Raw genomic sequence first — 57,671 nt, forward strand, 5'->3', positions numbered from 1 at the left:
ATCGATCCGGTCTCGGGGAAGTCGTATCTCTGCCGCGACGGGCCGTCCGTGCGGTCGCCGCGGCTCCAGCTCTGCGGCTGGTCGCCGGTGGGCCATTTCGGCAGGCCGCTGTCGCTGGACCAACTGCTCGGGCTGCTCGGACTGCTCGGGCTTCTCGTCGGCGCCCATACGTCGGCGGAGTCGTAGGTGTTGTAGTCCGCGCGCGGCTCGGGATGCCGACCGGTGTCGGCAGGCCGCGGGGGCGTCGAGGGCCAGCCACCGCCCGAGGCCGGCGGGATGGAGGAATATGACGGGTGTCCCGGGCTCATCTGGTAGCCGCCACTCTGCCACTGCGGCGCGGGGTAGGGCTCCTCGCGGGCGCCGCTGGGCACGCCGGCGTAGGCGGGCGCCGGTGCTTGCGCGCCCACCAGCGTCTCCGGCATCAGCACCATGGCGGTCAGACCGCCGGAGCCGTGCGGGCGCAGTTGCACCCGGATGCCGTGCCGGTGCGCCAGCCTGGCGACCACGAACAGGCCCATGCGGCGCGACACCGAGACGTCCACGATGGGCGCGTCGACAAGGCGGTCGTTGGCCTGGCCCAGCTCCTCAAGGGTCATGCCGATGCCGGAGTCGGTGATCGACAGCATGACGCCGCCGCCGTCGATCCGGCTGCCGGAGACCGTCACGCGGGTCTCGCGCGGCGAGAACGACAGCGCGTTCTCCACCAGCTCGGCGATCAGGTGGATGACGTCGTTGACGGCCTGACCGGCGACGGACACGCCGTCGGGGACCTGCAGGACGACCCGCTCGTAGTTCTCGACCTCCGACAGGGAGGCGCGGGCCACGTCGATCAGCTTGACCGGCTGGCTCCAGCGACGCGGCGGGTCCTGACCGGCCAGGACCAGGAGGTTCTCGCTGTTGCGGCGCATGCGGGTGGCCAGGTGGTCCAGCTTGAACAGGTTCGCCAGCCGGTTCTCGTCCTGCTCGCCCTGCTCCAGCCCGTCGATGAGGGTGATCTGCCGCTCGACCAGGGTCTGGCTTCTGCGGGAGAGGTTGACGAACATCGCGTTGACGTTGCTCCGGAGCTTGGACTCCTCGCCCGCCAGCCGTACGGCTTCGCGGTGTACCTCGTCGAAGGCCCGCGCCACCTCCCCGATCTCGTCTTTCGACGAGACGCCGATAGGCGGCACCTGTATCTCCTCCGCGCTGACCTCGCTGGCGCGGAGCTGCCGCACGAGCTCGGGCAACGTCTGGCCGGCGACCTTGAGCGCGTCTCCGCGCAACCGCCTGAGCGGCCGGACGAGCGAGCGGGCCATGACGGCGGTGATGGCGAGGACCAGGATGATCAGGGTGATGACCAGGGCGATGTTGAGCACGGCCACGTACTGGTCATTGCTCTGGACGTCGGTGGTGATGGTGGTGACCTGCTCCGACAGCGCCTTCTGCACGGTGTGCGCGCTGTCGACGGTGTCGCTGATGGACTCGAACCAGCGGGCGACGTCGTTGGTGGTCGAGGTGTCGAGCCGCCGCAGGGACAGGCCCGAGTTGGTCAGGAACACGGCCCTGCTCATGTAGAACTCGCCCCGCCCGACCTTCACGCTGGCGACCGTGTTGTCGAAGAACTGCCGCTGGGCGAGGGTGGCCACGGTGCGGAACGAAGTGCGTTCGCTCTCGCGCCTTGAGCGGGCATCGAGGAACGCCTTGTACTCGGGTTCTTCGAACGACCCCCTGACCAGCGCGATCATCAGCAGGCCCCGCAGTTTGGAGGTCTCCTCCTCATAGCGGGCCATGGCTCGCAGGGCCGCGGTCGTGGAGATGAGCTGCTCGTCTGTCGAGCCCTGCGTGACCTCGTCGTAGAGCTGCAGCATCTCGGCGATGGCCTCGGAATACTTCGCCATCGTCGGGAGCGGCGGCAGTTGCGTGCCGGCCACGGTGGCTCGCAGCGAGGTGAGCTGGGTCAACCTGGTGCGCAAGGTGGTCAGCTTCTTGCGGCCGAGATCGGACAGTGAGTCCTCGGCCGCCGCGGCCGCCGCGCCCGTGCGCGTCACGCTGGCGTTCACGATGTCCTGCTGGTTCGCCAGCTGTTCCTTCTCGGCCGATGCCCTGCCGGAGGCGACGAACTGCGCCGAGAGGTCACGTTCGAGCGCCATCTCGCGGGACAGCTCGCCGAGCTGCGCGACGAGGGAGCTCACGTTGCTGATGTGCTGATACTGCTGTGCGCTACTGACCGAGGTGGTGACGCGTAGCCCGCCCAGCACCACGGCCACCAGGGTGGGAATGGCGATGAGAGAAATGAGGCGGGTTCGCACCCGCCAGTTGCGGAGGGCCATCGCGCTACCGGGGGTGGGCACCGGCTCGGCGGGCTTCTCGTCAGCCACGGACTGACCCGGCAGAGCGGGGGCCCCGACACGACCATGTTTGGTCGTCGTTGTCCTCACTAGTGGCAACCTCTCGCGTGGCCTGCTTCAGGGGACTTGGTCACACCGATTGAATGACCGCAGGCAAGTTTGGGCCCAATTTGAGCATGAACCTCACGAGTTAGCCAACGCCTCACAGATTTCAATCGGTCCATTTTGTCGTTGATTCTTCAAGCAGATTAATTTTCGGCGCTTGGAACGCTAGAACCAGGACAATTCGGACACAAGATCATCAACGGCGCTCTAAGGGCATTCGCCATGCATTCGCCCCATATATTGCTTTTCATTGAAAAACTCGGATATGCATGGCATTGCGCTTCAGCTTTGATCTACCCTCCGCTACGCTTCACGCTCGGCGTCGTTGATGCCGCATCTCCAGACGCTTCCCCTGTAGGAGAACCCCCCGATGACCCGCACACTGCGCTGTCGCGCCCTCACTCTCGGCGCAGCAGTCGCTCTCACCCTTACCGCCTGTGGTGGGAACAGCGACTCTCCTGAATCGGCCAATAGCAAGGGCTTAGAGAAGACCGTCATCACGGTCGGCGCGCTGCCGATTCCCGACTCTGCATCGATCTATATCGCCAACGCCAAGGGCTTCTTCAAGGAAGAGGGCCTAACGGTCAAGCCCCAGATCATCGCCGGCGGCGCGTCGTCCCTCCCGCAGGTCAAGAACGGCCAGCTGGACATCATGCAGAACAACTACGTCTCGATCTTCGGGGCCGTCAGCCAGGGTGAGAAGCTTAAGGTTGTCGCGGACATGTACCAGGCCGGTCCGAACGCCTTCGCCATCATGGTTCCGAAGGATTCGGCGATCAAAAAGGTCGCTGACCTCAAGGGAAAGACCATCCTGATCAACAACCTCCGGAACGTCGGCACGCTGGCCGTGACGACGCAGCTGAAGGTGGCGGGCCTCACCGAGAAGGACGTCCACTTCGCCGAGAAGCCGTTCCCCGACATGGGCGCCGCGCTCGCGAGCCACCAGGCTGACGCCTGCTGGACCCCCGAGCCGTTCATCACCGCCAACGAGAGCAAGCTGGGCTTCCGCACGCTGGCCGACACCATGACGGGCGAGGCCGAGGACCTGCCGATGGCGGGCTGGATGACCACGGACGAGTGGGTGAAGAAGAACCCGAAGACGATGGCCGCCTTCCAACGGGCGGTCGCCAAGGCGCAGGCCCTCGCATCGAGTAACCGCAAGGAGATCGAAGCGATCCTGCCCACGTACACGAAGATCGACGCGAAGACCGCTTCGGTCATCACGCTGGGCACCTACCCGAGCGCGCTGAGCGCCAACCGGCTGCAAAAAGTGGTCGACCTCATGGTCGAGTACCAATACCTCAAGAGCCCGATCGACGTGAATTCGATCATCGTGGCACCGCCGGCCGGATGACCCGTGCACGACTGCTCCGCGGCGTCATCGGCGCCGCGGGCTTTCTTGTCGTCGGAGAGCTGGTCATCCGGTTCGGGCCGAGCGGCGACCTGATCTTCCCGGCGCCCTCGACCATCCTGTACGAGGCGGTGCGCCTCTTGGCCGACGGAGAGTTCCTGCTGGGAGCGCTCACCACGCTCACGAACTGGGCGCTCGGCCTGCTCATCGCGGTGCTGGTGGGCGTCCCGGCGGGAGTCCTGCTCGGCGCGGTGACCCCGGTGGAGCGCGCCGTCCGGCCCCTGCTCGAGTTCCTGCGGCCCATCCCCTCGGTCGCGATCATCCCGCTGGCGATCCTGCTGATCCCGGTGGATGAGCTGATGAAGGTCTCCGTCATCGTGTACGCGTCCGTCTGGCCGATCTTGATCAACACGTTGTACGGCATGCACGACGTCGATCCGCTGGCCAAGGACTCCCTGCGCAGCTTCGGATTCGGGCGGCTGGCCGTACTCGGCAGGGTGAGCCTGCCGAGTGCCGCGCCCTTCGTCGCGACCGGCATCCGGGTCGCCGCCGGGATCGCGCTGATCATCGCCGTCAGCGCCGAGCTGCTCGCCGGAGGCGTCGCGGGCTTGGGGGTCTTCGTGATCCAGGCGGGAAGCGGGAACAGGACCGACCTCATCATGGCGGCCACCTTCTGGGCCGGCGCATTCGGCCTGCTGGCCAACCTGGCGTTGCAGGCGGCGGAGCGCCGGCTGTTCCACTGGCGCCGAGTGCGGACGGGGGCGGTGTCGTGAAGTCGCTCGCCAGGTCCTGGGTGATCCTTACCGTAATCGTCTTCTGGGAGCTCGTCTCGCGGCGGCTCGCGGACAAGGACTTCCCGCCGCCCACAACGATCGTCGCCCGGATGTACGAGCTGTGGTTCTCCGGCCCGGTAAGACGACTGTTCCTCACGGACGACGCGATGGCCAACATCCTGCCCAGCCTGGGGCGCATGTTCTCCGGCTGGATCCTGGCCTCGCTCATCGGTGTGCTCCTGGGAGTGTTCCTGGGGCGCTCGCGGGTGGCGGCCGACTACGTGAACGCGTTGATCGAGTTCGGCCGCGCCATCCCGCCACCGCTGCTGCTGCCGTTGTTCATCGTGTTGTTCCAGGCGGGCCTGCAGACGCAGCTCGCCGCGATCGTGTCCGGCGTGATCTGGCCGGTGCTGCTCAACTCGATGGACGGGGCCAGGGCGGTGGACCGGACCTACACCGAGACCGCCACCGTCTTCGGGCTGTCGAGGGCGCAGCGCCTGCGCCGGATCGTCATCCCCGCCGCCTCACCCAAGATCTTCGCGGGCCTGCGGCTGAGCCTGTCGCTCGCGCTCATTCTCATGGTGATCTCCGAGCTGTTCGGCGGTACGGACGGCATCGGCTACCAGCTGCTGATCGCGCAGCGCAGCTTCGACGCACCCGGAGTGTGGGCGACGATCGCCCTGCTGGGGACGCTCGGCTTCATCGTGAACTCGCTTTTCGTGCTCGCAGAGCGCCGGTTGCTGGTCTGGCACAGGCAGGCCACCCGGACGCCATGACCTCATCTTGGAAGGGACAACACATGCCACACTCCGACGGCCTCGCCTGGGGAGCGCTTGCCGACATTTCGCGTTTCGCGGCTCTATTGACCATGGCTGAGCTGGGCGTCGCCGACCAGCTGGCGGACGGGCCGCTCGACACCGATGAACTGGCCAGGAGGTGCGGGGCGCACGCCCCCTCGCTCCGCCGGGTTCTGCGTGAGCTGGCGGGCATCGGGGTCGTCCGCAGAGCCGGCGCCGACGGCTACGACCTGACCGACGCGGGCGCCGTGCTCCGCTCCGACGTCCCCGGCTCGATCCGTACCTCGATCCGCATGCTCGGCGAAGAGAGCTTCTGGTACGCGATGGGCAACCTGCCGGACACGGTGCGGAACGGCAGCTCGGCATACGTTGCGAAATACGGCACCTTGTACGAGTATCTGGCGGCAAATCCTGATAAGGGCCGCATGTTTCACACCTACATGACCATCAGGGCCATCCCGTTCACGGAAGGCCTGGTCAAGCGGTACGACTTCGCGGGTGTCGATTCCATGGTGGACGTCGCCGGGGGCAGGGGCCACGTCCTGGCCGCGGTCCTGCACGCCAATCTGGGCATGCGCGGCATCCTCTTCGATCTCGACGAGGTGGCGGACCGGGCCAGGGAACTGCTGGCCGCGGAGGGCCTGGCCGATCGGTGCGAGGTCGTGGTCGGCGACTTCTTCGCCTCGGTGCCGGCGGGCGCGGACGCCTACCTGCTGTCCAGCATCCTGCACAACTGGGACGACGACGACGCCGTACGGATTCTGCGCAGTGTCCGCCGCGCGATGAACCCCGGCAGTCGCGTGCTGGTGCTGGAGGTGGCAGTGCCCGACGACGATGCTCCGCATCTTGGCAAGGACCTCGATCTGCGCATGCTGGCCATCTTCAACGGCGGCCTCGAACGTACCCGGGAGGAGTACGCGAGGCTGTTCCAGGAGGCCGACCTGGAGTTGGCGGAGGTCATCGAGCTGGGCACGGGAGCGAGCCTCATTGAGGCCAGGCCCGCCTGACGCGTAATGCGGCACGGATGGCGGCGGCCTCATCGGCGGCGAAGTGCGGCGTGGCCTTCAGCCAGACCGGGCCCTGATCCGGCCTGGACGGTGCGGCCCCATCGATGGGGTGTCGCATCAGCGGCCCGGCCGCGGGCCGCTGGAGGGCCTCGAACATGGCGCTGACCGTCCGACTCATCTCGCCAATGTGACCAGTCCGCGCGCCATCAGCGACCCAATATCCGCCGGGCCCCTGTCGGCGTGAGCATCGCGCCGACAGGAGAAGAGTGGTCGGTTAGAGGGGGCGCTTGCAGCTCAGGCCGCCGCCGGCGTGGTTGATCAGGTTCTGGTAGACGACGCTCTTGACGATGGGCGTGTTGCTGGTGACGGTCTGCACGGTCTTGCCGTCCCGCTTCAGCTCGAAGACGGGGGTGGTGCCGGGGATCATCGGGACCTTGAACGACACCATGCCGGGCGCGGTGACCTCTTTGGTCTTGACGTCGGTGCCCTGCTTGATGGACAGGGTGCCCGCGGACTTGACGAAGGCGAGCAGTTCGACGTTGTTGGTGGCCGCGTCGCCATAGGGGATGGAGATCGGGCCGATGGTCTGCTTGGTCGCGTCGAACGGTGCGTCGGTGCGGTGGCTGCGGTGGAAGTAGTACAGCGCGTCGCGCTTCACGGTCGGCCACTTGCCGGTCTTGAACCAGGTCGTGTAGTAGGCGATCACGTCAGCGGGGGCGTACCCGCGCTCGACTGACGGCGCCAGCCAGGACTCGGCGTAGTCGTTCCAGGTGAGCAGGGAGACGATGTCCGCACCGCCCTCCTGGGCCTTGACGAACGACTGCCGCAGCGTTTCGCTGTTGGACGGCTCCCAGTACCTCTTGTCACGGGGGCGCACGTCCTCCAGAGCGGCGGGGGCCATATAGAACCTGCCGCGCTTCTTGGCCTCGATGCCCGCCTTGCGGTAGCCGTCGGTGGAACTCTCCCAGCGCACGCCCCAGGAGGAGTAACCGGCCACCGAGTTGTTCCAGTCGGTCTTACCGGAGCCGCTCCAGTCCAGGAAGATCGGCACGAGAGAGGTCTTCATGCCCTCCTTGGCCAGCTTGTCGCGCAGCTCGTCCCACCAGGACGCGGCCTGGCGTTCGGGATAGAACGGAGCCAGCGGGATGGTGCCGTCGGCCAGGTGGTAGAGCGAGGGGTGACCCTTGGCCATGAGGATGTCCGAGATCACCTTGTCCTGCGCGGCGCCCTTGGTGGTCGGGAAGTCCGGGCTCAGCATGATCTGGAAGCCGGGATCGACGGCCTTGGCCGCCGCCAGCATCTTGGGGAACTGGTTGAAGCGCTGGTCGGAGGCCGAGGTGTGGTGCTCGTAGATGAAACCGTCGAGCCCCATCGCGATGGCCTGACGTACCTCTACCTCGAAGTCGGCCTGCCGCCACTCGCTGCCCGAACGCGCCGGCCTGGTCAGCGGTCGGTCACGAGTCTGCCCGCCCTGCGCGGCGTACATGCCGTTGGAGCCGGCCGGGTCCAGCCAGGAGGCCCACTGGTCCTTGGCCGGGTCCTTGTTGTCGACCGACAACGGGTAGGGCGGGAAGTAGAAGGCGAAGACCTTCTTGTCATAGGTACGCAGCGTGGACGCCGACGGCTTGTCGAAGGGCAGGCACTCCGTCCCGGCCGCCGTGGGGGTCGCGGTCGGGCTCGCGCTGCTGGTGGGCGTGGCGCTGGCGCTGGCGCTGGCGGTCGGGGTGGCCGAAGGTGATGGGGTTGCAGTGCCCAGCGTGTACGTGACCTTCAGGCTCGGGCCCTTGCCCGAGGTGCGCGAGGAGTACAGCACTGCCACCGGCCCCTTGGCTGACATCAGGCCGAAGGAGTACTTCCCGTTGCCGGTCCAGGCGGCGGAGACGTCCAGCTCGGCCACCTTGTTCGCGGTGAAGCCGGTGTGGGTGGTCAGCGCGCTGCCGAACGTGGGGCGGGAGTTCCACGACGTGGTGCTCTGGGACCAGGTGCCGGTGACCTTGTGCGCCGACACCGTGGTGTCGGTCGTTCTGCTGGCGCGTACCTGCAGGGTCAGGCGGACGTTCTGCGCATTGTTCGGGATGCCGGAAACGGTGAAACCGGTCAGTGCCTTGCGCTCGGCGTTCGTGGCGTCATTGCACGTCTTCACGCATACCGAGAGCCATTCGGCCGTGCTGTAGACCGTGCCGGGAGCCGCCTGACTGACGAAGACGTCGTCGGTCGCCTTGACCACGACGTCCACCGGGACGGCTTGAACGGACGCCTGCGCCGCGTTCACGGGTGCGGCGCAGGCCAGCGCGGCCAGGATGGCTAACGCCATGCGTTTTGGATGAGTGAACAAGACTCTCCGTTCAGATTTTGACAAGCTTGATCACCATAGCCATGACATAAGGGGCAAAAGGGGCGTTCGCCAGCACTCCCCTTAACCGATCTATGGTGAGCCCCAGACCTGGCGCGCGGATCCCGCTCAGAGCGGCGGGTGGAGCCTGCCAGCCGCCGGGCGAGCTCTTCCAGCGCCGACCGGGTGGCAGCCTGACCAGTTACCCGCCGAGGAGGCTCCGGCGTCGAGGGCGATCTGGATCCCGGTCCCGGTGTTGTACCGGCTGCCCCGTACCTTCACGAGGCGGACGGCGAGGCCGCCCCAGAAGGTGAACCTGCCGTCCACCTGGAACGGGACGTCGACCTCGGCCGGCTCTTCGTCGAGGGCGAGGGGTGACGCCGCGGGCGGTGTCGAACCGCCCGCGGCTCTATCGGGTCACTGGACGGTGATCTTGTCCACTTCGACGGTGATCCCCTTGACCTGCGGGGTCGAGGTGGCCGTCGTCACGTTGCCGACGCCGGGGCTGACCCCCTTGATCTTCATCGAGTAGGTCAGGGTGCCTCCGGGGGCGCCGGGCGTGCTCGTGACGACCAGGTCCTCGGTGGGCGGACCGCTGATCTGGGCGCCCGCCGTACCCTCGTCGTTCTCCGCGCCCACGGTCAGGCCGGCGCCGGCGGGGGCGTCACCCGGCAGGTTGGCCGGGTCGTAGGCGTAGCTGATGTCCTCCACGCCGTTGAGCCCGATCCACTGCTGGAACACCTTGGTGCTGGTCGTGCCGAAGATGTTCACCCGCCACTCCAGCACCAGCCAGGTGCTGACGCCGTCGGTCAGTGTCGCGGCGAAGACACCGGGGGCGCCGGTGCCGTCGAGGTCGGTCCAGTAGGAGGCGAGCACGGCGTTCGGTCGTGCCGGGTCGGGCAGCGTCTGCGGGAGGAACGCGATGTCGTCGGCTCCGTTGGTGCCGCCGGCCACGCTGTAGCCGTTGGAGACCACGCCGATCCTGTTGTAGGTCTTCCCGGCGAAGGTGAAGGCGGGCACCGTGAAGTTCAGCGCCTGCTCGTCCCCGATCGGGATCGGTGTGATGCCGAAGGCGTCCAGCGGAATGTATCCGGCCGGACCCTGACCCGGTGCGATGGTCGGTTTGTCGGGTTGCTTGGCGGCCAGGGTCGCCTTGGTCGTCGCGATCTGGGTGCCGACCTTGGTGGCCCCTGTCACGCTGTTCAGCCGAAGGCGCGCGTCAAGTGTGCTGAGCGCGGTCACCTCGGCGGCGGCCAGGCTGTTGTTCTGCACGGTGACCGTACAGGTGGACTCGCCGGTGTTCCTCGGGATGGTGGACGGCGCGCAGGTCTGGTCGACCGGTACGATGCCTTCCTGGCGGAAGAAGGCCACCGGCAGGTGCAGCGCACGCGAGCCGCCGACCTGCCTGAGGTCCACCTGGCCGAAGTACTGCCCGTCGGGCAGATCCGGCGCGGTGATGATCACGTTCAGCTTGGCGCTCTTGCCCGGCGCGACGGTGAAGCGCGCCGGCAGCACCGTGATGTTGGCGCCGCTGACGCTCGTGCCCGAGGCGGTGAACGTGAGCGTCTTGTTGGTGGTGTTCGTGACCGTGCGCTTGGCGTTGATGATGCCGGGCATGGTCGGCGCGTTGACCGAGGGCAGGTTGAGATCGATCCGGTTGAGCGGGTCGGCGGCCGAGGCGACGAAGTTGGCCGCGCTCTCGTCCAGGGTCAGTCCGGGGTCACCGGCCTTGGTCAGGTCGATGCGCCCGCCGCCCATGTCGAACGGGTCCGCGGCGGTGGTGCGGTCCGGCTTGGTGACCCCGGTCTTGGCCGTGGTCTCCAGGGCCGACTTCACCTGTCCCGGGGTCCAGGTCGGGTGCAGCGCGAACACGAGCGCGGCCGAGCCGGTCACGTGCGGCGCCGACATGGAGGTGCCTTGGATGACCTGGTAGAGGTTGCCGGGCGGCCCTTCGAGCGGTGACTCGGGGGTCGGGGTCATGCCCGCCAGGATGTGCAGTCCGGGCGCGGTGACGTCCGGCTTGAGGAAGTCGCCGCCGGGACCGCGCGAGGAGAAGTACGTCATCACGTCGCCCTGCCAGCTCGCCTTGACTCCCTGGGTGAACGACGCGGTCGCGCCCGGATGCGCGGTCAGGAAGCTCAGCAGGATGTCGGTGTCGGGCTTGTCGACGTGCACCGACGGGATCCAGTGGGCGTCGGTGAAGACGTCGAACGGGAAGGCGTTGTAGAGGATCATCCCGGCGGCGCCGCCCTGCCGGACGTTGAAGCTCTTCAGCACCCGGTTCGGGCCGCGTTCGCAGGCGACGATCTTCCCGGTGAAGATCCCGGCCGGGGCCGGGGTGTCACACAGCGCGTTGGAGTACGGGGGAGCGGACGCCAGCACCACGGGCAGCGGCGAGGCGATCCCCGAGGTGATGGACGCGCCCTTGATCGTCGCCGTCGCGCCGCCACCGGACAGTGTGACCGTGGACTGGAACGTTCTGGTCTGCGTGGACGCGGCCACCGTGGTCACCCACGGGCTGCGGTGGTCGGTGGTGTTGGCGCCGGGCCCCGAGTTGCCCGCCGACGCCGAGACCAGCACGCCCGCCGCGTACGCGTCGAGGAAGGCCAGCTCGACCGGGTCGCTGTACGGGTCGCTGCCACCGGAGATCGAGAAGTTGATGACGCGGACACCGTCCAGGATGGCACGTGCCACTGCCTGTGCCGCGTCGGACGGGAAGCAGCCCTCCGCGCCGCACACCTTGTAGACCGAGACCTCGGCGGCGGGCGCGATGCCGTGGATCGGGCCGCGGCTGATCCCCAGCGGGTTCGCGTCGGCCACCGGGCCGCCGGCCGACGTGGTGGCGGTGTGGGTGCCGTGGCCGTTGGAGTCACGGGCGCTGTCGGGATAGACCTCGCCGCCGAAGACCGCGTTGTAGGTCTCCAGGAACGGCTGCCCGCCGATCAGCTTGTTGTTGCAGGTGAAGGGATCGCTGGCCGGGGTCAGCGGGTTGTCGCCGAAGTTACAGACCCGGGCCGTGCCGTCCTTGGTCGGACCGGGGGCCGGCAGGCCGCTGGGGGCGGCGAACTGGGGGTGCTCGGGCCAGGCGCCGGAGTCCAGCACGCCCACGATCACGCCCTTGCCCGAGGAGTTGCTGCCGCCGAGCTGGCTGTAGATGGTGTCGGCGCCGATGAACTGCGGGCTGGAGTCGGTGAGGAGCTGCTGGGGCTTGTCCTCCTGTACGGCGACCGCGCCAGGCAGCTTCAGCACCTCGGCCACCTTGTTGCCCGGAATCCTGAGCGCGATGCCGCCGTAGACCGTCCTGACCCGCTGGCCCACGACGGCCCCGGGGACCTTGCTCGCCAGCCCGCCCAGGAACTCCTTCTCAACGCTCTCGATGTGCTGGCCGTACTTCTTGGCCTCGGCGCTTCTGGTGTCAAGAGCCTTTCCGGTGACGGCGGGACTGGTGCCCGGCAGGCCGGGCAGTCCGCCCCGGTAGGCGGCGAGCGAGTCGTAGTCCAGTTTGACCATGATGTTGATCGGCGCCGGCGAGGTGACCCGGAGCAGCGCCTGGTCGCTCTTGGCCAGCTTGCCCGTCGGGGACTTGGCGCCCTCGACAAGCTGGGCGCCGGTGATGGGAGTGGCCTGCCACTTCGCGTTCGAGGGAGACGGCGTGGGCGTGGCCCGCGCCGCGGCGGGGCTCATGACCACCACCATGCTCAACCCAATGGCCACCGAGGCGAACCGCCGCGCGCGCGATAAGCGGGAACTGGATAACACAAGATCCTCCTCGTCGAGGGGCTGCACGGACTCACCACGCCGCCCAGGAGGCATCAGGTCACCCTGCGTCGAGGCACACCGGAGAGATCACTGAACCCTCCCCGGTGGGTGACGAGCTGAAGGGCCGCCCTTGTGGGGCGGCTCGGTTTCCGACCGGAGTGTAACCAGCGATCACGCGGCCGAGAACCCTATCGAGTTGCCAGAATCCTGCCGACAATCCAGCACATTTCACGATTTGCTACTCGTACGGCTCCACAGGCTGGTCGATCTTCGTGACGTCGGTCGCGGACATGTCGGGGATCACGTAGCCGTTGGGGATCTTGCCCTTCCACGGGATCCACTCGCCGGTGACCTGGACCCAGGAGTTCTCCCGTGGCGCGGGGACGCCCTGGACCGCGACCTTCAGGGCGAGGGCGTCGGCGGCGCAGCAGCTGATCTGCATTCGGGTGACGTACCAGCGGTTCTTCTTCTTCGACGGCACTACGAAGCCGGTCAGCCTGACCTGCCGGCCCGCGAGCGACGTACCGGCCGGATCGTAGGCGCGCCCGATGAACTCACCGAGCGCCAGCTCGGGCACGCCGCCGGAGAGCTGCCGGTAGGCCACCGGGGTGGGCGGGCGCGGCGCGGGCGCGTCGTCCTCGCTCCCCGCCGCGAACGAGCCCAACGCGGGGGGCGCGACCAGCACGATGGCGAACACGGGCACGGCCAGCAGCCAAGCCACCCGCGGCCCGTGACTGTGCCCGTGTTCGTGCCCGTGCTCGCTGGGGTCACGCCACTGCCGGACAAGAGCCACCAGAGCGAGGCCCACCAGCACCACCCCGGCCCCGATGATCAATGGCCGGAAGCCCGGTTTGACGTAGTTGACGTACGTTCCGGAGAAGGCGGAGATGTTCAGCAGCGCGCCGCCGAGGATCAGCAGCATCAGGCTCTGCGTCTGGCGTTTCACAGCAGCACCCACCCCGTGACGAAGCTGACGCCGATCGCCAGCGTCAGTGTGAGCGGCACGAACCGCCAGGCGAAGGCCCGCCCGAACGTCCCCGCCTGCAACGCGATCAGTTTCAGGTCGACCATCGGCCCCACCACCAGGAAGGCGAGCTTGGCCGTGGGCGAGAAAGCGGTCAGCGAGGCGGCCACGAACGCGTCGGCCTCCGAGCAGATCGACAGCAGCACCGCCAGCAGCGCCAGCACCAGCACCGACACCACCGGAACGCCGGCCACGGAGGTGAGCCATGAGCGGGGGACCACCACGTTCAGAGTCGCCGCGGTCAGCCCGCCGATGACCAGGAACCCGCCGGTATGCAGCAGGTCATGGCACATCGCGTCCAGAAAGGCGCCCCCCTTGCCCTGCCCGGGCGCCGCCGTACGACGAGGTACCGGCAGCCACTCGCTACGCCCGAACCGCGCCCAGATCCAACCGGCCAGCACCGCCACCGTCAGCGATGCGCCGAACCGCGCGACCACCATCGCGGGATCACCGGGGAAGGCCACCGCGGTGGCCACCAGCACGACCGGATTGATCGCCGGCGAGGCGAGCAGAAACGCCAGCGCCGCCGCCGGCTCCACACCCCGCGCCATCAACCCGGAGGCTACCGGCACCGAGGCGCACTCACACCCGGGCAGCACCGCGCCCGCCACCCCGGCCACCGGCACCGCCGCGTAGGTCTTGCGCGGCAGAGCCCTGGTCCAGAACGAGGCGGGCACGAACGCGGTGATCGCCGCCGACAACGCCACCCCGAACACCAGGAACGGCAGCGCTTGCACGCACACCGCGACGAAGATGGTGGCCCACGTCTGCAGCGCCGGCGCCGTCAGATACGGAGCCAGCAGAACTCGGCCGGCCACGAGGAGCGCGACCAGGAAAACGAACGACCACGGCAGCCACGACTCACGGGCAGGCCCGCGCCCCCACGTGTCCGGCGGCAGCTGGTCCTCTGCCCCGGGCCAATCCAGCGGGGTTCCCTGCGTCATGGCCCTCCCTGCCCAGCACTTGGTCCAGATGACACGCGGCAGCAGAGTAGCGGGTTTTGTCACGACTCTTGCGAGAAGCCGGAATTGACCACTGGCCAGTTTGCGTCGTGGAGCGTCCAGTCATTCGACGGTCAACGGCCTTTTGTAGTCACTCCGCACCGGGAATCCGGTGAGCTCGGCCAGCCGTGCGGCATCCATGAACTTCGTCCCCGAGGGCGTCGCGACCACGCACACCGTCCACCCATCCGCCTGAGCGTGGCCGACCAAGGCCGGCAACTGCGCGGCGGGACGCCCCCACAGGCGATCAGATACAGAACTGGCTCACCGCGCGTCATACGACACCATCTCCCGGCTACAACAATCACTCTTAGTCATCAACGAATAACCTTGTGCAAGGTTACTGTGGTCCGAGTCGAACCCTACGTTCCAAGCCCGAGGTCGTGCCATGGTGACCGAGCATGGAGATCAAGGTGAGGCGGACCTGCGCATCGGCCTTGCGGGTCAGCCGCCGGCGCGGATGAGCCCGTGTTCGTAAGCGTAAACGACGGCCTGGACGCGGTCGCGGAGGGCGAGTTTGGTGAGCATCCGGGCGACATGCGTCTTGATGGTGGCTTCGCTGACGTACAGCCGGGCCGCGATCTCGGCGTTGGACAGGCCGCGCGCGACCAGGTGCAGGACTTCCAGCTCGCGTGCGGTCAAGGTGGCTACCTGCGCCGGCGCGGGCAGTGGTGCGGGAGTGCGGGCGAACTCCTCGATCACCCGCCGGGTGACGGCCGGGTCGAGCAGCCCCTCGCCGGAGGCGACGACACGGATGGCGTGGACGAGCTCTTCCGGGGGCGCGTTCTTGAGCAGGAAGCCGCTCGCCCCGGCGCGCAGCGCCTCGTACACGTAGGAGTCGATGTCGAAGGTGGTCAGGACGATGACGCGGGTCGGCGGCGGGGTGTCGGTGAAGAGGCGGTGGGTGGCCCGGATGCCGTCCAGCTTGGGCATGCGGATGTCCATGAGCGTCACATCCGGGCGGAGCCGGCGTGCCTCGGTCACCGCGCTGGGCCCGTCACCGGCCTCGCCGACCACCTGGATGTCGGGCTCCGCCGAGATGATCAGGCGCAGCCCGGCACGTATCATCTGCTGGTCGTCGGCCAGGAGCACGCGGATGGTCACCAGGACACCATCCTTCTGGTGGGCATCGTCACGGTGCTCGATGTCACGGGGCCTCCCCGGTCAGCCGGAGGACGGCCGTGACGCGGTAACCGCCGCCCGGCTGCGGTCCGGCCTCCAGCGTCCCGTCGTAAAGCGCGACCCGTTCCCGCATCCCGACAAGCCCGTGCCCGCCCCCGGGTGCCGCCCCGTCGGGCCGCGGCGACCTGCCGTCGTCGAGGATGTCGAGGCGGGGCTCGGCCTGCTGGTCACCGCGGCCGACCCGGTGCCCGAGACCGGCAATCCGTTCGCGCGCATCCCGGCGTACGTGCTCGGCGCCTATCTCAACACCTACGGCTGGGGCCTCATGCTCACCGCGGCGGCCATCGCCTTTGCCTCGGTGGCCACCATCAGCGTGTGGCTGCGAGGGAGGGAGAACGCTTCGGGCCGGTGACTTCCGTCAGATGTTCCCCCCGCGACTGCGCTGACGGCCATTATCCGATATCGCCTTTAACGACGAACAGTTGGCTACCCCTCGATGCTGACCTGCTTGGTTGCGGTCAGCGTGCCCCGGGCGGAGCCGACGTAGGTGCCTGAGGTCGGGGCCACGTCGGTGTAGTCACGTCCGGTGGCCACGGTCAGGTAGTCGAGCCCGGCGCGGCGCCCGTTGCACGGGTCGAACGCCACCGCACGGGCACCGGCGGGGTCGGCGACGATGACCTCCACCCAGGCGTGCGTGCCGCCCTCGCCGAGCAGGTGCCCGGAGACGTAGCGGGCGGGCAGCCCGGCCGAACGGCAGAGCGCGATCATGACATGGGCGGAGTCCTGGCACACCCCGTGGCCGATGGCGAGCGCCTCGGCGGCGGTGGTGGCGACGGTGGTCATGCCGTGCGCGTAGCTGATCGCCTCGTGTACGTACCCGCAGAACCGTTCGGCCGTGGGCAGCTTGTCCCGGCCGGCCAGCGACGAGGCCAGCTCCCGGATCGCCGGGTCGGCGGCGGTCAGGCGGGTCGGGCGGAGGAAGCGCGGGTCGGTGACTGCGGCGGCGGGCAGGAGCGCGTCGGAGCCCGGTCCGACCCGCTCGACGACGGCCTCCAGCACGAACTCGACCTGGTCGTGTACCAGCGGCAGGCGAGACCGGGTGACCATGTTGCCGTCGGCGTCCCTGCGGTGGGTGGTCCGGGCCTCGGCGGCGGAGACCGTGATCGTGTGCCGTTGGCGGCGCTGGTCGCCGTGCCGGCGCGGCGGCACCACAACAAGACGGTGGTTCAGATCGCGTACCGGTGCGTCATAGGTGTAGCAAAAGCGCTGATGCAGGACGTAGATCTGGCGGGACTCGCCCCCCACCCGTGTCGCGACCGTCATTCTCCAATTCTGAACGGTATTTGTTTCCCAGCAGTTAAGACTCGTGGCGGCAACATATCGGTGGTACGAATCCTCGTATGAGAGGGCTTCTCGACGAATATCCGCGCGGCCCGGCTTACGATGAGATGTTCGGGGCGGACGGGCTGCCGCATCCGCACATGCGGGCACTATATGACGCCCTCCAGACCCTTACCGGCGACGATCTGGCGCGGCGGGGAGCGGCCCGTGATCGCAGCTTTCGCGACCAGGGTGTCACCTTCTCTCATGCGGGCGAGGAATGGGTCTTCCCCCTCGACTTGATTCCACGGCTGATCCCCGCAGCCGAGTGGGAGGTCATCGAAGCGGGGGTCGCGCAGCGGGTACGCGCGCTGGAGGCGTTCCTCGCCGATGTCTACGGGGCGGCCGAGGCGGTCAGGGACGGGGTGGTGCCGCGCTCGCTGATCACCACCTCGGCCGGCTTCTGCCGGCCGGCGCACGGCATCCGCCCGCCGAACGGCGTGCGGATCCACCTCGCCGGGATCGATCTGGTCCGCGATCAGGCGGGTGTCCTGCGGGTGCTTGAGGACAACCTGCAGATACCGTCCGGCATGTCCTACGTGGTGGAGAACCGGCGCACGATGGCGCGCGTCTTCCCGGGCCTGTTCCTGGAGCAGCAGGTACGGCCGGTCGCCTCCTACCCGGGACGGTTGCTCGACGCGTTACGCCGGTCGGCGCCGGCCGGTGTCGAGCAGCCCACCGTGGTGCTGCTCACCCCCGGTGTCCACAATGCCGCCTATTTCGAGCACGCCTTCCTGGCCCGCAAGATGGGCATCGAGCTGGTCGAGGGCCGGGACCTGTTCTGCCGCGAGCAGGTCCTGTACATGCGCAGCATCGGCGGGCAGCAGCGGGTGGACGTCGTCTACCGGCGCGTCAACGACGACTTCTTCGACCCGGTGCACTTCAGGCCCGAGTCCGTCGTGGGATGTCCGGGCATCCTGAACGCGGCCCGCGCCGGCAACGTCACGATTGCCAACGCGATCGGCAACGGCGTCGCCGACGACAAGCTGACGTACACCTACGTCCCGGAGCTCATCGAGTACTACCTGGGCGAGCGGCCGCTGCTGCCCAACGTCACGACCTTCCGGCTCGACGATCCGGACGTCCGGACGGACTGCCTGGCCCGGCTCGACCAGCTGGTGATCAAGCCGGTGGAGGGCTCCGGCGGCAGCGGCATCGTCATCGGGCCGCACGCCTCCGACGCCGAGCTGGCCGCGGTGCGTGAGCGGGTGCTGGGCGAGCCGCGAGCGTGGATCGCGCAGGAACTGGTGCTGTTGTCGACCTCGCCGGCTCAGCTCGGCGATCAGCTGTTGCCGCGGCACATCGACCTGCGGCCGTTCGCGGTCAACGACGGCGAGGAGGTCCGGGTGCTGCCCGGCGGACTCACTCGGGTGGCACTGCGGGAGGGAAGCCTGATCGTCAACTCCAGCCAGGGCGGCGGCTCCAAGGACACCTGGGTGCTCACCTCAAGGCCGGAGCAGGGGCCAGAGGCGGACGGGCCGCCGGCGTTCCCCGCGCAGGCGGTGCGGGGCTCCGTACCCGACCAAGGCCCCCACAACGATCAGCCGCAACAGCAACAGTGAGGGAGCGAGATGCTGAGCAGGGTCGCTGAGGCGCTGTTCTGGGTCGGCCGATACGTCGAACGGGCCGAGGACACCTCCCGGCTGCTCGACGTGCATTTCCACGAGGTGCTCGAAGACCCGGGCGTGGACGAGGCGGGCGCCTGCGCGGTCCTGTTGACCGTGATGGGGGTTCCGGAGACCACCGCGCAGCAGTACCGGGACAGCCGGGCCCTGCTGGAGTTGTTCGGCTACGACGAGGCCAGGCCCAACTCGATCGTCGGCGCTCTGGTCGCCGCTCAGCGGAACGCCCGCAGCGCGCGGGAGGCGCTCTCGGCGGAGATCTGGGAATGCCTCAACTCCACGCACAACTCCCTTCCGACCCGGGTGGCGGCCGCGCGCGATTTCGGTCCCGCACCGTTCTTCTCCTACGTCCGTGAACGCGCGGCCACCTTCGCGGGTTACGCCGAGGCGAGTATGAGCCGGGACGCGAGTCACGACGTGCTCGTCCTCGGCCGCAGCCTGGAGCGGGTGGACATGACCGCGCGCCTGCTCGCCGCCCGGATCGGCACCAAGCGGGGGAGTGAGGGCTGGACCTCGACCCTGCACGCCTGCTCCGCGCACGACGCCTACCTGCGTACCTACCAGCAGGGCGTCGAGGCTCCCCGGGTGCTGGAGTTCCTGCTGGTCGACCGGCTTTTCCCGCGGTCGGTCTTCCACGCCCTCAGCACCGGGGAGGAAGCGCTGGCCCGGCTCGATCCGGCGTCCGGGAGGTCCGCGCTGGACGAGCCCGCTCGCCGGGCGATCGGCCGGGCCCGGACCGACCTGGAGTTCCTGTCCGCCGCCAACCTCCTCGACGACCTGCCGGAACGGCTGCACGCGCTCCAGCGGACCGTGTCGACGGTCAGCGAAGAGGTCACCCGGCGGTTGTTCGCCGGGTCACCGCCGCTGCAGTGGAACCTTGAGGAGTTCGCGTGATGAGCTGGCGGATCGCGGTCCGGCACCGCACCGGCTACCGGTACACCGAACCGGTGCGCGCCTCGTACAACGAAGCGCGGTTGACCCCGCCGAGCATCGACGGGCAGCGCACCCTGCAGGCCGCCCTCGCCATCACACCGGCGGTCCGGCCCCTGCGCTACGTCGACTACTGGGGCACGACGGTGGACGCGTTCGACGTCCACGTCCCGCACACCGAGCTCGTCGTGCTGGCGACGTCGCTGGTCGAGACTGCCCAGGCGCGGCCGAAGCCGGTCGGCGCCAGCTGGTCCGACCTGGCCGGCCCGGCGGTCCAGGACCGCTTCGCCGAGCTGCTCGCCGCCTCATCGTACGTTCCGGCCGAGCCGGAGCTCACCGAGATCGGGCGGTCCCTGCGCGCCGGGTCGACGCCGGTGCAGGCCGGGTTACGCGCCGCCGAGTGGATCCACAAGACGCTGCGTTACGAGCGGGGCGCGACGCACGTACGCACCTCGTCGGCCGAAGCCCGCGCGGCCGGGAAGGGCGTGTGCCAGGACTTCGCGCACGTCACACTCGCGCTGCTGCGCGCGGTCGGGCTGCCCGCCCGCTACGTCTCCGGCTACCTGCACCCGGTGGCGGACGCCGAGGTCGGGGAGGTGACCGCGGGTGAGAGCCACGCCTGGGTGGAGTTCTGGGCCGGTGACTGGGTCGCGGTCGACCCGACCAGCCTCGCCGACGTGGGCAGCCGGCACGTGCTGCTGGCCCGTGGCCGTGACTACGCTGATGTGCGACCGCTGTCCGGCGTCTACTCCGGCTCGGCGCCGGAGCACTTCGGCGTCACCGTCGAGGTCACCCGGCTCGGCTGACCGAGCCGCCGGAGTCTTCCTCCTCCGCGCGTACGATCATCGACTCCAGGACCGGTGCCCCGAACGTGGTGATCATGGCTACGTCAGACGCGTCCCGTCCACGTCCGATCAGGATCCGGCCCTTGCGCCGCTGGTTGTTGCGCGGATCGAAGGTCCACCACCGATCGCCCAGCCAGACCTCCATCCACGCGGCGAAGTCCATGGGCGCCGGGTCCGGCGGCACGTCCATGTCGGGCAGGTAGCCGAAGACATATCGCGCCGGGATGTTGAGTGCCCGGCAGAACGAGATCGCCAGGTGCGTGAAGTCGCGGCAGACGCCGAACCCGGAGGTGTTGACGTCCACCGCAGTCGACAGCGGACCGCTGCTGCCGTACTGGAACGTCAGGTGACTGTTGACGTGATCGCAGATCGCCTGTACGCGGGTGTAGCCGGTGGGCAGCGTGCCGAAGCGCGACCAGGCTTCGTCGCCGAGCATGTCAGGCAGGCAATAGCGGCTGGGCAGGGTGTAGATGAGAACGTCGTCGGGCAGCTCTTCCGGTGGCAGCTCCGGCGCCCGCTCGTCGGCGTCCTCGAACGCGTCGGGCACGAGCACCAACGCGTCGTAGCGCAGCGTGGACCGTCCGGCGGGGAGCACCACCCGCACACACGGATTGTCGTAGAGGTCGGTGTAGTGGCGGATGCGCAACTGCGGCTCCACCGACCACTCCTGCCCCACGAGACTGATCGGCGCCGCGTTCCGGAGCTCGACCTGTAAGACGGCCGGGGTGTCGGCGGCGGCGACGTGCACGAACTCGCATCCCACCCGCACCCGTCGCATGTCCACGACCTCATCGTGCTGCCGCGTTGTTTCGCTCACATTACTCATCCGTAGCCGATCTCATGCATTCGAGGAAGCCCTTGAGCGCCCGGTGGTCCGGCACGATGGTGGTGATCTCAACCTACTTGTCCGGGCCGTGCGGTCCTTCGCCGCCGGCACCGACCACACTGCCATCCTGCTCTCGGGTCCTCAGCGACGCACCATCGGCGATGGTCACATAAGCGACAAACTGGAACAATCACTGTTTTGTGTTATCTCAGTGGTGATGTTCCCGTCTCCTGGTCGGAGCATCGGAGGCTCCGGATCGGGGTGATGGATGTACGCGCGGTCGACGTACGAGGTCGAAACGGTGCTGGCGGCCGGGGCGGGCGATCACGGAGCGGTCGACGAGCTGATCAGGGGCCATCTGCAGCTCGTGTACAACATCGCCGGGCGCGCCATGAACGGCCACCCGGACGTGGACGACGTCGTGCAGGAGACGATGGCCAGGGTCGTGACCGGGGTGTCCGGGCTGCGCGATCCCAGGAGCTTCCGATCCTGGCTGGTCGCCATCACCATGAACCAGGTGCGGGAGTGGCGGCGGGCCACCGCCACCACCGCCGCCGCCCTCGACGAGGTGCTGGGCATGGCCGACGCCAGCGCCGACTTCGCCGGTCTCACCGTGACCCGGCTCGGCCTGTCCGGGCAGCGCAAGGAGACCGCCGATGCCAGTCGCTGGCTCGACGACGACGACCGCGAGGTGCTCGCGCTGTGGTGGCTGGAGGTCGCGGACGAGCTCACCCGGGCGGAACTGGCCGCCGGACTGGACCTGAACGAGAAACACGCCGCCGTCCGCGTGCAGCGGGTCAAGCGGCGGCTGGAGTCGGCCCGCGCGGTGGTGCGCGCGCTCTCGGCCCAGCCCCGCTGCGCCGGGCTGGCGTACGTGGCCGACGGCTGGAACGGTACGCCGTCGCCCCTCTGGCGCAAGCGGCTGTCGCGGCACGTACGCGAGTGTCAGAGCTGCACGGATCAGCTGTCGGACCTGATCCCGGCCGAACGGCTCCTGGCGGGACTGGGCCTGGTGGTCATTCCGGCGGGCGTCGCGGCGGGGCTGCTGGAGCTGGCGCGGACGGCCGCCGTACCGGCGCTGAAGGGCGGCCTGATCGCCAAGGGCAAGGTTGCGGCCGGTGCGGCGGGTTCCTCGCTGGCCGTCAAGCCCATCGCGATCGCAGCCGTCAGCACCGCGCTGATCGCCGGTGGCGCCGTGGTCGTCCAGAACCTCCAGCCCGAACCGCCGCCCAGCCGGGCCGCGCCGTTGATCGCCACCTCCCCGCCCCCGACCCGCCCCTCGCCGAAGTCGACGCCGAAGCCGACACCAACGCCGACGCCGACGAAGCGCCGTCCGGTCAGCCTGTACGGGCGCACCATCGACACGACGGACCAGGCGCCGCCCAGGAACCGCCGCCCCGCTCCGCTGCCCCGGCGCGCCGCAGGCACGCTGGCCATCGGCGGGAAGCACGGCTACTCCAGGTACGGCGGCGCCCCGCAGATGACGCACCGGGGCGACTACATCACCATCACCGGCAAGGGCTATCTCGAAGTCCGCTGGGGCATCCTCTATCGCAGCCGGATCGGCGACTTCCGGCCAGCCACCTGGACCGGGCTGAAGGGCAAGCTGTTCCACGTCGCCTCCGGCGGCGGGCGGCGGATGGACGACGAGCAGGCGCCGGGCGTCACCTGGATGGGCGCCCCGGAGGTCGGCTTCGTCCGGCTGCCCCGCGGTCAGCAGCAGATGTGGCAGAACGAGTTCTACTACCTGGACGGCCGGGTCACCATCCACAACAACGAGAGCGGCACGGACCTCGACCTCAGCGTGGCGCCCAGGACCTGGAACGACGTCTGGCGGGACATCTCCACCGGCCTCGACCCCGCCAAGGGGATCGTCCGCTACGGCCTGACCCGCGACACCGGCGACGACCGCGCCCCCGTCCCGCAGTACCTCACCAGAGCGCGGCCCGCCGACCCCGCGAAGGTCCCTCAGCGCAGTCGGGTGTCGGCCTAAAGGCGAAATTTCTGTTATCGACGACGGCCGCCTCAGTCTCCTGTGGCAAGAGTGACCCCTGTGAAAGGACTTCCATGACCACGCAGCCCTCCCGCCGGAGCCTGCTGAAGGCGGCCGTGACCGTGGGCGCGGGCGCCGCCGTACTGCCCGCGCTGCCCGCCGCCGCCTCCTCGGCCGCGGCGCTCAAGCACCCCGGTCTGCTGCACACACAGGCGGATTTCAACCGGATGCGGGCCCAGGTGAACGCCGGAGCCCAGCCGTGGAAGGCGGGCTGGGACAAGCTGGTGGCCAACGGCCGCTCCAAGAGCACCTGGAAGCCCCGCCCGGTCGAGACGGTCGTCAGAGGCGGTACGGGCGCGAACCATGTGCAGCTCGCCATCGACGTGGCCGCCGCCTACCAGAACGCGCTGCGCTGGAAGGTCAGCGGCGAGCAGGCCCACGGCGACGCCGCCCGCGACACCCTCAACGCCTGGTCGGCCGCGCTGAAGGCGGTGACGGGCAACGCCGACCGCTTCCTCGCGGCCGGAATCCAGGGCTGGCAACTGGCCAACGTCGGCGAGATCATGCGTGGCTACCCCGGATTCGACCTCGACCGCTTCAAGAAGATGATGCTCACGGTCTTCTACCCGCTGAACGACCAGTTCCTGAAGGGGCACAACGACGCCTGCATCACCAACTACTGGGCCAACTGGGACCTGTGCGCCATGGCCTCCATCCTGGCCATCGGCGTCCTCTGCGACGACCAGGCCAAGGTCGACCAGGCCGTGGAGTACTTCAAGCACGGCAAGGGCAACGGCGCCATCATGAACGCCGTGCCGTTCCTGCACCCCGGCGGTCTCGGCCAGTGGCAGGAGAGCGGCCGCGACCAGGGCCACGCCAGTCTTGGCATCGGGTTGATGGGCGTGCTGTGCGAGATGGCCTGGAACCAGGGCATCGACCTGTACGGCTACGCCGACAACCGGTTCATGAAGGGCGCCCAGTACGTCGCCAAGTACAACCTTGGCGAGACCGTGCCGTTCACCACGTACAAGTGGGGGACCGGACAGAACTGCGCACCTCGCGAGCAGACCGAGGTCTCCGCGGCGGGGCGCGGCGCGAACGACCCGATCTGGGCGGTGCTCTACAACCACTACGGGGTCCGCCGCGGGCTGGCGGTGCCCTACCTCGAGGCGTACAGCAAGCGGCTCGCCCCCGAAGGGGGAGGCGGCGACTACGGCGGCGCCAAGTACGACCACCTCGGCTTCGGCACGCTGACCTTCACCCGGGCCACGGCCGCGGGCGCGGGCGGAGGCGGGCTGCTGCCGACGGGCGTGTCGCGGACCTTCGAGTCGGTCAACTACCCGAAGGCATACATCCAAGCCGCGGGCGCCGCGGGCCGCATCGGGGCGACCGCGCTCACGCTGCGGATCGTGCCCGGCCTGTCCGACGCCAAGGGATACTCCTTCGTCGACTCCGAGGGCCGCTACCTGCGGCACAAGGACTTCCTGGTCCGGTTCGACACCAACGACGGCACCGCGCTGTTCAAGCGGGACGCGACCTTCCACGCCCGCCAGGGCACGGCGGACGGGTCGGTGCGGCTGGAGTCGGCCAACTACCCGGGACGGTTCATCCGTCATCGTGACAACCTCCTCCGCCTGGACAAGGCAGAGGACACGACCCTGTTCCGCACCGACAGCTCTTTCCGCCCGGCCACCTGACCTGGGCCGGCGGCGGACGGACGGCTACGCGCTGAAGCCGTCGAGCAGCAGGTCGGCGACCTGGGGGCCGATGGTGGCGGGGTCGGTCCGCAGGCTGCGGGCGAACCTGGTGACGACGTGCAGGGTGCCGGTGATCGCTTGCGGGAGCAGTTCGGGTGGCAGGTCCCGTCGCAGAACCCCCTCCTGCTGCCCGCGTTTGACCAGGGCGAAGACGGTCTGGTGCATGCGCCTGGAGGCGGGTGGCGGGCAGGGGCGGTGGGAGTCGGCGGGCAGGACGTGCCCCGGGTCGTCGTGCCCGGCCTGGACGCCGCGCCGGCCGCACTGATCTGCTGTCCGGCGAGTACACCGGAATGGTGGTGGTCGCCATCGAGTGAAGCGGCCGTCAGCAGGCGGTGTCCGCTTCGAGCATGAGGCCGGCGCTCGCCTCCAGTTCGGCGATGCTGGCGCGTACCTGTGCCGCCTGGCTGTCGGCCAGGTGGTCGAAGATGGTCAGGGCCTGCTGCCAGGTCTCGATCGCCGACACCGGGCAGCCGGTCGCCGCCAGCGCCTGGCCGAGGATGTGCAGGGTGCGGGCCTCGGTGTTGCGGTCGCCGATCTCGCGGCAGCGGTCGAGCGAGCGGTAGCACCAGCGGATCGTCTCCTCGTGGTCGCCCAGCGCGGCGTACGTGATGCACATGTCGGTCAGCGCGATGCCCTCGCCCCAGAGGTTGCCGATCGCTCGGAAGGCGGCGAGCGCGGAAAGATGGTGCTGGAGAGCCGTACGCGGCTGGTGGAGGGCGAGCAGGGCCCGGCCGATGCCGGCCGAGGCGATGCCCTGCCCCCAGGGGTAGCCGAGGTCGGTGAAGATGGCCAGCGCCTGCCGGTGGCACGCGACGGCCTGCTCCGGAGCGTCCAGGTCGCGATGCACCAGGCCGAGGGTGTTCAGCGCGTTGCCCTCGCCCCAGCGGTCGCCGAGCTCGCGCTGGAGCGCCAGCGCGCTCTCGGCGTGCGGGAGCGCGTCCTTGAACTGCCGCCGGTCCCAATAGGCCAGCGCCAGGCTGGTGCGGACCGGGGCCTCGGCGTGCCCGTCGCCCAGCAGCAGCGCGGCCTCCAGCCCTATCTCGTGGCTGGCGACCCAGGAATCCCAGTGCTTGCGCAGGTTGAAGAAGCTCCACAGCGCGCACGGCAGTCGCCAGGCCAGGGTGTACTGGCCGAGCGCGAACGCCTGCCGTACGGCGGCCATGAGATTGGCGTGCTCGGTCTCGAGCCAGAGCAGCGCGTCCTCGTGGCCGGAGAAGGTGTACGGCTCGCACGACGGTGCGAGCGGGGGGAGCGGGAGCTGCTGATGCTGGGGGTTGAGCACCTGATCGGCCCGGTCGACGGTGTGCAGGTACCAGGACAGCAGACGCTGGACCGCGGCCAGCCGGTCGGCGTCGGACTCCTCGGCCTCCACCCGTTCGTTGGCGTAGACCCGCATCAGGTCGTGCATGCGATACCGGTCACGGCCGCCCGTCTCCAGCAGGCACCGGTCGGTCAGGATCTCGAGCAGCCGCTGAGCCTCGGCAGCGGGCACCCCGATCAGCGCGGCGGCGGCGCCCACCCCGAACGCGAGCCCGCGGTGCAGGCCGAGCAGCCGGAACGCCCGCGCCGCCCGCGGATCGAGCGCCTGGTACGACCACGAGAACACGGCCCGCAGGCTCATCTGCGGATCCTCGTCCACCCCGAGCAGATCGAGCCGGGACCGCTCGTCCCGCAACTGGGCGACCAGGTCCGCCAGTTGCGCGCCGGGCCGCCGGGTGACGTGCTCGGCGCTGATCGCCAGCGCCAGCGGGAGGTGGGCGCAGAGCCGGGCCAGCTCGGCCGCGGCCTCGGCCTCGGCCGTCACACGTCCGGCACCGAGGATCTTGCCCAGGAGCGTGTGCGACTCCGCCTCGCGCAGCCTGCGCAGGAACACATGCCGCGCGTCCTCGTGTACGGCCAGCCCGGCCAGGCGGGTACGGCTGGTCACCAGCACCAGACAGTCCGAGCCGGGGAGCAGCGGCCGTACTTGGGCGGTGTTCCGGGCGTTGTCCAGCAGCACCAGCACGCGCCGCCCGGCCAGCGTGCTGCGCAGCAGCGCCGAGCGGGCCTCGACCTCCGCGGGGATCTGGTCGGCGGGTACGTGCAGGGACCGCAGCATCATCTCCAGGGCGGTGGCGGGCGCCATCGGCTCGCCGGGCCCGAACCCGCGCAGGTCTATGTGGAGCTGCCCGTCGGGAAACCGGTCCCGCACCCGGTGAGCCCAGTGCACGGCCAGCGCGGTCTTGCCCACGCCGCCGGTGCCGCCGATCGCCGCGATGACGATGGGCCGGTTCTGCCCCTCTTCCGGAAGCAGGTCGTACAACTTCGCCAGGTCCGCGTGACGGCCGGTGAACCGGGCGATGTCGGACGGCAACTGGCGCGGCACCGGCGGCGGGGGAGGGACCTCAGGCGCGGGGGGCGCCGTCGTCCCCGGTGTGGGTTCGCCGTTCAGCACGGCCTGGTGGAGCCGGCGCAGCTCGTGGCCGGGGTCGATGCCGAGCTCGTCGCGCAGCAGGTCGGCGACGTGGCGGTAGACCTCGAGCGCTTCGGCCCGGCGTTCGGCGAGATGCAGGGCCAGCATGAGCTGTTCCCACAGCCGCTCGCGCAGCGGGTGCTCGGTCGTGGCGGTCTTGAGGTCGGCGATGATCTCCTCGTGGCGGCCCGTACGCAGCCCGAGATCGAACCAGCGCTCCAGCAGCCGCATCCGCTCCTCGCCCAGCCTGGACACCTCGTCGCGGTGCAGCGCTTCCGACAGCACGTCGACCAGCGCCGGGCCCCGCCACAACCCGAGCGCCTCGCGCAGCAGGCCGGACTCTCCCGACCGGTCGTCCGCGCGGGCCGCCCGCGCCGCCTGTACGGCGAGCTCGCGGAACCGCTCCATGTCGAGAATGTCGGCGCCGGCCCGCAGCACGTAGCCCGCCCCCACGGTCTCGATCAGCGGCCGGCCGTCGGCGCCGTCGTCCAGCACCCGGCGCAGCCTGGTCATGTGGGTGTGCAGCGCCCCGCGCGCCTGTTTGGGCGCCTTGTCGCCCCACATGTACTCGATGAGCTTGTCCAGCGATACGTGATGGTTGGCGTTGACCAGCAACGTCGCCAGCGCGATGCGCTGCTTGGCCGCGGAGAGCCGCACCGGCCGGCCGCCCCGTGTCATCTCCAATGGTCCCAGCACACTGAACCGGATCCCCGTACCCGTTTCCATCCGTGGACCTCTCCGCGATCTCCCGGCGGCATGACGCGCCATCCCCAATGACACGATCACTCCGTTCGCACTCTCCACCCTGCAACAAAGGAGGACTGTTTCCGCGGGGATGGAAATACATCCCGTCCGGAGATCAGCTTCGTGCCCATCCTTAATTCGGCCATCTTCGTGCGGGCGACAGGTAGGCGAAAGGACGACGACAGCGCCCTTGTTTAGCGTGATGACCGCAGGGGTCAGCAATTTTCCGCAGACAAGGGGGAGAAAATGCGCAAAAGAAATCTCGGGGTGGCTGTGGCGTCGGCATTCGTCCTCGCCGGCGCGCTTATGTCCGCCCCGAGCGCGTCCGCTCATACAGCGGTGGCCGCGGCCGATCCCATCAACTGCGGCGGCTGGTGGCACTTCACCGGCAACGACCCATCCTCCGCCCGCATGGTCCGCTGGGGCGGCCCCAACGGGCGGCCGCAGTTCAACCTCATGTACGGCAAGATCCAGGGCATCCAGCACGGCTGGGCGCAGCTCTCCGGCGCCAAGCAGGGCGACTGGGTCACCCTCGACGTGACCAGCGACGGGGGCCGCACCTGGGGCTACTGCGGTCCGTTCGAGGCGCGATGGGACGGGGATATCGTGTCCACGCCCGCCGCACGCACCTCAAGCGATCCGAATCTGCAGTTCCGCGCCTGCGGGGCACCGAGGGGCGTGCCCGGCAGCCGCGCCATCTGCACCGCGCCCTGGTGACGGAGTCCGCGTCCTGGCCGGTCCTACGTCACCGGCCAGGACGCGGTCGCCTATTGACGAGGCCGGTCAGATTTGGGTCTTGCTCGCGGGAAGACATCCTATCTATGCTCGAACATACTCGTTAGTTAACTTTCCTAATAAACGAGTAGGAGCACCCCCCGATGCACCGATCCCTACGGCTCGTCGCACTGGCCGCGATCGTCGTCGCCTTCTTACCCGCCGCTCCGGCCCAGGCAGCCCCCACCAGGTATGAGGCCGAGAGCGCCACGATCTCCCAGGGTGTGGTCGAGTCCAACCATGCCGGATACAGCGGCACCGGATTCGTCAACTACGACAATCTGACCGGCAGCTACGTCGAGACCACGATCAACGCCGCGAGCGCGGGCACCGCCTCGATCACGCTGCGCTTCGCCAACGGCACCACCGTCAACCGCCCGATGGCCATCGCGGTCAACGGCACCACGGTCAACCGGGACTTCCCGGGCACCGGCGCCTGGACGACCTGGCAGGACGTCACGATCACCGCGCCGGTCAACGTGGGCGCCAACACGGTCCGGGCCACGGCGACGACCGCCAACGGCGGGCCCAATCTCGACTACATCGAGGCCGACGTCGCCGCGCCGTCGAACGACTACCAGGCGGAGGACGCCACGATCTCGCAGGGCGTGGTCGAGTCGAACCACGCCGGATTCACCGGTACGGGCTTCGTCAACCTCGACAACGTCGTCGGCTCGTACGTCGAGTTCACCGTGAACGCCGCCACAGCGGGCAACGCCACGCTGGCCTTCCGCTTCGCCAACGGCACCACCGTGAACCGCCCGATGGCCATCGCGGTCAACGGCACGACCGTGAACCGTGACTTCCCGGGCACCGGAGCCTGGACGACCTGGCAGGAGGTCACGGTCCCGGCGGCGCTGACCGCGGGCGCCAACACCGTCCGCGCCACCTCCACCACGGCGAACGGCGGGCCCAACCTCGACAGGCTGAGCGCCTCAGTCATCGGACCACCTGACACCGAGAAGCCGTCCGTGCCAGGCAACCCGCGCGCCACGGGCACGACGTCCGGCTCCATCACCCTGGCCTGGGACGCCGCCACGGACAACAGCGGCACCATCAAGGACTACCGGGTACGCGAGGGCGACACCGTCGTGGCCACCGTGACGGGCGCCACCGCCCAGATCACCGGCCTGGCGGCCAGTAGCACGCACACCTACACGGTCACCGCCCGCGACCCGTCGGACAACGAGTCGGACCGCAGCGCCACCGTCACGGCCACCACCCAGCCGGCCGGCACCGGCACCCCCGTCGCGGCCAACGGCCAACTGCACGTCTGCGGCGTCCGGCTCTGCAACGAGCACAACAAGGAGATCCAGCTCCGCGGCATGAGCACGCACGGCCTGCAGTGGTACTACCAGTGCCTCAACACCGCGTCACTGAACGCGCTGGCCGACGACTGGAAGGCCGACGTGCTCCGCATCTCCATGTACATCCAGGAGGACGGCTACGAGACGAACCCCCGGCTGTTCACCGACCGGGTGCACAACCTGATCGAGCAGGCCACCGCCAGAGGAATGTACGCGATCGTCGACTGGCACATGCTCACCCCCGGCGACCCCACCTACAACCTGGCCAGGGCCAAGACGTTTTTCACCGAGATCGCCCAGCGGCACAACGGCAAGAACAACCTGCTGTACGAGATCGCCAACGAGCCCAGCGGCGTCTCCTGGTCCACGATCAGGAACTACGCCCACCAGCTCATCCCCGTCATCAGGCAGTACGACCCCGAGACCCCGATCCTGGTCGGCACCCGCGCGTGGTCCTCCCTCGGCGTCTCCGACGGCGCGAGCGAGACCGAGGTCGTCAACAACCCGGTCAACGCGACCAACATCATGTACACGTTCCACTTCTACGCGGCCTCCCACGGCACCGAGTACCTCAACACGCTGTCGAGGGCCGCCGACAAGATCCCGATGTTCGTCACCGAGTTCGGCACCCAGACCTCCTCCGGTGACGGGTCGAACAACTTCACCAGGTCGCAGCAGTACCTCGACCTGATGGCCCAGAAGAAGATCAGCTGGACCAACTGGAACTACTCCGACGACGAGCGCTCCGGCGCCGTCTTCACCGAAGGCACGTGCCCGAACGGCCCCTTCACCGGCACGTCCCGCCTCAAGGCGGCCGGCGTCTGGGTCCGCGACAGAGTCCGCACCCCCGACGACTTCTGACCGCTTGTGAAAGGCCTGGTACGGCGAGCCGTACCAGGCCTCATGCGCGACAGGCTCAGGTTCCGGTGACGATGTCCAGCCGCCACGCGCTGAGGATGCCGGCCGTGGCGTGCGAGGGGGCGAGATCGCTGACCCGCAGGGTCCAGCCGCCTCCCGCGGGCTGGCCCACGAGTGGCGTGACCACGGACGGTGGCTCGGTCTTGTACTCCAGCAGCTTCGAGGTGTCCAGTTCCGCCCGATGCGACAGGACGACCCGCCGCCCGGTCGGGGAGTGCAGGACGAGCCGCAGGTCCTCGGGGTGGGTGTGGTCGAGGTCGATGAGGACCTTCAGAGTGCGTACGGTGCCCTCGGCCTCGACCGTGATCGTGTCGGCGACGCCGTGCGGGTCGCTGTCGGGGATGCGCAGGCTCGGCTTGGAGATCCCGCTGACGGTCGCGCCGTTGATCCCCACCGGCCCGGCCTTGAAGCGGATGGCCGGGCCGGGGTCGCCGATCCCCGAGAGGGTCAGCCCCGACTCAGCCCCGCTCCACAGCAGGCTCGCGGGGACCGTGGAGTGCGACAGGGCCGTGCCGTCGACCCCGCTGTACAGGTCGCGGCTGTCGCCCGCGTTGAGGTTGTTCTCCAGGTCGAGGTGGCCGTCGGCCTGGAGCAGCCCGATCTGGAAGTGACGCAGCGGGGTCCCGTCCTGCAGCTCGTTGGAGCCCCGGGTGTCGCAGTGGTACACGGCCAGCCCGCTCGCCGGCAGGTGCAGGTCCAGGCCGAGCTTGGACCGGTTCTCCACCAGGAAGTACTCCTCCGGCTGCGACGTGGAGTAGCGGAGCACCTTGCCGTAGTCCGCGTGCCTGGCCTCGAAGGCGCCGCCCGCGTTGAGGTCGATCTTGTCCGGACACCAACCGGCCAGCTCACGCAGGTAGGCGTTGACCGCGGCGGGGGTCTTGCCGCCGTTCAGATGGTTGCCGGAGCTCATCAGGCAGTAGCGGCCCAGGCCCGCGCTGGTGAAGTCGTCGCCGTCGCGGCGGCCGTAGTCGTACAGGTCGGGGAAGCGGCACAGCATGTGCCCGGATTCGTGGCAGAACGTGCCGATGGTGAGCTGTTCCGGCCCTTCCCCCATGCTCGTCACCATGTAGAAGTGGGTGCGCATCTCGCCGAAGACCTGCTCGTGGACGCTGTTGTGCGGCCACAGGATGCTGTCGCGGATGTACTGGGTCTTCCCGGCGTACATGATGATCACCGCGTCGACGATGCTCTGGCCGAGCGAGTCGTAGCGGCTGAGGTCGATGCCCGAGTCCACGGCCGCCTGGAGCGCTTCGGGGACGAGCAGGTCGTGATTGCGCGGGTCGGCGTACACCGTGATGTCGCGGCTCATCCGGAACGGGCCGACGACGTCGTTGGTGAACTGCAGGAGCCCGTTCGACATGGTCGCGAAGTACTCGTTGACCGAGCACGCGTTGCCGTTCTCCCGGTAGCCGGGCGCGTTCAGCAGCGCGTCCACCTGCGCTTTGGTGACCGTGGTCGCCTGGTCGGGGAAGTCCACGAGGATGGTGAGCCCGCGTACCGTCCCCACGCTGAGCCGGCGGCCTTCGAGCAGCCCGCCCGCCGGTCCCTGCGTCATCGCGATGTCCCGCGCCGCCGCCATGACCGTGCCCCGCTCGCGCAGGTGCCGGGGCACCCCGTCGGGCGCGTCGTAGGAGTCGACCCGGACCCCGGTGGACCGGAACCGCCCGTCCTCGACGTTCGCGTAGCAATAGACACCGGCCGAGGTGTCGTAGACGGCGGTGTAGCCGTCGACGGTCTCGTAGCGGGCGTAGTGCTCGTCCCCGAAGACGACGAGCCGCACCTCGTCGCCGTCCGCCTGCGCGAAACTCAGGGTCTCTCCGAAAATGGCACTCATCGAGGCCTCCCGTTCTGAGTTAGATGACCTCGATGGTCGCCGCGAGAAGGGCCCCTGGCCTGAGTATCCCTGTACTCAAACAAGCACCTCCTCACGAGCAGAGGTCGCGGATCTTGGCGATGACCTCGACAATGACGGTCACCTCGGCCGCCCTGATCGAGAGCCGTTTCAGGGCGTCGAGGATGCGCGACTTGTCCGGCTCGGGCTCCGCCAGCTCCCGCCGGACGTCGGCCGCGTCCCTGCGTGCCTTCGCCGGCTCGTCCACGGTCGTCTCGTACGCGCCGAGCAGCCTGTCCAACTGGTCCAGGAGCTGCTCCGTCGCCGGGGAGCCGAGGTTGTTCACCGTGGCGCGGGCGTGCGTGCCCATCGCGATGGGGCCGTTGACCTGGCCGCCGGTGATGTGCACGCCGTATTCGGTGCCCATGGGGAATCTCCCTTCTCGTCAGGTGCCGGGCCGGAAGCCATTGACCGTCGCCGACGCGTGCTCCCCGAAGGCGACCGGGCCGTGCACCGTGCCGCCGGCGCCCACCGACAGCGTGTTCATGGTCACGCCGGCCGCCTGCAGCCGGTAGGCGCCGGTCTCCACCTTCCGTTCCTCCAGGAAGTCGAGGACCGCCTCGGTGAGCCGCTGCTCGATCATCTTGATGTACTTCGCGACGTCGAGCACCTGGATGTGGGTCTGGAGGCTCTCGCTCGCGCCCAGCTCTCGGACGCTGACGCGGGCGCCGTACGGATAGACGATGTGGTCGCGCGGGTTCGGCGTCATCGCGCTCTGGCGTACGGACTCCACGGCCGTACGGACGACCCGTACGGGAGCGGCCAGCACGTCACGCAGCAACTGGAGCTTCAGCACCTTCAGCGCTTCCCAGGTGATCCGCCCGCTGGTCATGGTGGGGAGGCTGTCGACCACGTGGTAGTGGTCGTGGGCCGGAGGGAGCACGGTGACCACGAACTGCGTGTAGAGCATCCGGCCTTCGACGGCCAGGTAGATGAACGCGGAGGTCAGCGCCTCCTGGTCCTCGGCGGGCGCGACCAGGTTGCCGTCGAGGTCGCGGATCTCCTGGCCGGCATTGTTGATCGTCACGCGCTGGTAGTAGCGGACGCCGCCCTGCGGATGGCGGGCGATCGCCGCGATCTCCTCGGGGGTGGCCTGGAACCGGGGCAGGCCGTTCCGGTCGATCATCGGATGCGCCCCGGACGCCCGGTCGCGCTGCCCGTCGGCCACCGTGAAGATCCCGCGCGTCACCACGTGATCTCCGATGTCGAGCCGCTGGATGCCCTCGTTGGGCCGGAGTACGCGGTCGCGCATCTCGATGAGGCGGCCGCGGACGAAGCCGTGCAGCTCTACCGGGTCGATGTCGACGGGGTCCGCCCGCCGCGACGGCTTGTGGTTCTCGCGTACGCGGTCGAGCTCGACGGCGATGGACCAGCTCCGCTGGATCCTCCCGGCGCCCATGAACGCGTCCTCGTTCGCGTACATGGTGACGTTGCCCCACTGGGCTCTGCGGATGTAGTCGAGGCGGCGGGCGATCCTGGGGTGCGTGGTCCCGATGATCGGCTCGGGCGCGCCCGGCTTGAGGCCGCCGACGAGCGTCAGGTAGATCGCGATCCGGTACACCAGCGCGATGCCCAGCGTGACGACCGGAACGAGGAACTGTTGCAGCAAGGAGCCGGTGCTCCCGCTTCCGTACAGGCCGGAAAACGGCAGTCCTGATGCGAACAGGTACGCCGCCGCCGGAATGAGCGCGGTGACGAGCGCGAGAAGGATCAGCGAGAAGACCGAATAGCAGGCCCAGAACCAGATCAGCGCCCGCACGATCAGCGGCCCGCGCCGGATCCCGTCCACGGTGAGAAGGGCGAAGGGGACGAGGGTCAACAACCATCCGAAAGTGCTCAAAGGCGCCATCAAACAACCGATGACGAAAAATCCGGTAATCAGGGCGTCGCGGACCACGAGCATCGTACGAGAGCGCCGGCAGTGGTAGATCACCGGCATGAGGTCGAACCCCCCGTACGAGGGAGGGACCGCCCGGAACTGGTCAAACAGCAGCTCGGCCAGCACTTTATCGCGGAAACCGCTATCCAGATAGGCGGCGGCACAGAGATAACGCGTCACATTACTCATGCGAGAAGAATTCATATTCCGGGTTCGCGCATGCAGGGAATCCGTTCCGGGGCTGTCGAGCATCGTGGCCGCCTCCCGTTATTCGTGCGTGGGGGCGAGCCTATAGTGGGCGAATGTCTGTGGGACGCCTCGTTATCAAATAGTCTCTTTCGGGATTCCAGCGGGCGGAGAATAGCGCGAATTAAGCATTTTTCCTATTTTTTCGGGATTATTCCGGGAGGGGTGCATTGGTGGATGGATCGGGGTCCAGTCAGCTATGTGGGCGATGTGGGGCCGACGCCGGTAATCTCGACCGATGCCCGAGATGTGGAGCGGCTCTCGTGGAGCCGCCGGCAGCCCATGACGACTGGGGCTCCATCGGGCCGCGCCGCCGGACGCCGCTGATCTTCGTCGGCCTGGCCCTGTCGGGTCTCGCTCTGGCCTGGTGGATCCTCGCCGGTCGCCCATGGCCCTTCGCCGACGGAGCCGATGGAGACGCCCAGGCACGGCAGGACGAGGTCCCCACCCTGGCCGAGGTCGAAGAGCTGACGCCGGTGCCGGAGACGGACCCGTCCACCGGCGAGGCCGCCCGGCAGGCCGCGAAGCTCGATGATCTGCTGACCAACAGCCACTCGGCCCGTTCCAGCCTCTCCGAGGCGATCGCCCGCGCGAGCAAGTGCGAGTCGGACGGAAGGGACACCATCCAGAGCATCACCACGAACCGCCGCGACCAGCTCACCCTGGCCCGAGCGCTCGACGTGACAGCCCTGCCGGGAGGGCCCGCCCTCAAGGAGGCGCTCGTCGAAGCGCTCGACGCCTCACACGAGGCCGACGCCGCCTTCCTCTCCTGGGCCCGGCGCCACCTGGGCAAAGGCTGCACCGGAGCCATCGCGGAGGATCGCGACTACCAGCGCGGCCTGGACAGATCCGAGACCGCGCAGGCGGCGAAAACCCGCTTCGTCGAGGTGTGGCGCCCCCTCGCGGAGACCTACGACCTGACCCGCTGGAAGGCCGACGACATCTGAGGACGTGACCACGAAGCCGACGATGTCCATCGGCCGGCGGCCGATCCAGGAGGTGACGGCCGGCTATGGGCCGCCACCTCCATCAGCGTCAGCGCACGCGCGTCTGAGACGCCAGTGTCCCGCCGCCGGTCGCCTGCCACCCGGCCACCACCGTCGGGTGGGCGCCCGCGGCACGGGTCAGGGGGACGGTCACCGTCGTGGTGCCCCGGCCGGAGACGGTGACGACGCGGCTGCCGGCCGTGCCCTGGTCGTCGCGGACGAACAGGTGCGCCTTCCCGGCGGCGTTGGCGCGCAACGTCACCTTCACCGCGTTCTGGCCACTCGCGGCGGAGGTCACCCAGCCGCTCTCGGACTCCTTCGCCGCGGGACCGCCGGCGAGCGGGAGATGGACGCGGACCGCCTGCTCCAGCGACTGCGGCGAGTCCAGGCTGGACAGGCCGGTGTCGGGGATCACCGGGTCGGGCGGGGTGGTCGGCCGTCCCGCCGGAGGCTGGTAGCCCGGCAGCGTCGCGACGCCCCACCGGTACGGGTCACCCTGTACGCCACCCCACGTAGACCAGCCGATCCGGGTCTGGCCGGTCTTGTCCTGGGTGTCGGAGTCGTACACCAGGACGTTGAGCCCGAGGTGCGCGGGATCGACCGCGCCCGGCAGGGTCTCCATCGGGATGGCCAGCTCGACGTCGTACCCGCCGGTGGAGACCTTCGACGCCACCCGCAGGCCGGTGGCGGGCCCCTGGTGGTTGTCGGCGTCACGTAGGGCGCAGGGCGGCCCCTCGGCCGTCACCGGCAGCACCGCGGCCTTGAACGTGGTGGAGGTGTTCTCTGACGTGCCGCGCGGGTCGAGGGTCACCTCCACCGAGTCGGTACGCCAGTGCCGCTTGCAGTCGGACGCGGGCAGGCGGGTGCCGATCACGTCGTCCTTCACGTGGACCACCAGGAACAGCGTGTCGTCCCGCCAGGTGACCTTGGCCGTGCCGGAGCAGTCCGCCGCCGACGAGCACGCGGTGCCCTCCCACAGGCGGGAGATGTCCAGGGCGGGGCCGGGGTACTCGCCGTCGCCCTCCACGCCGTCGATCGCGGGCGCCGCCGCGGCCTGCGGGATGGACGCCGCCGGGACCAGTTCGAGCGCGGGCTTGCTCACGCTGGAGCCGTCCGCGCTGGTGGTGGTGATGGTGTACGCGTAGTCGCCGCCCTGGTTCGAGGTCTTCAGCGAGGGGTCGGAGTTGGTGACGGTGAACGCCACCGTCGTCGAGGCCCCGGCCGCCAGGCCGCTGTAGGGCGCCTCGGCGCGGTCGGCGGTGAAGCCGGCGGGCAGGTCCAGGCGTACGGTGCCGGACTGGGTGGTGCCGCTCACGTTGGTGACCACGACGCCCACCGGCCGGGAGCCGCCGGACGGGAGGGTGAGCACCGGTGTGACCAGGCCGCGGAGCTGCGGCACGCCGAGTTCGGCGGTCCACTTCTCGTACTGGGCGACCTGGGGGAGCAACTGCTGCCCACCTCGTACGGCCGGGCTGATCTCGACCTGCCGGTCGGTGTAACCGCGTCCGTGTTCGGTGGTCAGCGTGGCCGCGAGGCGAGCGCGGTCACCCGTGCCCTGGGGCGGGGTCACCGTGAACGTCGCGGATCCCGTACGCCCCTGGGCGATCCTGCCGAGGTCGCCGGAGCCGCTGACCTGCCAGCCCTCGGGGGCCTTCAGCGCCACGGCCGAGCGGCCCAGCGATTCGCGGGACGGGGCGGTCGCGGTGACCTTGACGGTGAACGCCGTACCCGGGCGGACGTCGAACGTACTGGGGCGCAGGTCGAGCAGGGTGCCGAGCGGGACGGTGCCCGCCGGGCGGGTCAGCGCGCCGTCGAGGATCGCCGTGGGCGCGGCCGCCGCCGCGGTGCCCGGCTCGGGGAAGGGCACCCGCGAGTCCACCTGGGTGAAGAAGTCGCAGCCGAGTTGGGCGGGGTCGGACGGTACGTCGGGGAAGACGGCCCAGCCCTGGGAGGCGTACGAGCGCTGGGCCTCGCGCTCGATGGCGGCCCAGGTCCTGCCCTGGCTCTGGGAGGCGCGTCCGCTCCACACGCCGTACACGTTCTGCGCCGGGTTCGCGGGGCGGAACGTCGCGGCGCAGGTGGGGCCGACCTGGGAGGTGCCGCGGCCCCCACCGAGGAACAGGCGGGCGGGCGCGAAGGGCCGCAGCCCCTCACGGGTGATCTGCTCGGGGAACGCCTTCGGGTCGGCCGCCGCGTAGAACGCCTCGACGGCCAGCCGCGCGGCCTGCTGGTGGTTCCCGTGGTTGCCGGGGGAGGGGGCCGGATCCATCGTGAGCAGGACCTCGGGGCGGGTCTGGCGGACGATCCGCACGACCTTCTCCAGGGTGTCCTCCCCCCAGATCTGGTCGGTCAGCGGGGCGCTGACCGTGTAGTAGAAGTCGACGTCGTCGAGGTTGAACACCTCCCGCACACCGGCCTTGCCGACCGCGGTACGCTCCTCGGCCTCCCGCAGCAGGCCGAGCGCCGGGCCTTCCTCCGGCCCGACGGCGTTGCCGCCGCCCTCGCCCCGGGTGACGGTGACGACGCCGGTGCGGACGTCGTGGTCCTCGTTCCACTGGCCGAGCGTGGACAGGCTGAACGCCTCGTCGTCGGGATGGGCGCCGACGAAGAGCGCGTCGAGGTCGACGGGGGGAGCGGGCGCCTGCTCGGCCAGCGCCGGGGTGGTCGGTAAAAAGGCGAGCACAGCCGCGGCGGCCAGTGCCACTATCTTCATGGGAACCTCCGGGGGTTATTCGCGGACCGCCCCTTGGAGCAGTCCGCGGACGAAGTGACGCTGGAGGAACAGGTAGAAGATCACCACCGGGGTCGCGACGATGACCGACCCGGCGGCGAGCAGGGTGAAGCCGGAGGTGTACTGGCCCTGGAAGAAGGCCAGACCCAGCGGCGCGGTCCGCAGCGACTCGCTGGTCACCATGATCAGTGGGATGAGGAACTCGTTCCACGTCCACATGAAGACCAGGACGGTCAGGGTGACCACGGCGGGCCGGGCCGGCGGCACCAGCACCTGCCACAGGATGCGCCAGGTCGAGGCGCCGTCGATGCGGGCCGCCTCGACGATGGCCCGGCTGCTGGCGCGGAAGTAGGCCCGCATCCAGAACGTGCCGAACGCCACCGACAACGCGACCTGCGGCAGCGCGACCGACCAGAACGTGTCGATCAGGCCGAGAGAGCGCAGGTCGAAGTAGAGCGGCACCGCGATGGCCTCGCTCGGCATCATGATCCCGAGCATGAACAGGTAGAACAGCACCGACTGGCCGCGGAAGCGCATGGTGCCGAACGCGTACCCGCTCATGATCGACAGCACCACGCTGACCACCACGACGAACGCCGACACCGCCAGGCTGGTACGCAGGTAGCTCCCGAAGTGCCCGATCTCCCACGCCGCCGAGAAATTTCCCAAGTGCAGCCCCGCCACGCTGAGCCCCTGCCCGGTGGCGTCGGCGCTGTCGTCGGGGCCGAGCGCGGCGAACAGGATCGACAGGATGGGAAAGAGCGCGAACGCGGCGAACGCCGACAGGATGACGTAGTTGGCCAGCCGCTCCCCACGCGAGATCACGAGGCCCCCCTGTCCGCGAAGCGGTTGATCACGAACGAGATCGCGAAGATGATCACCGTCAGGGTTACCCCGATCGCCGCCGCCGAACCGATCTGGCTGAGCCCGAAGGCCCGGTGGTAGACCTCGTACGACGGCACCGACGTCGAGTTGCCGGGACCGCCGCGCGTGGTGATGTACACCAGGTCGAACGTCCGCAGCGCGGCGATGACGGTCAGCGTCAGCGCGACCGCGATCTCCCCGCGCACCGAGGGCAGCGTGACCGCGAAGAACTCCTTGACCGCCCCCGCCCCGTCGAGCCGCGCCGCCTCGTACAGCTCCGGCGGGATGCGGCTCATCCCGGCCAGCAGCAGCACGGTCACCAGGCCGGTCTCGAACCACGTGCCGACCACGCCGACGGCCGGCAGCGCGAACGTGTAGTCGCCCAGCCAGCCCCTGGTGAGCGAGTCGAGCCCGAGCGCGTCGAGCAGGCCGTTGAGGGTGCCGTCCGGGGCGTACACGCGCCGCCAGGCGACGGCCACCACGACCATGGCGACCACCTGCGGCAGGAACACCACCGTGCGGAAGAACCCGAGCCCGCGCACCTTGGCGTGGTTGAGTATCGCGGCCAGCATCAGCCCGATGGCCAGCGGCGCCACCGCGTAGAACCCGACGAGGACCAGGGCGTGGACGAAGGCGTCACGGAGCCCCTCGTCCGCGACGATCGCCGCGTAGTTGGACAGACCCGCCCACCGGCCGACCGACAGACCGTCCCAGTCGTACAGCGACAACTGCACGGCGCGGCCTATCGGATAGAGCAGGAACGCCGCGTAGATGACGAACGCCGGCAGTAAATAGAGGTAGGCGACCCGTCTGGGCTCCCCGGGAGGTCGGGCCACGCTCACCCGTTCGTCTCCGCGAAGGTCTTGTAGTCCTTCTCCAGCGTGGCCAGGAACTCCTGCGGGGTCGCCTTCTTGGCCAGCAGGTCCTGCAGCGCCGCGCCCAGCGTGTCGGCGAAGGTCGGGGTCGCGTAGTCGAGATAGGGCACCAGGCCGTCGTTCTTGGTCGCGGTGCCGAACGCCTTGAAGACGTCCTGCTGCGCGCCCGCCTTGACGCTCTGCTGGTCGGTGTCGGCGACCGGCAGGTTGCCGGTGGTGGTGAGCACCTTCATGGCGTCGGCGTTGGTGATGAAGTCGATGTACGCCGCCGCCGCGTCGGGGTTGGGGCTCTTGGCCGTGATGGCGAACGGCAGGCCCGTGCCACCGGTCGCGACGGGCGGCGCGTCGGCCGTGGCGCCGGGCGGCAGTATGAAGCCCAGGTTCTTGCCCAGGACCTTCTCCATGTCGGCCATCAGCCAGGTGCCGCCGATCAGGAAGACGCCCTGGCCCTTGCTGAACGCCTGCCACGCCGGGTCATAGCCCTGGCCGTTGAAGCCCTTGTTGAAGTAGCCCTTGTCGACCCAGTCGACGAGCTGCTGGGCGGCCTGGGTGTTCTCGGGCGTGTTCCACGAGGCGCCCTTGCGGCCGAAGGCCAGCGTGCTGATCTGCGCGGCGGGGACGTTCCGGCCCTGCACGGTGCCGAACACGTGGATGGCCGGCCACTTGTCGAGGTTGCCGAGCTGCATCGGCACCTCGCCGGCGTCCTTGGCCTTGGCCAGCGCGGCCTGGAACTCCGCCCAGGTCTTCGGCGGCTGCAGGCCGAGGCCGGTCAGCTTGGCGGCGTTGTAGAAGATGCCGACGACCTCGCCGACCTGGGGCAGGCCGTACAGGTTGCCCTCGCCGAACAGTTTGCCGTCGGCGCTGTAGCTGGAGTAGCGCAGGACCGAGTCCGGATAGCGCTTCTTCCAGCCGTACGCCTCGGCGTAGGCGTTCAGCGGGCGCAACTGGCCGGCCTTCACGAACGCGCCCATCGAGGACCGGCCGTTGTTGGCCTCCACCACGTCCGGCGGTTCGTTGCCGCTCAGCGCCAGGCGCAGGGTGGAGTTGAGGTCGTCGAAGGAGCGGGAGACCCGTTTGAGCTTGATGTTGGGGTACTTCGCCTCGAACGCGGCGTTGAGCTGCTTCATCTGGGCGGCCTGCCCGCCGCGTACCTCCTGGTCCCAGATGGTGAGGGTCACGTTGCCGAGGGCCGCGGCGTCGGTGCGCACCGCGCTGGGCGCCGCCGACGAGGCGGTCGTCGGCGGAGCCGAGGAGCCGGGCGCGCACGCCGTCGCGGCGAGGGCCACGACGGTGGCGGCGAGCACGGCACGCGTGCGAGGCGTCGAGGCGATCATGGTGTTACTCCTTTTGAGCAGGCACGCGAGGCGTGTTCGGGTCCTCGGGCTCGTCGAGTGGGCCGCCGGCCTCGGCTGTGGTGCCTTCGGGCGTGGCCGGTGGCTTCCCCGGCATCTGCGGAGCCATCCCCACATCGGCGTGCCGGGCGATGGTGGCGGCCGCTCGGCGTACCGCGCCCACCGGGTCGGTGGGCACCAGCTTGTCGAGGAAGGCGTACCGGCGGGCCAGCGAGTCGCCGTAGGCGCCGCTGTGGCCGGCCGCCGCCCGCACCTCGTGCCACCAGTCGGCGATGTCCCCCCAGCCGGGCGCGGCCAGCGAGCCGCCGAACTGCTGGACGGCCAGCGCCGAGCAGACCCCGGCGAACGCGAGCCGGTCGTTCAGCGGCCAGCCGCACAGGGTGCCGAGCACGAGCCCCGCGCCGAAGACGTCCCCCGCGCCGGTCGGGTCCAGTGCCGTCACCCGCGGAGCCGGGACGAACGCCTCCTCACCCGTCATGGAGTCGATGGCCATGGCGCCGTTGGCCCCGTCGGTGACCACGGCGAGGGGAACCCGGTCGGCGATCGCGTACAGCGCGTCGCGAGGGGTGTCGGTGCCGGTGTAGGCCATGGCCTCGACCGCGTTGGGCATGAACGCGTGGCAGACCGAGAGCTGCTCCAGCATGTCGGGCGACCAGGCGCCGGACGGATCCCAGCCCACGTCGGCGAAGATGAGGGCGCCGTCGCGCTGCGCCAGCTCGGCCCAGTTGCACTTGCCCGGTCCGCCGAGCGGCTCCTCGGCGGACAGCGTCACGATCACCGCCTTGGACCGGGGCGGGGCGCCGATCATGTCCGACGCCGACATGGGCGCGGAGTGGCCGTGGGTCACCATGCTGCGGTCACGGTCGACGGCCATGGAGACCGTCACCGGCGAGTGCCAGTTCTCGAAGCGCCGTGACCTGGACAGGTCAACGGATTCCTGCTCCGCGAGCGTACGCCAGCAGAAGTCGGCGTAGTCGTCGTCCCCGAACGCGGCGGCCAGCGAGGTGCGCAGGCCCAGCCGGCTGGTCGCGATGGCCAGGTTGGCGATGCCGCCCGGGCACGAGCCCATGCCGTCGGCCCAGATCTCGGTCCCGGCGGCGGGCATCGCGGCCAGCCCGGTGAACACGATGTCGAGGAAGACCGTGCCCGCTAAGAAGACGTCGAACTGTGGCCCCTCCGGGGTTCGCTGATCGGCTAGAGGGTCGTACGCCTGGGCAGACACGGAACTAAGACCTCCTCGACAGAGCGAGATGTGCGCAATCTTGCATGTTTGCTCGCGCACTTCAAGTGTTTGGCGCGAGCTTTTGGTCAATGATGCTCACTCATGCGCGGATATGACTGATACGATGCCCCCGTGCTTCAGCGCCTCAGGCATGCCGAGATCATGCGCCGGGTCCGCCTCTCAGGCGCCACCAGCGTTCGCGATCTGGCCAGCCAGCTCGGCGTGAGCCCGTCGACCATCCGCCGCGACCTCGAGGTGCTCGACCGCGACGGCACGCTGAGGCGCGTGCGCGGCGGCGCCCTCGCCGAGGTCGACGCCGACACCGACCGGCCCTTCGCCGAGGTGGCGGGCGTCGACGAGCAGGACAAGGAGGCCGTGGCCGGCCGCGCCGCGCAGATCGTCCGCGACGGCGACGTGGTCCTGCTCGACATCGGGACGACGACGATGCGCCTGGCCCGCCGGCTCCGTGGCCGCCGCATCACCGTGGTCACCTCCAGCCTCGCCGTCCTCGACGTGCTCCGCACCGACCCGGCGGTCGAGCTACTGCTGCTCGGCGGCATGGTCCGCCGGACATACCACTCGCTGGTCGGGGTGCTGACCGAGGAGGCGCTGCGCCAGGTCTGCGCCGACCGCGTGTTCCTGGGCGTGAGCGGCGTCCGGCCGGACGGCCAGCTCGTCGACACCACGCTCGCCGAGGTGCCGCTGAAGCGGGCCATGATCGCGGCGGCGGGCCAGGTGGTATTACTCGCCGACCGGCAGAAGTTCCCCGGCACCGGCGCGCTGCGGGTGTGCGGTCCCGAAGACATCGACGTGATCGTCACGAACGAGGGCGCCGACGCGACGACGCTGCGCAACTGCGCGGCCGCGGGTGCCGAGGTGCAGGTCGTGTGAAGGGGTGGCGATGAGACTGACCGTCCTCGGCGGCGGCGGCTTCCGGGTCCCGCTGGTCTACGGCGCGCTGCTGCGCGACACCGCCAAGCCGCGCGTGGAGGAGGTGATGCTGTACGACGTGTCGGCGGACCGGCTGGCCGCCATCCGGCACGTGCTCCAGCAACTCGCCGCCGGGCACGACGACCCGCCCAAGGTGCTGACCACCACCGACCTGGACACCGCGCTGCGGGATGCCACCTTCGTCTTCTCGGCGATCCGCGTCGGCGGCCTGGCGGGCCGCACCGCCGATGAGCGGGTCGCGCTGGAGCTGGGCCTGCTCGGTCAGGAGACGACCGGGCCCGGCGGCATCGCCTACGGCCTGCGTACGATCCCGGTCGCCGTCCGGGTGGCCGAGCGGGTGGCCGCCGTCGCGCCCCAGGCGTGGGTGATCAACTTCACCAACCCGGCCGGCATGATCACCGAGGCCATGCGGAGCGTGCTCGGCGATCGGGTGGTCGGCATCTGCGACTCGCCGATCGGGCTGATCCGCCGCGCCGCCGCCGCCCTCGGCCTCGACCCGGCGCGCGTGTCGCCCGACTACGTAGGGCTGAACCATCTCGGCTGGCTGCGCGGGCTCTCCTACCAGGGCCGCGACGTGCTGCCCGACCTGCTCGCCGACGACGTGGCGCTGCGGCAGGTCGAGGAGGCCCGGATCTTCGGCGGCGACTGGGTGCGGACTCTGGGAGCGCTGCCCAACGAGTATCTGTACTACTACTACTTCACCCGCGAGTCCGTCGCCGCCATCTCCGGGCAGACCCGTGGCGAGTCCCTGCTCGGGCAGCAGGACCGGTTCTACGCGGCCGTGCGCGAGCGGCCCGAGCACGCCCTGGCCGAGTGGGGCAGGGCACGCAGCGAGCGCGACGCGTCGTACATGGCCGACACCCGCGAGATCACCGACGCCGGCGAGCGTGACGCCGCCGACCTGGAGGCGGGCGGCTACGAAGGCATCGCGCTCGCCCTCATGGCCGCCATCGCCCGCGGTGAGCCCTCCACCATGATCCTCAACGTCCGCAACGGCACAGCGGTGCCCGGCCTGCCCGCGGAGGCGGTCGTCGAGATCCCCTGCGCGGTGGACGGCTCCGGGATCCGGCCGCTGGCCACCCGCCCGCTCCCCGGCCGGTTCCTCGGGCTCGTGCAGCAGGTGAAGGCGGTCGAGCAGACGGCCATCGAGGCCGCCATGTCGGGCTCGTCCCGCCTGGCCGTCGAGGCGTTCGCCCTGCACCCACTGGTCGACTCCGTCGGCACGGCACGCAAGCTGCTCGACGGCTACCGGGCCCGCATCCCGGAGCTGGCCGCCGTCCTTCACTCGTAGCCCTCCCTGACTGCGACGACGAGTGTCGGCACGCCTACGACACCCTTCTGAGCATGCGGAGCGTGGGCAGGTGCGCGGTCAGGACGCGGGGCTTTCGGCGAGGAGCACCCGCTGGACGGAGAGCGACGCCAGCGGATCGAGTCTCAGCCCCCCGATCGGCCGGCCAGCCGCGGGGTCCTGCTCGCGCACCCGTTCGGCGGAGGTGGAAAGGTCGCGATAGTGCCGCGCCGCCGCCGCGTGGTCGGTCACGGCCTGCTCGGCGGCCTCGGCCACGCTCTGAAGGAGCCGATCGATGGAGTCGTCGCTCAACGGCTGCCGGGCGGGGGAGGAGGGGGACACGGTGACCTCCTGGCAACTGGCTGTTGCGGGAAGATTACTCTCGAGCGCCGCCGCTCCGCGTGAAATCCGCGCTAGCTCGCCTTGTTGTACAGGGTGAGCGCCCAGGCCAGCAGGCCGAAGGCGGTCGTGGAGGCGAAGACCCGGACGAGGTTCCAGCGCACCCATCGGGCCTCGTCGAACCTCTCGCGGACCGCGGCGAGGTCGGCGATGCCGTCCGGGTCTCCGGCCGCCTTGAGCGCGTCGTTGAGCGGCACGTTGATCGCGATCGTGATGATGAACGTGACGAGGTAGAGAACGAGCGCGACCGCGATCCACGGCAGCCCCGGCCGGCCGATATGGGTGGCCGCGGCGAGGATGGTGAAGGTCAGGGCACCCACGAAGCCGCCGCCCATGAACCACGGGTTGATGATGGCCCGGTCGAGGGCCTGGAACGCGCCGACGAAGGTGCGGTCGTCGGTTTTGGCGAGGCCGGGCATGACGGTGTGCGCGTAAAGGCCGAAGACGCCGGCCACGAGCCCCATCGTCATCGTGGCGGCCATCAGGGAGACAACTCGCAACGCGTCCATTGTTGTGCTCCTGAAAGGCGAGGGGTGAGTGGAGCGTGGCTCGACAATAGCAAGCAGGCCCTGTCGCGGCCCTTTCGCGCCGCTGTCGTGTCCAGCGAGATCGGTCCGTGGTAGCCAAGCCGGTTCGTGCGGTCCGCGGTGCAGCCAGGTCGGTGGGTGCTGTCCGAATACGGCCAGCCAAGTCGATCGTCTGCCTCGTACGGTCGGTGCCATGACCCGACGCGAGCCCATCAACCCGCAACGACAGATCCGCCAGGCGGAGACATTCGCCGGCCTGCACCGACACGGCGACCCGCTGCTGCTGGCCAACGCCTGGGACGTCGCCTCGGCACTCACCGTCGTCCACGCCGGCGCCAAGGCCGTCGCCACCACCAGTGCCGGCGTCGCCTGGTCCCTCGGCGTGCCCGACGCCGCCGACCTGGGCGTGGACCGAGCCGCGGCGGCCATCGAACGCATCACGGCGGCGGTCGGCGTACCGGTCTCGGCCGACATCGAAGCCGGTTACGGACCTGAGCCCGAGGCCGTGGCCGCCACGATCACGGCCGTCGTCCAGGCCGGAGCCGTCGGGGTGAATCTCGAAGACCGCCGCGGACCCGGCCTGTTCGAGCCCGCCGAACAGGCCGACCGGCTGGCCGCGGCCCGCGCCGCCGCCGACCGCCTGGCCGTACCCGTGTGGATCAATGCCCGAACGGACGTGTTCCTGACCGCTGACGGTCCGGTCAAAAAGCTGGAGGCGGTACAGGAGCGAGCCGTCGCCTACGCGGCGGCCGGTGCGGACAGCCTGTTCGTCCCCGGCCTGATCGACCTGGAGGCGATCGCCGAGCTGGCGGCCGGGCCGCTGCCGATCGCGGTGATGGTGTGGGCCGGCGCCCCGACGGTGTCCGAACTGGCCGCGGTCGGCGCGGTCCGCATCAGCCTCGGCTCCGCGATCGCCCAGGCCGCGTACGCCGTCGCCGCCCGCGCCACGACGGAGCTCCTGGAGCACGGCACGTACGACTCGACCGCCGACGGGATCCCGTACGGCACCATGAACGACCTCCTCGAGACGCCTGCCGGATGAAGACCGGTTGAACGCGCCGGTGACCGTCAGCCTGCGGACCGAGAGCGGGAAGGTGGGGGACTTGTGGTGACCGTACGGATACCCTCGAGATCGTGACGTTGTTCGGCATTCGTCCAGCACAGGGTGTACGGCTCACCAACATCTTCGCCACACCCTGGCATGTGACGGACGGCCCGGAGGCGGCGGCGCCGGGCGACCGTCCACGGCTCGGGCGGCCGGAAACCTATTTCACCGGCTCGGCCACTCCTCGGGTACTGCACCGGCTGGCGCTCGACCCGCGAGAGATCGAGTTCACCGACTGGGACCGGCCGCTCGCGGGGGCCCGGTTGTGGCTGTTCGCGGTTCCGTCCACGCAGATCGTGGCCGTGCTGAGCCTGGACCTCGACTGCGAGCTGGCCGACACGGTCGACGTGCTGGAGGACTGCTTCTACGCCGACCTGAAGATCGACGGCCGCCCGCTGGAGACGGTGGCCGCGGAGCTGGCGGGCGGGACCGGCGGCTTCTTCCCCGAACGCCATCAACTGGCCTTCGCCCCCCAGCTTCCGCCCGCCGCCTCCGACGAGATCGTCCAGCGGGTGATCTACCGCGGCGATCTCCCGAACCGCGACGAGTTCAGCACGATCACCTACCCGAGCGAACTGAACAGGCGTCCGGAGACCACCGCCGCCGTGAGCCCGTACGTCAGCGTGCTCTGCGGCCAGCCGGACTACGTGGAGGACGGCATCTTCCTGTCGGCCGTGCAGGGAGTGGCGAGCGCGGCGCGGCTGCGCGAGATCCGGTCGGTGGTGTATCAGGCGGTGGAGGCGTTCCGTGGCCGTGACCGGGCGCCGCAGACCACGCGGGACCGCCGCCGGAGCCTGGCGTCTCTGACCAGCCAGCTCGGCGACCTGGAGCTGGACCTCAGCTACAGCGTCGAGGCGACGGCGGATCTCGGCATGCTGGTGCCGTCGTTGCGGGTGGCGGGCTATCACGACGCCCTGTACGAGACGGTGGGGCTGGTGGGCAAGGCGGAGAACGTGGCACGCATGCTCGAACGGCTCGAACGGGCCATCAGGGCGGAACTGACCACGATCGAGAGCCTGGAGCGGCGGGCGGACGAGGACCGGCAGTTGCGGTGGTCGGTGGCTGTCGGGTTCGTCTCGGCGGTGGCGGTGCCGCTGACCTTGGTGCTTACATTTTTCGGGGTAAATGCGCAGGAAGTGGATGTGCGGGTTTCGATGTTCGATGGGCGGTACTGGGGGATCTACTGGTTGACGGCGGCCATAGTGGTGACCGGAGTGGTGGCATCGCTCGGCCTCTATTTGCGGCAACGCCACGCGATGCGCCGGGACCGCCGCTGAACGACGGCGGCTCTGCCTCTGCCTCTGCCGAATGGCGTACCCGCAGCGTCTGAACGGCGCGGGGATCTGCCAAACGGCCGATAGTCCCTCGCACGCCCGGCCAGCACGCTGGTCGCATGCCAACAACAACCCCACGATCTCTGATCTCGCGCTGGCCTGAGTGGGCGGGCTACGCGGCGGCGCTGTGGTCACTGGGCTACGGCGTGCTCGGCGCGGCCTGGGCCCTTGGCGCGCCTGGCTTCCCCTGGGGCGCTTCCGACCCCGACCTGGACGGAGGGCTGTCCATCCTCGCCGGCGCCACCCCGCGCCCCGGCGGTTGGTGGATCGCCGCCTTCGGCCTGCTCACCGCAGTCGTCGCACTGACGCTCGCCCGAACCGGCCGAGGCGCGCCGCGGCTCACAACCTTGTTCCTAGCCTGGCCCATGGCGGTCTTACTGATCATCGTGATCCCCGACTCCCGGCTCATGATGGGCGTGGCCTACTCGCCGTTGCTGGCCGTCGCACCACTCTTCGACCTGAGCCTGGGTGGCACCACCTTGGCCGATGCCTGGCCGTGGCCGGTGGTCAACCAGCTCGTGTGCGTGTTCGGCGGGTTGCTGCTGGCCGCCGCGGCGCTCGCTTATCAGCGACGTCGCCGTGATGCCTGCGATTCATGCGGGCGCACCGGCCGGGACGGCTGGACCGCACCCGACGCGGCGGCCCGGTGGGGACGCCGGGCCGTCTACATCGCCGTCACCGTGCCGCTGGTCTACTGCGCGACGCGGTGGTGCTGGGCACTTGGTGTGCCGCTCGGAGTGAGCAAGGAGTTTCTCGACGAGGGCGCGCGCGACGCTCCCGGCATCTGGCTGGCCGGTGCCTACCTGGCCACCTTCGGAGCATGCGGCGGGCTACTCACCCTCGGGCTGATGCAGCGCTGGGGCGAGGTCTTCCCTCGGTGGATCCTCGGGCTGAGAGGCAGGCGGGTGCCGCCGCTGCTCGCCATCATCCCGGCGACGCTGGTCGCGATCATCATCACGGTGGCCGGCATGACGTACATCCGCGGGTGGATCGCGGGCCGCTTCCTCATGTCGGAGTGGGGCGCCTGGCTACCGGAGACTCTCTGGCCGGTCTGGGGAGGAGCGCTGGCCACGGCCGCCCTCGCCTACCATCTGCGCCGCCGAGGCCAGTGCCGTCACTGCGGCCAAGGCGGCGACGACCGCGCACGGGCCGAGGATTCCACGTTGATCGTGTCGTAGGTCATGGTTCAGATCGGGTGGGGAGGGACGCTTGTGCTGCCATCCCCCTCACCGCCATCGGTCGGAAAGGCCCCCAGACGTGAACGCTGCGGCGGACGCGCGTCTGGGGGCCTTCTCCTCCCCCGGGGGCCAAGGGAGGTATGCACCCCACGGCAGGCAGAGGCACCTTCGTACCGGCCGTGGGGATGTTTAGCGAGGTAGTAGCGCCCACACGACGCGTTCGCCTGCCAGGCTGCGGTGGGTGTCCCATTGGCCGTTGGTGAGGGCGTCCACGACCAGGAGTCCGCGTCCTCCTGCCTCGTTTGGTCGAGGCTGACGTACGCGTGGAGTCTCGCCGGAGTTTCCGGGGTCGGTGATGGTCAACCGCCAAAATCCCGATTCGGGGATCAGGTCCATCCGTACCCATATGGCGCTCGCGTGAATGATCGCGTTCGTGACCAGTTCTGAGGCTATTTCCTGAAGGTCGGGAAGGGTTGGATGATTCGGGCCCATCCATTTCACGAGTTCTCGGCGGGCCAGCGAGGGAATCCGGTGTGATTCCATCTCGCTCGTCGCCCATACCTTGATGCCTGCGTATGGGAGGTCTGACACTGCTGCTCGCATGGCCACCTCGGAACTACAGCTCTCTTGCGGTTGTACGGTTACAGGTCCCAAGCATGACCATGGTCAATGCGGATGTCTTCCGGAATCCCCCTACAAAATCTTCACAATCCGTGGCTATATTTGTGTGTGCGGATGTGCGGAAGGAAGAGAAAGGGAGTGATATGGCAGAAGGTGGGAATAATGCTGTAAGAAACGCCAGCGAGGAATATCAGGCACGAATGCTGAAGTACCGGACAGCAAAGGGCCTCACTCACGCCCGGCTCGCCTCTCTGCTCCCATGCAGCGAGAGCCTGATAGGTGCGGTTGAGCGGGGCACCCGGTTGCCTACGGAGCCGTTCACTCGGCAGCTCGAAAAGGCATTGGGGCTGCATGGCGAGCTGCTAGAGCTGCTGCCCCCGATCAGGGGCTTGGGCCCGAAGTGGTTCAGGAGGTGGCCGGCGGCCGAGCAGGCGGCGCGATTCATCCGGCTCTACGAGGTGGCGCTGATCCCCGGCCTGCTCCAAACCGCTGACTACGCTAGAGCGATCTTCCAAGGCGAGCCAGGTGCGCTTCCGGGCGAAGCCGACGAAGACGTTAAGATCCGGCTCCAGCGTCAGACCATCCTGTCTCGGCGCACTCCGCCCACGCTGTCCGTCATCCTTGACGAAAGCGCCCTATGGCGGGAGATCGGCGGACGCGAGGTGATGCGGGCGCAGTTGGCAAATCTCCTTGCTCTGATGGCCCGTCCATGCATTACCGTTCGGGTTGTCCCCCTGTCATCCGGGGCTACGGCTGGATTGGGTGGCGCATTCGCGATAGCCGACACTGGCGAGGGCACGCAGGTTGGTTATATAGAAAGCGCCGACACCGGAGAGATCACGCACGACACAGACATGGTCCAGAAGCTGGGAGAGCGGTGGGAACTTCTGTCCGCCCTCGCCCAGCCCACCTACGAAACCAAAGAGATCATTCGGAGGGTGATGGAGTCATGACCGACAAAGAGCTCACCTCCGCTGCCTGGCGGACGGCGACGGCCAGCAGCGGAAATGGGGGCAACTGCGTAGAGGTTGCCCCGCTCAGCGGCGGACGCGTCGGAGTTCGGCACAGTCGGCATCCGGACGGGCCCGTTCTCATCTACACGCAGGCCGAATGGGACGCCTTCCGGGATGGGATGTCCAAGGGAGAGTTCGACTTCTAGCCGGACCAGCAGGGGCCTGCCCGGCTGGGTGGGCCCCGTGCTGAGCATCGGCTGCTTGACGCGGCGCCGCGGCTGGAGCGAAGGCGCGCGTGCTGGACGTGCTGAACCAGCACCACGCGCCGGGTTCGCTCAGAAGACGATCGTGACTCGGCGGTTCTTGGCGCGGCCCGCCGGGTTGTCCTTGCCGTCCTTGACGTTGGGGGCGACCGGATCGGCCTCGCCGTGGCCGGTGGCGGTGGTCGGTGGCTTGCCGTGCAGGATGCGGTCCAGTTCCCGCTTGACGCTCTGGGCCCGGCGCTGTGACAGCGTCAGGTTGTAGCCGGTCGTGCCGACCGCGTCGGTGTAGCCGTCCACCCGTACCGTGCCGGAAGCCGTACGCAGGCGGTCGGCGATCCGGGCGAGGTGGCGGGCCGCGACCGGCGTCAGCCGGGCCTGGTCGAAGGCGAATAGCACGTCCGAGGAGATCGTGATCTTGGTACGGGTCCCCTCGTCGACCTCCGTCTCCAGCGGCACGATCGTGAACTTCAGGTCGAGGATCGCCCGCTGAATGTTGGCCTCCGGCACGTCGGCGGCAGGGCCGGTCACCGCCACGGCGGCCAGCATGGGCAGCACAGACAGTGTCCGGAGCATCATGACGTCACCGGCACGTCGCGGAACGGCGGCCAGCCGCCGATGCTCACGTCCAGCGAGGTGACGTCGCCCTCGGGCGCGGGGAAGGTGTACGTCCGGATGGCCGCTTCCTCCATCTTCAGGATCCAGTACGCCGGCTGGAGCGGCTGGTCCTGGGAGTCCCGTACGACGAGATAGCGCTTGAGGTTGACGCTGTCCACGAGCGTGATCGCGGTGGGTCCCGCCCCGGTGAACTCCTCCACCGAGATGTACGTCTCGCCCTTCTCGGAATGCGGGGTGATCGAAAGGACCAGGTCCAGCAGCTTGCCCCGGCGTTTGAGGCTGAGCACCAGCACGTCCGCGCTCGTCGGCGTACCGGCTCCGAAGGTGGCCTTGGCCAGCGCTCCCGAGCCCTGCGGGTCGGTGGCTTGCGATGCGGTGGTCTGCGGGTTGGTGGGTTGCTGTTCGGCGGGCGTGGCGGGGTTCGCCGAAGGCGCGTTGGGCGGCGGCAGGAACGACCCCGGGGAACTCGGCGTCACCGTGTGGTCGGGCCCCAGCCCGGGCACGGCGCAGCCGCCCAGCGCGAGCGGGAGCAGGAAAGCCGCTGCGAGCCATTTTCGAGTACGCATGACATCCTCCGTCTGGCGGCCGCGACCACCATACGGACGACGCCTTCGCCGTTCGAAGGGAGAAGTACGGCCGCCGAACACGTACTTTTCCCTTGGCCAGAACGAGGCGGAGTTTCTGTCGGTAGTGATCTCTATGGTCCCTGCCATGACGAGCTGGGACGAGATACGCGACCTCATCAGCGCCGGTGACGCGGACAAGCTGATCGAGCGGCTGATCACTCTGGACGACGCCGAGCGCAAGCTTGTCGCGGGTGAGCTGCGTGGCCACATCCCCGTGCTGAGCAGACACGCCGAGACCAAGCAGCAGGAGCGCTGGATGGAGGAGACCCGGCGTCGGGAGAAGGACCGGGACTACTGGATGCACTGGCGCGAGCCCGAGCACGAGCCCTGGCAGGACTGGGCCGACCTGTTACGTCTGGCAGGGGCCGGCACCCTCAGCGCGGTCACCGCGGTGGCCTCCTGGGTGACCCGCCGGGACCTCGCGATGTGGCGACCGTTCTCCGGCCGTACCGAGTTCGGCGATCCCGCGCCGGTCGTCCGGCTCCTCGACCACCGTCCTGCCGAGTGGCAGGCCGAGCTGGCCGTACGGCTCGCCGCCAAGGTCCGCGGTCCCGGCGACCCCGGAGTGGCCCTCGCGCTGGCGATGCTGCGGCACACCGGGGCACCACCGCCCGAGCACGACCCGCTGGTCGTGGCCTGGGCGGTCACCGGGGCTGCGGCCAAGTCCGACCCGCTGTTTCCCGCGCTGCTGCCCCGGCTCTTCGAGGCCGAAGGGGTCGGCCGGGCGTTGCAGTACGAGAAGGCCGATCCGATCTCGCCGTGGTTCAGCGCCATCCGCGCGGCGGGCGAGCGGGCAGTGCTGCTCGACGGCTGCGTGCGCCGGTTCCTGCGCGGTGGGACCGTACAGGACCTGCGCTTCTTCGCCCGCCTCCACGAACTCCTCGAACCCACCGCGGCCGAGATCGACGCCCGCCGCCGCGACTACCTGCGCCTGCTGCCCGCCGCACCGGGGCCGGTCGCCGAGCTGTCCCTGCGCCACCTGCGCCGGCTCGACGCGCACGATCCCGCCGACGTGGCCGAGGCGCTGGAAGGGCTGCTGTTCCGGGCCGAGGCCAAGCTCGTACGTTCCGGTCTGACCTGGTTCGACCAGACCGTACGCCAAGCGCCGGATCGAGCGGACGATCTGGTGGCCGCCCTGGTCACAGCCTTCCAGCACGAGGCGTACGACATCCAGGGCCGGGCCGTCCAGCTCGCGCTCAAGCACGCCGCCCGCTTCAGCCCGCTCGGCGCCGAGCAGATCAGGGACGCCATCCCCGTGCTGCCGCCCGCGCTGGGTGCCCGGCTGGTCGCGGTGTACGGCGGGCAGGCCGCCGTCGAGGAGCTCGGACCCGCCTTCACCCCGCCGCCGCTTCCCGAGCCGGTCCCGGTCCCGCCGTTCCCGGCCGCTCCGGAGACTCCGGCGGAGATGGAGGCGCTCGGCTGGACCTCCTGGCAATGGCACGAGGGTGAGCGCTGGCTGGCCGGATTCGTCAGGCTTGCCGCACGTGACCGGGACGGGTTGCGATCGGCGCTCGACGTGGCGTACGGCAGCATCTATCCGCAGCTGTTCGAAATGCGGCACTGGCTGTTGGAGAACTACTGGCGCGCCGCGATCGCCCGGGAGCTGGTCACGCCGGGGGCTGACCCGGGTGTCCCGGCCGAGCGGCCGGGACACCCGGCCGAGCGGCCCAGCCGGCGCGGAGGGCCGGCGTACGGGAGTGGGGGGATCTTCCGTGCCCTCCAGGTGGTCGCGCTCATGAGGTCCGTGGATGGTTCCGAGGTGCACGAGGGCGTTTCCGTGGCCCGGGTCGATGGCGAAGCGCACGAGTCATCACCGACGGCGTCCGGGCCGGTCCCCGAAACGCCGCGGGATCGGCTCCCCGACCCCCGGCAGGTCTCGGGCCTGGACATGCTCGTGCTGCGTCGTTTCGCGGAGGTGCTCGCTGCGCTCAAGGACGGCACGCTGCCGCCGGTGCTGCTGGCCACGCCCACTCACTCCACCGGGATGCTCGATCCCGAGGTCCTGGTCTCCCGGTTGGCGGAGTGTGAGGCGGCGCGGGCCGTACCCCTTCCTGCCGACCTGCGGCAGGCGCTGTTGCGGCTGCCGCGCGGTGCCCATCCGGAGGCGGCGTCCCGGGCGGCGCGGCTGACCTCCGAGGCGAGCCGGACGGTAGCGCGGCGGCTGGCCGACGGCGGTCTGCCCGACCCGGAGGTCGGGGTTCGGTGGAGCTACATGGACGACGCCAACTCCTACTACTTCGACGAGCGCCGGCCTAGCGGGCCCGGCCAGATCTGGCTGACCCCACAGCTGACGGCCGAGCCGACCGGGCTGGACCTGATCGACGAATTCATCCCCGAATCGCCGGTCGGGATTATCAACGAATACGGCCACTGCATGGGCTGGTGGCCGTCGGTCCTGCCCTCGCACCGGGAGGTCGTGGCGGTCAATCTGGTGCAACGCCTGCACTACCAGTGGGCTCGGGGCAGTACCTACCATGTCCACCCCGCCATGTTGGCCGCGGCCGACGGCCCCGCGGGTGTGGCCACCGCACTGGTGCTGGCGTACTTCCTGTCGCAGAATGACGCGGGCGCCGGGGCGTCGGTCTTGGTGACGATGGCGGCCCGCGGGGCTCTGCCGGCCGCCGAGCTGGGAGCTCAGCTCGGGATGCTCATCCGGTGGACGTGGGTGAAGCAACAGCACGTCCTGAACGCCCTCGAGGCCGCCGCCAACCGCGGTGCGCATCGCGAGGTGTGGGAGGTACTGCGGGCATTGCTCCCCGCCCTCCTGCCCGGCGCCGCCGGGACAGAGAAGCCTCGTGCGGGACTGGCCAAAGTGGTCGGCCTCGCCGTGACAGTGGCCCAGCAGGCCGCAGCCCGGGGAGCGATTCCCGAGGTCGAGGTGGTCGCCGGGCATGAGGGCGACAGCAAGTTCCGCATGGAGTGCCGCCGCCTGCACGCATACCTGATCCGTCCTTGACCGAACCGATCGGCGACGCCAAGACGTCTCAGCATTGTGAGACTTCGTCATATGGCCGCCATCGCCGCGATCGCGATCTGCGCGGCGGCCGTGCTGATCTCCCGGGCGACGAGTGGGTCGGTGACGGTGCCGACGGCGGGGCGCTCTGGGTGGGCAGCGCCGAGGAGCCCAACGGCTGCGTACGGACCACCAACGGCACGGTCGGCACCCGCTCGTACGTCGGCCTGAGCCTGACCGCGGCCTACCGCACGGGAACGTGGAGACTCCAGCGCCCCGACGACCCCTGCCGGGCCGCCGCGGACCGCCGGGGCCAGAACGAACGGATGGTCCCCGGCGAGCCCGTCTCGGTCCTGGTGTGCAGCCAGGCCACCTCGGCCAGCGAGCGTCCCCCGAGGTTGGAGTCCGACGGCCGGACGGCCAGGGCCTTGGCGGAGACGCTGAACTCCCTGGGCACCCGGCCGAGCAGGAACAGCTGCGTGCCGATCGCCGGGGCGGCCGACGAGAGGTTCTGGCTCGTCCCCGGCTAGGCGGGAAAACCAGGTGCGGCGCCCCGCGGGTCTGGAGTAGAAACGGCGTCATGGATGAGCAGCCCCTGCCGGGTGGCAGGCATGTCGGTGGAGTGCGCGTCGGTGAGACCGTTCACCGGCCCGCCAATCCGTGGACGCGCACCGTGCACACCGTGCTGGCTCATCTTGAGGCGGTCGGGTTCGAAGGGGCGCCTCGGGTGCTCGGGTTCGACGAGCAGGGGCGCGAGGTGCTGACCTTTCTGCACGGCGACACGATCGGGGAGCAGGCGCCCTGGCCCGCCTGGGCCTGGTCGGACAGTGCGCTCAAGCAGGTCGGGGCCTGGATGCGGCGGTTGCACGACGCGACGGCGACGTTCGTGCCCGAGCCCGGCGCGGTCTGGTTCATCGGGCGGCCGTGGCAGCCGGGGCTCGTCATCGGGCACCACGACGCCTCCCCTTACAACGCGGTGTGGCAGGGCGACGATCTGGTCGGGTTCGTCGACTGGGACACCGCCGGGCCGTCGTCGCGGGAGCGCGATCTGGCCTACTGCGCGTTGACCTGGGTTCCGCTGCACGCTCGGCGCGTCGTCACCGCGCAGGGGTTCACGGCGTTCGAGGATCGGTCCCGGCGGCTGCACCTGCTGCTCGACGCCTACGGCTATGAGGGTGACCGTACGGCGTTCGGCCCCGAGGTCGTCGATCGGGCGCGGGTGAACGCCCAGGTCATCCGGCGGCTCGCCGAGGGCGGTGAGCCGGTCCACCAGGCACTGCTGCCGTTCGCCGCCAACCTCGAACAGGCCGTGGTCGAGATCGAGGCGTTGCCGGAGAGCTTCTGGGTACGCGGCTGAGGAACCACACCCAGGAAGGCGTGACACTTTCGTGATCTAGCCCCTGGTGATATTGTCGTAAAGCGGGTTATATTAAATCTGAGGTCCAGCAGAGGGCTTCGTCTCGTGTTATCGAGGCGTGTCTCTGTCTGGGCTTTTTTTGGTTCTGGACGGGACCGCCTGCAGTGGATATGAGGAGCAGGAATGACCGTCCAGCAGGCTCAGGCCCAGGCACTCGTGCTCAACGAGATGACTCCCGAACAACTTCTGGTCCAGATGGTCAAGCCGGAGACCTCCGAGCTCGACCAGGTACGGATCCGCGAGCGGCTC

General features: G+C 69.4%; 48 protein-coding genes (2 of these 48 running past the window's edge). 24 read left to right on the forward strand and 24 right to left on the reverse strand.

The features are described from left to right. Window positions 1-2,357: the 5' portion of a nitrate- and nitrite sensing domain-containing protein gene (locus KLK06_RS03650; protein ID WP_214633810.1), read on the reverse strand. Its footprint begins 412 nt before the window's first position; the window shows 2,357 of its 2,769 coding nt (coding positions 1-2,357); the start codon lies at window positions 2,355-2,357; its stop codon lies off the left edge, out of view. A 445-nt stretch (window positions 2,358-2,802) separates the two neighbouring features. Here KLK06_RS03650 and KLK06_RS03655 point away from each other — a divergent pair, with 445 nt between their 5' ends. The 4 genes from KLK06_RS03655 to KLK06_RS03670 all read left to right on the forward strand — a co-directional run bounded on the left by KLK06_RS03655 (window position 2,803) and on the right by KLK06_RS03670 (window position 6,360). Further along, window positions 2,803-3,786, forward strand: coding sequence for an ABC transporter substrate-binding protein (locus KLK06_RS03655; RefSeq protein WP_214633811.1), 984 nt, complete (start codon window positions 2,803-2,805; stop codon window positions 3,784-3,786). Next, window positions 3,783-4,556 (forward strand): ABC transporter permease, encoded by a 774-nt coding sequence (locus KLK06_RS03660; protein WP_214633812.1) that lies wholly within the window; start codon window positions 3,783-3,785, stop codon window positions 4,554-4,556. Before KLK06_RS03655 ends, KLK06_RS03660 begins: the two co-directional genes overlap by 4 nt. A gap of 20 nt (window positions 4,557-4,576) precedes the next feature. After that, window positions 4,577-5,332, forward strand: a complete 756-nt coding sequence (locus KLK06_RS03665; protein WP_308168084.1) for an ABC transporter permease — start codon at window positions 4,577-4,579, stop codon at window positions 5,330-5,332. Between the two features lie 92 nt (window positions 5,333-5,424). Then, a complete protein-coding gene (locus KLK06_RS03670) occupies window positions 5,425-6,360 on the forward strand; it encodes an acetylserotonin O-methyltransferase (RefSeq protein ID WP_250904772.1) in 936 nt (311 codons plus the stop codon). On the opposite strand, the gene KLK06_RS03675 is transcribed toward KLK06_RS03670, so the two are convergent. The 6 genes from KLK06_RS03675 to KLK06_RS03700 form a co-directional block, all read right to left on the reverse strand. Continuing rightward, a complete protein-coding gene (locus KLK06_RS03675; protein WP_214633815.1) occupies window positions 6,338-6,538 on the reverse strand; it encodes a hypothetical protein in 201 nt (66 codons plus the stop codon). The two genes, KLK06_RS03670 and KLK06_RS03675, sit on opposite strands and share 23 nt — an antisense overlap. Window positions 6,539-6,634: 96 nt before the next feature. After that, entirely contained in the window at window positions 6,635-8,674 is a 2,040-nt protein-coding gene (locus KLK06_RS03680; protein ID WP_214633816.1) for an endo-1,3-alpha-glucanase family glycosylhydrolase, read from the reverse strand. 435 nt (window positions 8,675-9,109) lie between these two features. Then, a complete protein-coding gene (locus tag KLK06_RS61285; RefSeq protein WP_284734861.1) occupies window positions 9,110-12,376 on the reverse strand; it encodes a S8 family serine peptidase in 3,267 nt (1,088 codons plus the stop codon). A gap of 313 nt (window positions 12,377-12,689) precedes the next feature. Beyond that, the gene (locus KLK06_RS03690; RefSeq protein WP_214633818.1) at window positions 12,690-13,397 is read right to left on the reverse strand and encodes a TIGR03943 family protein; all 708 of its coding nucleotides are present in this window, start codon (window positions 13,395-13,397) and stop codon (window positions 12,690-12,692) included. Then, on the reverse strand, window positions 13,394-14,419 hold the full coding sequence (locus KLK06_RS03695) for a permease (RefSeq protein WP_214633819.1): 1,026 nt from the start codon (window positions 14,417-14,419) through the stop codon (window positions 13,394-13,396). The genes KLK06_RS03690 and KLK06_RS03695 overlap by 4 nt, the downstream gene beginning before the upstream one ends. Window positions 14,420-14,920: 501 nt before the next feature. Then, on the reverse strand, window positions 14,921-15,580 hold the full coding sequence (locus KLK06_RS03700) for a response regulator transcription factor (RefSeq protein WP_214633820.1): 660 nt from the start codon (window positions 15,578-15,580) through the stop codon (window positions 14,921-14,923). A gap of 40 nt (window positions 15,581-15,620) precedes the next feature. Between KLK06_RS03700 and KLK06_RS62175 the strand changes: the two genes are divergently transcribed. Continuing rightward, window positions 15,621-16,010 (forward strand): hypothetical protein, encoded by a 390-nt coding sequence (locus KLK06_RS62175; protein WP_214633821.1) that lies wholly within the window; start codon window positions 15,621-15,623, stop codon window positions 16,008-16,010. 74 nt (window positions 16,011-16,084) lie between these two features. On the opposite strand, the gene KLK06_RS03710 is transcribed toward KLK06_RS62175, so the two are convergent. Beyond that, window positions 16,085-16,921, reverse strand: coding sequence for a transglutaminase family protein (locus KLK06_RS03710; protein WP_214633822.1), 837 nt, complete (start codon window positions 16,919-16,921; stop codon window positions 16,085-16,087). A gap of 77 nt (window positions 16,922-16,998) precedes the next feature. Here KLK06_RS03710 and KLK06_RS03715 point away from each other — a divergent pair, with 77 nt between their 5' ends. Genes KLK06_RS03715 through KLK06_RS03725 form a run of 3 tightly spaced genes read left to right on the forward strand, consistent with a single transcriptional unit; the run spans window position 16,999 to window position 20,336 of the window. Then, window positions 16,999-18,540: a circularly permuted type 2 ATP-grasp protein gene (locus tag KLK06_RS03715; protein WP_214633823.1), complete on the forward strand. Its 1,542-nt coding sequence runs from the start codon at window positions 16,999-17,001 to the stop codon at window positions 18,538-18,540. Between the two features lie 9 nt (window positions 18,541-18,549). After that, complete coding sequence (locus KLK06_RS03720) at window positions 18,550-19,494, forward strand: alpha-E domain-containing protein (protein WP_214633824.1); 945 nt, start codon at window positions 18,550-18,552, stop codon at window positions 19,492-19,494. Continuing rightward, complete coding sequence (locus KLK06_RS03725; protein WP_214633825.1) at window positions 19,494-20,336, forward strand: transglutaminase family protein; 843 nt, start codon at window positions 19,494-19,496, stop codon at window positions 20,334-20,336. Before KLK06_RS03720 ends, KLK06_RS03725 begins: the two co-directional genes overlap by 1 nt. On the opposite strand, the gene KLK06_RS62180 is transcribed toward KLK06_RS03725, so the two are convergent. Further along, entirely contained in the window at window positions 20,320-21,192 is an 873-nt protein-coding gene (locus KLK06_RS62180; RefSeq protein ID WP_214633826.1) for a transglutaminase family protein, read from the reverse strand. The two genes, KLK06_RS03725 and KLK06_RS62180, sit on opposite strands and share 17 nt — an antisense overlap. A 277-nt stretch (window positions 21,193-21,469) precedes the next feature. On the opposite strand from KLK06_RS62180, the gene KLK06_RS03735 reads away from it, so the two are divergent. Together KLK06_RS03735 and KLK06_RS03740 are read left to right on the forward strand one after the other, a co-directional pair. Further along, window positions 21,470-23,194: an RNA polymerase sigma factor gene (locus KLK06_RS03735; protein WP_214633827.1), complete on the forward strand. Its 1,725-nt coding sequence runs from the start codon at window positions 21,470-21,472 to the stop codon at window positions 23,192-23,194. Between the two features lie 74 nt (window positions 23,195-23,268). Beyond that, entirely contained in the window at window positions 23,269-24,891 is a 1,623-nt protein-coding gene (locus KLK06_RS03740; protein ID WP_214633828.1) for an AbfB domain-containing protein, read from the forward strand. A 24-nt stretch (window positions 24,892-24,915) separates the two neighbouring features. Here KLK06_RS03740 and KLK06_RS03745 read toward each other — a convergent pair whose 3' ends face one another. Then, complete coding sequence (locus KLK06_RS03745; protein WP_214633829.1) at window positions 24,916-25,116, reverse strand: hypothetical protein; 201 nt, start codon at window positions 25,114-25,116, stop codon at window positions 24,916-24,918. A gap of 157 nt (window positions 25,117-25,273) precedes the next feature. Further along, window positions 25,274-28,081, reverse strand: a complete 2,808-nt coding sequence (locus KLK06_RS03750) for an AfsR/SARP family transcriptional regulator (protein WP_250904903.1) — start codon at window positions 28,079-28,081, stop codon at window positions 25,274-25,276. 312 nt (window positions 28,082-28,393) lie between these two features. On the opposite strand from KLK06_RS03750, the gene KLK06_RS03755 reads away from it, so the two are divergent. Beyond that, a complete protein-coding gene (locus tag KLK06_RS03755) occupies window positions 28,394-28,864 on the forward strand; it encodes a hypothetical protein (RefSeq protein ID WP_214633831.1) in 471 nt (156 codons plus the stop codon). 161 nt (window positions 28,865-29,025) lie between these two features. After that, a complete protein-coding gene (locus tag KLK06_RS62935) occupies window positions 29,026-31,089 on the forward strand; it encodes a cellulase family glycosylhydrolase (protein ID WP_374197093.1) in 2,064 nt (687 codons plus the stop codon). Between the two features lie 55 nt (window positions 31,090-31,144). Here KLK06_RS62935 and KLK06_RS03770 read toward each other — a convergent pair whose 3' ends face one another. From KLK06_RS03770 to KLK06_RS03780, 3 genes are all read right to left on the reverse strand, one after another. Further along, window positions 31,145-32,980, reverse strand: coding sequence for a M6 family metalloprotease domain-containing protein (locus tag KLK06_RS03770; protein ID WP_214633832.1), 1,836 nt, complete (start codon window positions 32,978-32,980; stop codon window positions 31,145-31,147). Between the two features lie 91 nt (window positions 32,981-33,071). After that, window positions 33,072-33,404 (reverse strand): hypothetical protein, encoded by a 333-nt coding sequence (locus KLK06_RS03775; RefSeq protein WP_214633833.1) that lies wholly within the window; start codon window positions 33,402-33,404, stop codon window positions 33,072-33,074. A gap of 18 nt (window positions 33,405-33,422) precedes the next feature. Then, window positions 33,423-35,105, reverse strand: coding sequence for a hypothetical protein (locus KLK06_RS03780; RefSeq protein ID WP_214633835.1), 1,683 nt, complete (start codon window positions 35,103-35,105; stop codon window positions 33,423-33,425). 320 nt (window positions 35,106-35,425) lie between these two features. Between KLK06_RS03780 and KLK06_RS03785 the strand changes: the two genes are divergently transcribed. Then, window positions 35,426-36,109, forward strand: coding sequence for a hypothetical protein (locus tag KLK06_RS03785; protein ID WP_214633836.1), 684 nt, complete (start codon window positions 35,426-35,428; stop codon window positions 36,107-36,109). Between the two features lie 88 nt (window positions 36,110-36,197). Here the strand turns inward: KLK06_RS03785 and KLK06_RS03790 are convergent, their stop codons facing one another. From KLK06_RS03790 to KLK06_RS03810, 5 genes are read right to left on the reverse strand one after another with little or no spacing between them, the layout of a single operon-like run. After that, window positions 36,198-38,861, reverse strand: a complete 2,664-nt coding sequence (locus KLK06_RS03790) for a sugar-binding protein (RefSeq protein WP_214633838.1) — start codon at window positions 38,859-38,861, stop codon at window positions 36,198-36,200. 15 nt (window positions 38,862-38,876) lie between these two features. Continuing rightward, window positions 38,877-39,704 (reverse strand): carbohydrate ABC transporter permease, encoded by an 828-nt coding sequence (locus tag KLK06_RS03795; RefSeq protein ID WP_214633839.1) that lies wholly within the window; start codon window positions 39,702-39,704, stop codon window positions 38,877-38,879. Then, entirely contained in the window at window positions 39,701-40,579 is an 879-nt protein-coding gene (locus KLK06_RS03800) for a sugar ABC transporter permease (protein ID WP_308168085.1), read from the reverse strand. Before KLK06_RS03800 ends, KLK06_RS03795 begins: the two co-directional genes overlap by 4 nt. Window positions 40,580-40,581: 2 nt before the next feature. Then, window positions 40,582-41,952: an extracellular solute-binding protein gene (locus KLK06_RS03805; protein ID WP_214633841.1), complete on the reverse strand. Its 1,371-nt coding sequence runs from the start codon at window positions 41,950-41,952 to the stop codon at window positions 40,582-40,584. A gap of 4 nt (window positions 41,953-41,956) precedes the next feature. Next, window positions 41,957-43,192: a PfkB family carbohydrate kinase gene (locus KLK06_RS03810; protein WP_214633842.1), complete on the reverse strand. Its 1,236-nt coding sequence runs from the start codon at window positions 43,190-43,192 to the stop codon at window positions 41,957-41,959. Between the two features lie 132 nt (window positions 43,193-43,324). Here KLK06_RS03810 and KLK06_RS03815 point away from each other — a divergent pair, with 132 nt between their 5' ends. Both KLK06_RS03815 and KLK06_RS03820 read left to right on the forward strand, forming a co-directional pair. Continuing rightward, entirely contained in the window at window positions 43,325-44,083 is a 759-nt protein-coding gene (locus tag KLK06_RS03815; RefSeq protein WP_214633844.1) for a DeoR/GlpR family DNA-binding transcription regulator, read from the forward strand. Between the two features lie 10 nt (window positions 44,084-44,093). Continuing rightward, complete coding sequence (locus tag KLK06_RS03820; protein WP_214633845.1) at window positions 44,094-45,434, forward strand: 6-phospho-beta-glucosidase; 1,341 nt, start codon at window positions 44,094-44,096, stop codon at window positions 45,432-45,434. Window positions 45,435-45,512: 78 nt separating this feature from the next. Here KLK06_RS03820 and KLK06_RS03825 read toward each other — a convergent pair whose 3' ends face one another. Together KLK06_RS03825 and KLK06_RS03830 are read right to left on the reverse strand one after the other, a co-directional pair. Next, window positions 45,513-45,773 (reverse strand): hypothetical protein, encoded by a 261-nt coding sequence (locus tag KLK06_RS03825; RefSeq protein ID WP_214633846.1) that lies wholly within the window; start codon window positions 45,771-45,773, stop codon window positions 45,513-45,515. A 71-nt stretch (window positions 45,774-45,844) separates the two neighbouring features. Continuing rightward, window positions 45,845-46,339, reverse strand: a complete 495-nt coding sequence (locus KLK06_RS03830; protein ID WP_214633847.1) for a DUF1772 domain-containing protein — start codon at window positions 46,337-46,339, stop codon at window positions 45,845-45,847. 211 nt (window positions 46,340-46,550) lie between these two features. Between KLK06_RS03830 and KLK06_RS03835 the strand changes: the two genes are divergently transcribed. The 3 genes from KLK06_RS03835 (at window position 46,551) to KLK06_RS03845 (ending at window position 49,974) form a co-directional block, all read left to right on the forward strand. Beyond that, window positions 46,551-47,399, forward strand: coding sequence for an isocitrate lyase/phosphoenolpyruvate mutase family protein (locus KLK06_RS03835; protein ID WP_214633848.1), 849 nt, complete (start codon window positions 46,551-46,553; stop codon window positions 47,397-47,399). 92 nt (window positions 47,400-47,491) lie between these two features. Then, window positions 47,492-48,739 carry a hypothetical protein gene (locus tag KLK06_RS03840; protein WP_214633849.1) on the forward strand — a complete coding sequence of 416 codons (1,248 nt, stop codon included), beginning with the start codon at window positions 47,492-47,494 and terminating at the stop codon, window positions 48,737-48,739. 116 nt (window positions 48,740-48,855) lie between these two features. Continuing rightward, window positions 48,856-49,974, forward strand: coding sequence for a hypothetical protein (locus tag KLK06_RS03845; protein WP_214633850.1), 1,119 nt, complete (start codon window positions 48,856-48,858; stop codon window positions 49,972-49,974). Between the two features lie 189 nt (window positions 49,975-50,163). Here KLK06_RS03845 and KLK06_RS62940 read toward each other — a convergent pair whose 3' ends face one another. Next, window positions 50,164-50,577 (reverse strand): ATP-binding protein, encoded by a 414-nt coding sequence (locus tag KLK06_RS62940; RefSeq protein WP_374197094.1) that lies wholly within the window; start codon window positions 50,575-50,577, stop codon window positions 50,164-50,166. Between the two features lie 53 nt (window positions 50,578-50,630). On the opposite strand from KLK06_RS62940, the gene KLK06_RS03850 reads away from it, so the two are divergent. Both KLK06_RS03850 and KLK06_RS03855 read left to right on the forward strand, forming a co-directional pair. After that, a complete protein-coding gene (locus KLK06_RS03850; RefSeq protein WP_214633851.1) occupies window positions 50,631-51,548 on the forward strand; it encodes a helix-turn-helix transcriptional regulator in 918 nt (305 codons plus the stop codon). Then, a complete protein-coding gene (locus KLK06_RS03855) occupies window positions 51,545-51,754 on the forward strand; it encodes a DUF397 domain-containing protein (RefSeq protein ID WP_214633852.1) in 210 nt (69 codons plus the stop codon). Before KLK06_RS03850 ends, KLK06_RS03855 begins: the two co-directional genes overlap by 4 nt. Window positions 51,755-51,883: 129 nt before the next feature. Here KLK06_RS03855 and KLK06_RS03860 read toward each other — a convergent pair whose 3' ends face one another. Further along, on the reverse strand, window positions 51,884-52,387 hold the full coding sequence (locus KLK06_RS03860; protein ID WP_214633853.1) for an OmpA family protein: 504 nt from the start codon (window positions 52,385-52,387) through the stop codon (window positions 51,884-51,886). Continuing rightward, on the reverse strand, window positions 52,384-52,992 hold the full coding sequence (locus KLK06_RS03865; protein WP_214633854.1) for a hypothetical protein: 609 nt from the start codon (window positions 52,990-52,992) through the stop codon (window positions 52,384-52,386). Before KLK06_RS03865 ends, KLK06_RS03860 begins: the two co-directional genes overlap by 4 nt. Window positions 52,993-53,137: 145 nt before the next feature. Between KLK06_RS03865 and KLK06_RS03870 the strand changes: the two genes are divergently transcribed. The 4 genes from KLK06_RS03870 to KLK06_RS03885 form a co-directional block, all read left to right on the forward strand. Beyond that, the gene (locus tag KLK06_RS03870) at window positions 53,138-56,008 is read left to right on the forward strand and encodes a DUF6493 family protein (protein ID WP_214633855.1); all 2,871 of its coding nucleotides are present in this window, start codon (window positions 53,138-53,140) and stop codon (window positions 56,006-56,008) included. Beyond that, window positions 56,005-56,535, forward strand: coding sequence for a hypothetical protein (locus tag KLK06_RS03875; protein WP_214633856.1), 531 nt, complete (start codon window positions 56,005-56,007; stop codon window positions 56,533-56,535). The genes KLK06_RS03870 and KLK06_RS03875 overlap by 4 nt, the downstream gene beginning before the upstream one ends. A 50-nt stretch (window positions 56,536-56,585) precedes the next feature. Beyond that, complete coding sequence (locus KLK06_RS03880) at window positions 56,586-57,362, forward strand: phosphotransferase (RefSeq protein ID WP_214633857.1); 777 nt, start codon at window positions 56,586-56,588, stop codon at window positions 57,360-57,362. Window positions 57,363-57,545: 183 nt separating this feature from the next. Next, window positions 57,546-57,671, forward strand: the start of a protein-coding gene (locus tag KLK06_RS03885; RefSeq protein ID WP_214633858.1) for a SigB/SigF/SigG family RNA polymerase sigma factor. Its footprint extends 660 nt past the window's final position; only the first 126 of its 786 coding nucleotides appear in the window; the start codon lies at window positions 57,546-57,548; its stop codon lies off the right edge, out of view.

Source organism: Nonomuraea sp. NEAU-A123, from assembly GCF_018603905.1.
Taxonomy (GTDB): Bacteria; Actinomycetota; Actinomycetes; order Streptosporangiales; family Streptosporangiaceae; genus Nonomuraea.

What these genes read in the sequence shown, in the direction of transcription:
- KLK06_RS03655 (WP_214633811.1), top strand. Translation starts at nt 2,803, where the DNA reads ATGACCCGCACACTGCGCTGTCGCGCCCTCACTCTCGGCGCAGCAGTC.
- KLK06_RS03660 (WP_214633812.1), top strand. Translation starts at nt 3,783, where the DNA reads ATGACCCGTGCACGACTGCTCCGCGGCGTCATCGGCGCCGCGGGCTTT.
- KLK06_RS03670 (WP_250904772.1), top strand. Translation starts at nt 5,425, where the DNA reads ATGGCTGAGCTGGGCGTCGCCGACCAGCTGGCGGACGGGCCGCTCGAC.
- KLK06_RS03675 (WP_214633815.1), bottom strand. Translation starts at nt 6,538, where the DNA reads ATGAGTCGGACGGTCAGCGCCATGTTCGAGGCCCTCCAGCGGCCCGCG.
- KLK06_RS03680 (WP_214633816.1), bottom strand. Translation starts at nt 8,674, where the DNA reads ATGGCGTTAGCCATCCTGGCCGCGCTGGCCTGCGCCGCACCCGTGAAC.
- KLK06_RS61285 (WP_284734861.1), bottom strand. Translation starts at nt 12,376, where the DNA reads ATGAGCCCCGCCGCGGCGCGGGCCACGCCCACGCCGTCTCCCTCGAAC.
- KLK06_RS03695 (WP_214633819.1), bottom strand. Translation starts at nt 14,419, where the DNA reads ATGACGCAGGGAACCCCGCTGGATTGGCCCGGGGCAGAGGACCAGCTG.
- KLK06_RS62175 (WP_214633821.1), top strand. Translation starts at nt 15,621, where the DNA reads ATGTCACGGGGCCTCCCCGGTCAGCCGGAGGACGGCCGTGACGCGGTA.
- KLK06_RS03710 (WP_214633822.1), bottom strand. Translation starts at nt 16,921, where the DNA reads ATGACGGTCGCGACACGGGTGGGGGGCGAGTCCCGCCAGATCTACGTC.
- KLK06_RS03715 (WP_214633823.1), top strand. Translation starts at nt 16,999, where the DNA reads ATGAGAGGGCTTCTCGACGAATATCCGCGCGGCCCGGCTTACGATGAG.
- KLK06_RS03720 (WP_214633824.1), top strand. Translation starts at nt 18,550, where the DNA reads ATGCTGAGCAGGGTCGCTGAGGCGCTGTTCTGGGTCGGCCGATACGTC.
- KLK06_RS03725 (WP_214633825.1), top strand. Translation starts at nt 19,494, where the DNA reads ATGAGCTGGCGGATCGCGGTCCGGCACCGCACCGGCTACCGGTACACC.
- KLK06_RS03735 (WP_214633827.1), top strand. Translation starts at nt 21,470, where the DNA reads ATGTACGCGCGGTCGACGTACGAGGTCGAAACGGTGCTGGCGGCCGGG.
- KLK06_RS03740 (WP_214633828.1), top strand. Translation starts at nt 23,269, where the DNA reads ATGACCACGCAGCCCTCCCGCCGGAGCCTGCTGAAGGCGGCCGTGACC.
- KLK06_RS03745 (WP_214633829.1), bottom strand. Translation starts at nt 25,116, where the DNA reads ATGCACCAGACCGTCTTCGCCCTGGTCAAACGCGGGCAGCAGGAGGGG.
- KLK06_RS03750 (WP_250904903.1), bottom strand. Translation starts at nt 28,081, where the DNA reads ATGACACGGGGCGGCCGGCCGGTGCGGCTCTCCGCGGCCAAGCAGCGC.
- KLK06_RS03755 (WP_214633831.1), top strand. Translation starts at nt 28,394, where the DNA reads ATGCGCAAAAGAAATCTCGGGGTGGCTGTGGCGTCGGCATTCGTCCTC.
- KLK06_RS62935 (WP_374197093.1), top strand. Translation starts at nt 29,026, where the DNA reads ATGCACCGATCCCTACGGCTCGTCGCACTGGCCGCGATCGTCGTCGCC.
- KLK06_RS03770 (WP_214633832.1), bottom strand. Translation starts at nt 32,980, where the DNA reads ATGAGTGCCATTTTCGGAGAGACCCTGAGTTTCGCGCAGGCGGACGGC.
- KLK06_RS03775 (WP_214633833.1), bottom strand. Translation starts at nt 33,404, where the DNA reads ATGGGCACCGAATACGGCGTGCACATCACCGGCGGCCAGGTCAACGGC.
- KLK06_RS03780 (WP_214633835.1), bottom strand. Translation starts at nt 35,105, where the DNA reads ATGAGTAATGTGACGCGTTATCTCTGTGCCGCCGCCTATCTGGATAGC.
- KLK06_RS03790 (WP_214633838.1), bottom strand. Translation starts at nt 38,861, where the DNA reads ATGAAGATAGTGGCACTGGCCGCCGCGGCTGTGCTCGCCTTTTTACCG.
- KLK06_RS03805 (WP_214633841.1), bottom strand. Translation starts at nt 41,952, where the DNA reads ATGATCGCCTCGACGCCTCGCACGCGTGCCGTGCTCGCCGCCACCGTC.
- KLK06_RS03820 (WP_214633845.1), top strand. Translation starts at nt 44,094, where the DNA reads ATGAGACTGACCGTCCTCGGCGGCGGCGGCTTCCGGGTCCCGCTGGTC.
- KLK06_RS03830 (WP_214633847.1), bottom strand. Translation starts at nt 46,339, where the DNA reads ATGGACGCGTTGCGAGTTGTCTCCCTGATGGCCGCCACGATGACGATG.
- KLK06_RS03835 (WP_214633848.1), top strand. Translation starts at nt 46,551, where the DNA reads ATGACCCGACGCGAGCCCATCAACCCGCAACGACAGATCCGCCAGGCG.
- KLK06_RS03845 (WP_214633850.1), top strand. Translation starts at nt 48,856, where the DNA reads ATGCCAACAACAACCCCACGATCTCTGATCTCGCGCTGGCCTGAGTGG.
- KLK06_RS62940 (WP_374197094.1), bottom strand. Translation starts at nt 50,577, where the DNA reads ATGCGAGCAGCAGTGTCAGACCTCCCATACGCAGGCATCAAGGTATGG.
- KLK06_RS03850 (WP_214633851.1), top strand. Translation starts at nt 50,631, where the DNA reads ATGACCATGGTCAATGCGGATGTCTTCCGGAATCCCCCTACAAAATCT.
- KLK06_RS03855 (WP_214633852.1), top strand. Translation starts at nt 51,545, where the DNA reads ATGACCGACAAAGAGCTCACCTCCGCTGCCTGGCGGACGGCGACGGCC.
- KLK06_RS03860 (WP_214633853.1), bottom strand. Translation starts at nt 52,387, where the DNA reads ATGATGCTCCGGACACTGTCTGTGCTGCCCATGCTGGCCGCCGTGGCG.
- KLK06_RS03865 (WP_214633854.1), bottom strand. Translation starts at nt 52,992, where the DNA reads ATGCGTACTCGAAAATGGCTCGCAGCGGCTTTCCTGCTCCCGCTCGCG.
- KLK06_RS03870 (WP_214633855.1), top strand. Translation starts at nt 53,138, where the DNA reads ATGACGAGCTGGGACGAGATACGCGACCTCATCAGCGCCGGTGACGCG.
- KLK06_RS03880 (WP_214633857.1), top strand. Translation starts at nt 56,586, where the DNA reads ATGGATGAGCAGCCCCTGCCGGGTGGCAGGCATGTCGGTGGAGTGCGC.